At 60.3% G+C, this 57,671-nt stretch carries 49 protein-coding genes, 1 tRNA gene and 1 pseudogene (1 of these 51 only partly in view); 15 read left to right on the top strand and 36 right to left on the bottom strand.

Annotation, left to right across the window (positions count from 1 at the left end):
* The 7 genes from A5483_RS04025 to rpsA all read right to left on the bottom strand — a co-directional run.
* Positions 1-1,228: the 5' portion of an amino acid ABC transporter ATP-binding/permease protein gene (locus tag A5483_RS04025; protein ID WP_193790438.1), read on the bottom strand. The gene continues 440 nt to the left of window position 1, outside the view; only the first 1,228 of its 1,668 coding nucleotides appear in the window; it begins with the start codon at positions 1,226-1,228; the stop codon falls past the left edge of the window.
* Positions 1,225-2,955, bottom strand: a complete 1,731-nt coding sequence (locus tag A5483_RS04020; RefSeq protein ID WP_193790437.1) for an ABC transporter ATP-binding protein/permease — start codon at positions 2,953-2,955, stop codon at positions 1,225-1,227. Before A5483_RS04020 ends, A5483_RS04025 begins: the two co-directional genes overlap by 4 nt.
* Positions 2,934-3,737: a heme ABC transporter ATP-binding protein gene (locus A5483_RS04015; protein ID WP_063811083.1), complete on the bottom strand. Its 804-nt coding sequence runs from the start codon at positions 3,735-3,737 to the stop codon at positions 2,934-2,936. The genes A5483_RS04020 and A5483_RS04015 overlap by 22 nt, the downstream gene beginning before the upstream one ends.
* Complete coding sequence (locus tag A5483_RS04010) at positions 3,737-4,795, bottom strand: FecCD family ABC transporter permease (RefSeq protein ID WP_063811082.1); 1,059 nt, start codon at positions 4,793-4,795, stop codon at positions 3,737-3,739. The genes A5483_RS04015 and A5483_RS04010 overlap by 1 nt, the downstream gene beginning before the upstream one ends.
* A complete protein-coding gene (locus A5483_RS04005; protein WP_042842750.1) occupies positions 4,792-5,634 on the bottom strand; it encodes a heme/hemin ABC transporter substrate-binding protein in 843 nt (280 codons plus the stop codon). Before A5483_RS04005 ends, A5483_RS04010 begins: the two co-directional genes overlap by 4 nt.
* 379 nt (positions 5,635-6,013) lie before the next feature.
* Positions 6,014-7,480: an HtaA domain-containing protein gene (locus A5483_RS04000; RefSeq protein WP_063811307.1), complete on the bottom strand. Its 1,467-nt coding sequence runs from the start codon at positions 7,478-7,480 to the stop codon at positions 6,014-6,016.
* Between the two features lie 216 nt (positions 7,481-7,696).
* Positions 7,697-9,193, bottom strand: coding sequence for a 30S ribosomal protein S1 (gene rpsA / locus A5483_RS03995; RefSeq protein ID WP_002548558.1), 1,497 nt, complete (start codon positions 9,191-9,193; stop codon positions 7,697-7,699).
* A 447-nt stretch (positions 9,194-9,640) separates the two neighbouring features.
* On the opposite strand from rpsA, the gene A5483_RS03990 reads away from it, so the two are divergent.
* The 3 genes and pseudogenes from A5483_RS03990 (at position 9,641) to A5483_RS12345 (ending at position 13,206) form a co-directional block, all read left to right on the top strand.
* Positions 9,641-10,285, top strand: a complete 645-nt coding sequence (locus A5483_RS03990; protein WP_063811306.1) for a class F sortase — start codon at positions 9,641-9,643, stop codon at positions 10,283-10,285.
* Positions 10,286-10,362: 77 nt separating this feature from the next.
* Positions 10,363-12,568, top strand: a pseudogene (locus A5483_RS03985) (FAD-binding and (Fe-S)-binding domain-containing protein).
* On the top strand, positions 12,520-13,206 hold the full coding sequence (locus A5483_RS12345) for a (Fe-S)-binding protein (RefSeq protein WP_108773030.1): 687 nt from the start codon (positions 12,520-12,522) through the stop codon (positions 13,204-13,206). The pseudogene A5483_RS03985 and the gene A5483_RS12345 overlap by 49 nt, the downstream one beginning before the upstream one ends.
* 267 nt (positions 13,207-13,473) lie before the next feature.
* On the opposite strand, the gene polA is transcribed toward A5483_RS12345, so the two are convergent.
* Entirely contained in the window at positions 13,474-16,152 is a 2,679-nt protein-coding gene (gene polA, locus A5483_RS03980; protein WP_063811305.1) for a DNA polymerase I, read from the bottom strand.
* Between the two features lie 71 nt (positions 16,153-16,223).
* Between polA and A5483_RS03975 the strand changes: the two genes are divergently transcribed.
* Positions 16,224-16,637: a PaaI family thioesterase gene (locus A5483_RS03975; protein ID WP_002548500.1), complete on the top strand. Its 414-nt coding sequence runs from the start codon at positions 16,224-16,226 to the stop codon at positions 16,635-16,637.
* Positions 16,638-16,661: 24 nt separating this feature from the next.
* Here A5483_RS03975 and A5483_RS03970 read toward each other — a convergent pair whose 3' ends face one another.
* On the bottom strand, positions 16,662-17,309 hold the full coding sequence (locus A5483_RS03970) for an ANTAR domain-containing response regulator (protein ID WP_042842654.1): 648 nt from the start codon (positions 17,307-17,309) through the stop codon (positions 16,662-16,664).
* A gap of 163 nt (positions 17,310-17,472) precedes the next feature.
* Between A5483_RS03970 and A5483_RS03965 the strand changes: the two genes are divergently transcribed.
* A tRNA-Leu gene (locus A5483_RS03965) sits at positions 17,473-17,555 on the top strand.
* Between the two features lie 8 nt (positions 17,556-17,563).
* Here the strand turns inward: A5483_RS03965 and A5483_RS03960 are convergent.
* From A5483_RS03960 to mraZ, 23 genes are all read right to left on the bottom strand, one after another.
* Positions 17,564-17,935 carry a fluoride efflux transporter FluC gene (locus tag A5483_RS03960; protein WP_002548999.1) on the bottom strand — a complete coding sequence of 124 codons (372 nt, stop codon included), beginning with the start codon at positions 17,933-17,935 and terminating at the stop codon, positions 17,564-17,566.
* Positions 17,932-18,369: a fluoride efflux transporter FluC gene (locus A5483_RS03955; RefSeq protein ID WP_002549003.1), complete on the bottom strand. Its 438-nt coding sequence runs from the start codon at positions 18,367-18,369 to the stop codon at positions 17,932-17,934. The genes A5483_RS03960 and A5483_RS03955 overlap by 4 nt, the downstream gene beginning before the upstream one ends.
* 22 nt (positions 18,370-18,391) lie before the next feature.
* Positions 18,392-19,825: a pyruvate kinase gene (pyk, locus tag A5483_RS03950; protein WP_081474408.1), complete on the bottom strand. Its 1,434-nt coding sequence runs from the start codon at positions 19,823-19,825 to the stop codon at positions 18,392-18,394.
* 117 nt (positions 19,826-19,942) lie between these two features.
* The gene (locus tag A5483_RS03945; RefSeq protein WP_063811081.1) at positions 19,943-20,863 is read right to left on the bottom strand and encodes an RluA family pseudouridine synthase; all 921 of its coding nucleotides are present in this window, start codon (positions 20,861-20,863) and stop codon (positions 19,943-19,945) included.
* Positions 20,864-20,905: 42 nt separating this feature from the next.
* Positions 20,906-21,445 carry a signal peptidase II gene (locus A5483_RS03940; RefSeq protein ID WP_042842655.1) on the bottom strand — a complete coding sequence of 180 codons (540 nt, stop codon included), beginning with the start codon at positions 21,443-21,445 and terminating at the stop codon, positions 20,906-20,908.
* The gene (locus A5483_RS03935) at positions 21,442-21,921 is read right to left on the bottom strand and encodes a TraR/DksA family transcriptional regulator (RefSeq protein ID WP_002548561.1); all 480 of its coding nucleotides are present in this window, start codon (positions 21,919-21,921) and stop codon (positions 21,442-21,444) included. Before A5483_RS03935 ends, A5483_RS03940 begins: the two co-directional genes overlap by 4 nt.
* Positions 21,922-22,085: 164 nt before the next feature.
* Positions 22,086-23,171 carry a DivIVA domain-containing protein gene (locus tag A5483_RS03930; protein WP_002548434.1) on the bottom strand — a complete coding sequence of 362 codons (1,086 nt, stop codon included), beginning with the start codon at positions 23,169-23,171 and terminating at the stop codon, positions 22,086-22,088.
* A 148-nt stretch (positions 23,172-23,319) separates the two neighbouring features.
* Complete coding sequence (locus tag A5483_RS03925) at positions 23,320-23,613, bottom strand: YggT family protein (protein WP_002548471.1); 294 nt, start codon at positions 23,611-23,613, stop codon at positions 23,320-23,322.
* 10 nt (positions 23,614-23,623) lie between these two features.
* Positions 23,624-24,142, bottom strand: coding sequence for a cell division protein SepF (locus A5483_RS03920; protein ID WP_002548607.1), 519 nt, complete (start codon positions 24,140-24,142; stop codon positions 23,624-23,626).
* Between the two features lie 127 nt (positions 24,143-24,269).
* The gene (gene pgeF, locus A5483_RS03915; RefSeq protein ID WP_002548688.1) at positions 24,270-25,055 is read right to left on the bottom strand and encodes a peptidoglycan editing factor PgeF; all 786 of its coding nucleotides are present in this window, start codon (positions 25,053-25,055) and stop codon (positions 24,270-24,272) included.
* A 1-nt stretch (position 25,056) separates the two neighbouring features.
* Positions 25,057-26,310, bottom strand: a complete 1,254-nt coding sequence (gene ftsZ, locus A5483_RS03910; RefSeq protein WP_002548727.1) for a cell division protein FtsZ — start codon at positions 26,308-26,310, stop codon at positions 25,057-25,059.
* A 122-nt stretch (positions 26,311-26,432) separates the two neighbouring features.
* Positions 26,433-27,146, bottom strand: a complete 714-nt coding sequence (locus tag A5483_RS03905) for a cell division protein FtsQ/DivIB (protein WP_002548606.1) — start codon at positions 27,144-27,146, stop codon at positions 26,433-26,435.
* A complete protein-coding gene (gene murC / locus A5483_RS03900; protein ID WP_063811080.1) occupies positions 27,146-28,561 on the bottom strand; it encodes a UDP-N-acetylmuramate--L-alanine ligase in 1,416 nt (471 codons plus the stop codon). The genes A5483_RS03905 and murC overlap by 1 nt, the downstream gene beginning before the upstream one ends.
* A gap of 11 nt (positions 28,562-28,572) precedes the next feature.
* A complete protein-coding gene (gene murG / locus A5483_RS03895; RefSeq protein ID WP_002548960.1) occupies positions 28,573-29,691 on the bottom strand; it encodes an undecaprenyldiphospho-muramoylpentapeptide beta-N-acetylglucosaminyltransferase in 1,119 nt (372 codons plus the stop codon).
* Between the two features lie 42 nt (positions 29,692-29,733).
* Positions 29,734-31,056, bottom strand: a complete 1,323-nt coding sequence (gene ftsW, locus A5483_RS03890; RefSeq protein ID WP_002548866.1) for a putative lipid II flippase FtsW — start codon at positions 31,054-31,056, stop codon at positions 29,734-29,736.
* On the bottom strand, positions 31,016-32,512 hold the full coding sequence (gene murD, locus A5483_RS03885) for a UDP-N-acetylmuramoyl-L-alanine--D-glutamate ligase (RefSeq protein ID WP_042842656.1): 1,497 nt from the start codon (positions 32,510-32,512) through the stop codon (positions 31,016-31,018). Before murD ends, ftsW begins: the two co-directional genes overlap by 41 nt.
* Positions 32,494-33,564, bottom strand: a complete 1,071-nt coding sequence (gene mraY / locus A5483_RS03880; protein ID WP_002548914.1) for a phospho-N-acetylmuramoyl-pentapeptide-transferase — start codon at positions 33,562-33,564, stop codon at positions 32,494-32,496. The genes murD and mraY overlap by 19 nt, the downstream gene beginning before the upstream one ends.
* Entirely contained in the window at positions 33,561-35,018 is a 1,458-nt protein-coding gene (locus tag A5483_RS03875) for a UDP-N-acetylmuramoyl-tripeptide--D-alanyl-D-alanine ligase (RefSeq protein ID WP_063811079.1), read from the bottom strand. Before A5483_RS03875 ends, mraY begins: the two co-directional genes overlap by 4 nt.
* On the bottom strand, positions 35,015-36,604 hold the full coding sequence (locus A5483_RS03870) for a UDP-N-acetylmuramoyl-L-alanyl-D-glutamate--2,6-diaminopimelate ligase (protein ID WP_465249464.1): 1,590 nt from the start codon (positions 36,602-36,604) through the stop codon (positions 35,015-35,017). Before A5483_RS03870 ends, A5483_RS03875 begins: the two co-directional genes overlap by 4 nt.
* Positions 36,601-38,388 (bottom strand): peptidoglycan D,D-transpeptidase FtsI family protein, encoded by a 1,788-nt coding sequence (locus A5483_RS03865; protein ID WP_063811078.1) that lies wholly within the window; start codon positions 38,386-38,388, stop codon positions 36,601-36,603. Before A5483_RS03865 ends, A5483_RS03870 begins: the two co-directional genes overlap by 4 nt.
* Before the next feature lie 137 nt (positions 38,389-38,525).
* Positions 38,526-38,879, bottom strand: coding sequence for a cell division protein FtsL (ftsL, locus tag A5483_RS03860; protein WP_042842756.1), 354 nt, complete (start codon positions 38,877-38,879; stop codon positions 38,526-38,528).
* 107 nt (positions 38,880-38,986) lie between these two features.
* Positions 38,987-40,000 carry a 16S rRNA (cytosine(1402)-N(4))-methyltransferase RsmH gene (rsmH, locus tag A5483_RS03855; protein ID WP_002548457.1) on the bottom strand — a complete coding sequence of 338 codons (1,014 nt, stop codon included), beginning with the start codon at positions 39,998-40,000 and terminating at the stop codon, positions 38,987-38,989.
* A 142-nt stretch (positions 40,001-40,142) separates the two neighbouring features.
* The gene (mraZ, locus tag A5483_RS03850) at positions 40,143-40,571 is read right to left on the bottom strand and encodes a division/cell wall cluster transcriptional repressor MraZ (protein ID WP_002548505.1); all 429 of its coding nucleotides are present in this window, start codon (positions 40,569-40,571) and stop codon (positions 40,143-40,145) included.
* A 278-nt stretch (positions 40,572-40,849) separates the two neighbouring features.
* On the opposite strand from mraZ, the gene A5483_RS03845 reads away from it, so the two are divergent.
* Genes A5483_RS03845 through A5483_RS03835 form a run of 3 tightly spaced genes read left to right on the top strand, consistent with a single transcriptional unit; the run spans position 40,850 to position 45,329 of the window.
* A complete protein-coding gene (locus A5483_RS03845) occupies positions 40,850-41,893 on the top strand; it encodes an AAA family ATPase (protein WP_002548983.1) in 1,044 nt (347 codons plus the stop codon).
* Positions 41,890-43,116 carry a DUF58 domain-containing protein gene (locus tag A5483_RS03840; RefSeq protein ID WP_002548567.1) on the top strand — a complete coding sequence of 409 codons (1,227 nt, stop codon included), beginning with the start codon at positions 41,890-41,892 and terminating at the stop codon, positions 43,114-43,116. Before A5483_RS03845 ends, A5483_RS03840 begins: the two co-directional genes overlap by 4 nt.
* Positions 43,113-45,329 (top strand): transglutaminase TgpA family protein, encoded by a 2,217-nt coding sequence (locus A5483_RS03835; protein WP_063811077.1) that lies wholly within the window; start codon positions 43,113-43,115, stop codon positions 45,327-45,329. Before A5483_RS03840 ends, A5483_RS03835 begins: the two co-directional genes overlap by 4 nt.
* 26 nt (positions 45,330-45,355) lie before the next feature.
* Here the strand turns inward: A5483_RS03835 and A5483_RS03830 are convergent, their stop codons facing one another.
* Complete coding sequence (locus tag A5483_RS03830; RefSeq protein ID WP_063811076.1) at positions 45,356-45,787, bottom strand: DUF3040 domain-containing protein; 432 nt, start codon at positions 45,785-45,787, stop codon at positions 45,356-45,358.
* A gap of 126 nt (positions 45,788-45,913) precedes the next feature.
* Here A5483_RS03830 and gcvT point away from each other — a divergent pair, with 126 nt between their 5' ends.
* Genes gcvT through gcvP form a run of 3 tightly spaced genes read left to right on the top strand, consistent with a single transcriptional unit; the run spans position 45,914 to position 50,427 of the window.
* Positions 45,914-47,029: a glycine cleavage system aminomethyltransferase GcvT gene (gene gcvT / locus A5483_RS03825; RefSeq protein ID WP_063811075.1), complete on the top strand. Its 1,116-nt coding sequence runs from the start codon at positions 45,914-45,916 to the stop codon at positions 47,027-47,029.
* A 39-nt stretch (positions 47,030-47,068) separates the two neighbouring features.
* Entirely contained in the window at positions 47,069-47,440 is a 372-nt protein-coding gene (gene gcvH / locus A5483_RS03820) for a glycine cleavage system protein GcvH (RefSeq protein WP_002548549.1), read from the top strand.
* Positions 47,440-50,427 carry an aminomethyl-transferring glycine dehydrogenase gene (gene gcvP, locus A5483_RS03815; protein WP_063811074.1) on the top strand — a complete coding sequence of 996 codons (2,988 nt, stop codon included), beginning with the start codon at positions 47,440-47,442 and terminating at the stop codon, positions 50,425-50,427. The genes gcvH and gcvP overlap by 1 nt, the downstream gene beginning before the upstream one ends.
* Before the next feature lie 67 nt (positions 50,428-50,494).
* On the opposite strand, the gene A5483_RS03810 is transcribed toward gcvP, so the two are convergent.
* A complete protein-coding gene (locus A5483_RS03810; protein WP_063811073.1) occupies positions 50,495-51,208 on the bottom strand; it encodes a FadR/GntR family transcriptional regulator in 714 nt (237 codons plus the stop codon).
* 315 nt (positions 51,209-51,523) lie between these two features.
* On the opposite strand from A5483_RS03810, the gene A5483_RS03805 reads away from it, so the two are divergent.
* Both A5483_RS03805 and A5483_RS03800 read left to right on the top strand, forming a co-directional pair.
* Positions 51,524-52,048 carry a gluconokinase gene (locus A5483_RS03805; protein WP_193790436.1) on the top strand — a complete coding sequence of 175 codons (525 nt, stop codon included), beginning with the start codon at positions 51,524-51,526 and terminating at the stop codon, positions 52,046-52,048.
* Between the two features lie 29 nt (positions 52,049-52,077).
* Positions 52,078-53,448 (top strand): GntT/GntP/DsdX family permease, encoded by a 1,371-nt coding sequence (locus tag A5483_RS03800; protein ID WP_063811072.1) that lies wholly within the window; start codon positions 52,078-52,080, stop codon positions 53,446-53,448.
* Between the two features lie 70 nt (positions 53,449-53,518).
* Here A5483_RS03800 and A5483_RS03795 read toward each other — a convergent pair whose 3' ends face one another.
* Together A5483_RS03795 and A5483_RS03790 are read right to left on the bottom strand one after the other, a co-directional pair.
* Positions 53,519-53,977, bottom strand: a complete 459-nt coding sequence (locus A5483_RS03795; protein ID WP_063811071.1) for an Hsp20/alpha crystallin family protein — start codon at positions 53,975-53,977, stop codon at positions 53,519-53,521.
* A gap of 121 nt (positions 53,978-54,098) precedes the next feature.
* Positions 54,099-54,893 carry an alpha/beta fold hydrolase gene (locus A5483_RS03790; RefSeq protein WP_193790435.1) on the bottom strand — a complete coding sequence of 265 codons (795 nt, stop codon included), beginning with the start codon at positions 54,891-54,893 and terminating at the stop codon, positions 54,099-54,101.
* Here A5483_RS03790 and A5483_RS03785 point away from each other — a divergent pair.
* Positions 54,879-56,045, top strand: a complete 1,167-nt coding sequence (locus tag A5483_RS03785; protein ID WP_063811069.1) for a hypothetical protein — start codon at positions 54,879-54,881, stop codon at positions 56,043-56,045. The genes A5483_RS03790 and A5483_RS03785 overlap by 15 nt on opposite strands.
* Positions 56,046-56,130: 85 nt before the next feature.
* A partial coding sequence (locus A5483_RS03780; RefSeq protein WP_063811303.1) for a HelD family protein occupies positions 56,131-57,671 on the top strand: 1,541 nt, incomplete at its 3' end.

Raw genomic sequence — 57,671 nt, 5'->3', positions numbered from 1 at the left:
GAGTAAACAAAGACACCGGCTCACCATCCACAAGAACCTGCCCAGCATCCGGATCATGATGACGCAACAACAAATTCACCAACGTCGTCTTACCCGAACCCGACGCCCCCGCCACAACAACACGGCCCCCAGCAGGAACACTCAACGTAACATCGCGAAGCACCGCAGGTAACGGTGAACCATCCACGTCACGGTAACAAAACGTGACCCCGCGCCACTCCAACCGCGGAGCATGATCTAGACACAACTCCTCCGACCCATCAACAACCTCGACCGGAGCATGACTCAAACACCACAAACGCCTCGCAGCCGCCAACGAATGATCCAAATACCCAACAGCATCCTCAATACCCCGCGGCCCCTCCACAATCCTCAAACCCGCAGCCACCAAAACACACACACCAACAACGCTCGCACCAGCGCCCACACCCACAATGGAGACCGAAGCGACGATCCCCATCGTGGCTGCCACGCAGAAAGCCCGGCGCATAGCGGTATAACGACGGGCTTTAGCGGACCCAGCGGCGATGTCCGCGTCGAGACGAGCCATCTGCATGGCCCGGTCGCACTGGCGGCCATACCCGACGATCTCCGCGGCACCGAAAACCGAGTCGGTGATGTGAGCAGCCAATTCGCGTCTCACCCCGAGCATCTCGTGGGTGGCACAAAGACTGGCGCGTGTCCCAATGACTAGTAAGGCCGCGATGAGGACGGCGACGATGACGGCTGGAACGGCCACCACAAACCACCCGTAAAGGACTCCCCCCGTGACCACCGCGACGAGCGGGGCCACGATAGCTGCCACCACGGGAGCGAAGGTGTGGGCATAGACCACCTCGATGCGATCGACATCGCGAGTAAGACTGGCCAGCACATCGCCAGTGCGCGAGTGCGAAACAACTGCCGGAGCCTTGGGCCACAGCTGGGAGAAGGCGTAGGTGCGCAATATCTCCAGAGCCTTGAAAGCCACATAGTGCCCGCTCAACTGCTCCAGGTAGTAGGCGAGGGCCTGTACAGCTGCGAGTCCGACGACCCATCCCAACCACGCCCACGCCGACCAACCAGAAGTAACGACAGCGACCATTCCCCCGGCGGCCATCGCGAACAGACCGATGTCGGCTAGCAGGTGAACAACCCTCATGAGGGCAGAAAAGTACAGTGGCGGATGCACCGGACGGGTGATACCGGTGAGCCACCTTACGACTTGCCAGGTCGATGGTTCGGTCATGCCCAGTCCTCCGTCTTAGCTCGGTCACCCTCGACAGAATCGGCGCAATCAACCGGTGACAGCGTGCCTCCACCGACCCGCTGTACGTCGTGGGCTAGTTCCAACAATCGGTGACGATGAGTCACCACGACGACGGTGGTGTCTTCACCAATCTGCGAGATAGCGTCGATAATGCGCCGCTCAGAATCCATGTCGACGTGAGAAGTCGGCTCATCGAGAAGCAGAATGTTACGTCCCGATAGGAAGGCTCTGGCTAACGAGATTCGTTGAGCTTGCCCACCCGACACTAACCTTCCCTGCTCCCCCACATCGGAGTCCAAACCCTTCGGCATCGCCTCAACGTCGTCGGCCACGCCAGCTCGCCGCAATGCATCCCACATTTGTTCCCGCGTGGCGCCCGGGTTCGCTACCGCAAGGTTGTCTGCCACGGTGCCTGCGAAAAGCCAGGTGCGCTGGTTGACTGAGGCACTGACGCTCCTGATCGCCCCCGGCGCAGCTGTTGAGGCGTCGAGACCATCGACATGGACTTCTCCACTCTGAGGGGGCAGGGTCCCGCTCAGGACCGAAAGCAATGTCGACTTGCCAGCCCCAGAACGGCCGATGATAGCGGTCCGGCCACCGCGCGCAATGGCGAGGCTAACCCCGTGCAGGACCTCGGTTTCGCCGTACCCGACGCTGACGTTACGCAGCTGGATAGTTCCATCCCCCGGAACAGGGGCGGGGGATGGCGGCTCCAGTGTCGGCAACGAGGGTGCAGCGTCCAGGGTCGTGGGCACTGACGGAGCCGCGTCGAACCACCTCTTCAACGCCTTCTGGGAGGCAATGCCCCCCATACCGATGTAGAAGAATGCAGCGACCTGGTGCAGCGGTTCCAATAACAGCACCGACAGCAGCACGATGGTCATCGCCGAGGTGGCCGAGATATCGCCACCCTGCCACCTCATCATGGCCAACCCAGCAGCCATAACGATGAAGAGCAGCGAGAACAGACCATCGACGACAACGATGACGATCTGGTTGCCAGCCAACAGCTTCATGATGGCACCGCGATTAGTCTCACCGCGCCGGCGCAGATCATCCTCCACCCGTTGCCCCGCACCCAATATTCGAATGAGAACGAGGTTGGACAGAGCGTCCAAGTAGCGAGCAGTGAGACGAGCGCGCTCACGACGAGAGTCCGATGATCGCTTGCGAAATAGCCTGACGAATCCGCTAATCAGCGTAGGGATGAGAGGGCAGGCCAGCAGCAACGCTAGACCCGTGAGCCAGTCCAAGGCGACGAGGATACCCAGACACACCAGCACCGGAGTGGCCAGAGCTGCAATGATATCGGGAAGAAAGACCTGACGGTACTCGCTGACCCGCTCAGCATTGTCGGTGGCTAAGGTGATGACCCGTTCTCCCTCGTCTGTGGCAGGCGGGCCGGTGAGGGACCGACGGTAGAGAACATCGAGGATCCGTGGGTGCAGGGCGGCCTCCTCGGCACGGGCATGACGGCCCGACATCGACATCGCAGCCCCGCCCGCAACAGCTGCCACTACTCCACCAGCGCCCATCGCCCAGTACCAGCCAGGCGCCGGGGTGAAACCCTCGAAACGACCACCGATAGTGTGACCTACTGCGACGAGGAACAAGCAGGTAGCAGCAACCTCCACAACATGAACGGCAGCCACACGTCGGGCCCGAATACCCGACTGTGGTGACATCACCGATACTGAACTCGACATGGCTTCCTTCGTTCATCGTGGCTGGCGGTTCGCACGCGTCTGGGCAAGATGACGAGCTCCCCTCCGGGCAGGGTGACGACCTCGATGGGCCACCGATACACCGTGGTCAGGTTATCCTCCGTGAGCACCTCTTCAGCTGGGCCCATGGCCAGTATCTTTCCCCCAGACAGCAAAGCGATCCGGTCGCAGCACGCTGCCGCCAACGCCACGTCGTGCATGACGGCAACGACCGCGCATCCAGCATGAGCTAACTCGTGGCAGATCGCCATAGTGCGTTCCTGATGGCAGATATCGAGGGCAGCAGTCGGCTCGTCAAGGAAAACACAGGGTGTCTGCTGGGCCAGCACCCTGGCCAACGTCACCCGGGCACGTTCACCACCTGACAGACTCGTCACCTCCCGGTCGACGAGGTCAGTGATCTCGGTTCGTTTCATCGCAGCATCGACGATGACGGCATCGTCAGGGCCGCGTGGATGTGGGGACCGTCCCATCATGACGATGTCGTGGACGAGGTAGGAGAAGGGGAATTCGCTGAGCTGGGGCATTACCGAGCGCCGCAGCGCCAGCTCGGGTCGGGAGAGCCCTTGAAGGGACACCCCGTCGAGCTCAACCGTCCCCTTCCAACCCTCAAGATCACCACAAAGCACACTCAGTAGGGTGGATTTACCGGCACCATTCGGGCCTAGCAAGCCAACGAATTCGCCTGCTTGAACGTCGAGGTTGATCCCGTCGAGGATGGTTGTCTCCCCATAACAAAAAGTCACGTCTCGCGCACGGATCATCACAGGGCTCTCTCACCGCCCATGCCTCGTCTCAGCAGTATGAAGAAAGTAGGACCGCCGACGATGGCAGTAAAGATGCCAATGGGTAGATCGGCGTACGGCACCACAGTTCGGGCGGCTACGTCAGACAGCGTGACCAGGAGGCAACCTCCCAGCAAGGCAGACGGGATGAGCCACTTGTTGGCTGGCCCGATGAGCAGCCTCAAAACATGCGGCACTATGAGCCCCACAAATGTGATAACTCCGGCATAAGCCACCGCTGCCGAAGTGAGCAATGCCGTCAAAGCTATCGACGACAACCGTAACCGATTGACGTTGACTCCTAAGTGCCCTGCAGCCCTCTCGCCCAAGGCCAGGGTATCGAGCTTGCCGGCTATGAGAATGGCCCAGACAATCCCGAAAGCGGATACTGTTCCGACCGTTGCCACGTGATCCCAAGTTGTCCCGCTCAGGGAGCCCATCTGCCAGAAGACGATCTGGTCCCGAGCAGTCGTCGGCGCAACATAGGTGGATATTGAGGTAATAGCCGAGCACACGGCCGTCACTGCGATGCCGGTAAGCACCAGGGTCGTCGACTCAGCTCGCCGACCGGATCGCGCCATGAGGTAAACCGAACTGGCTGCGAGTAGTCCCGATACAAATGCTGCCGCCGGCACACCAAACCCGGACAGAAAGTTGGGCGCAACGACGATCATGATCGATGCCCCCACAGCGGCCCCCGATGACACACCGATGACACCGGGTTCAGCGAGCGGATTGGAAAACAACGCCTGCATGACGGCTCCGGCCACAGCGAGACTTGCCCCCACCAGCAGACCAAGCACGGTGCGCGGAAATCGGATCTGCCACAGCACTGACTCGGCCATAGTGTCGGTGGCCGATCCCCCGAAGACGATTCTGATAACGTCAGCGGCTGCTACGCGGTACTGGCCAACCATCGCCGACAGCAGCACTAGGCCACACACAATGATGATGAGGCAGATGGTAGAGATAACCCGGATCCGAGTTCTTCGCTCAATCCCAGAACGCTGGACGACCGGTTGTGACAAGGCGCTCATTTGACTCCGTATAAAGCTTTGGCCACCGCGGTCAGGATCTCGCCGGTTTGGGGCCCGAACGACAGCGAAATTCCGTCAGGAATAGCAATAACCCGCTGCTTGCGCCCGGCAGTAGTGTTTGCGACCCCAGCTCTAGCCAACAGACCCTTCATCCCCCCGGTGGAGGACAGCCCATCCCTCATGACAAAGATCGCATCCGGGTTGATGGAGACCAGAGATTCGGCATTGGCAGGTACCAGGGTCTTTATGCCTTTGTCGGAGGCAACGTCATCGGCACCCACTCCCTGGATGAGCTCGCTGGCTCCGTTCTCAGAACCGAGGATGAAGAAAACACCAGCGTTTCCGCGAACGTAGAGGAACGCGACTCGCATCGGCTTGGCAGGCTTCCATGCTGCGATCTGTTTTTTGGCCTGGCTGATCTGCTCTTGGGTGCGTTTCACCAGGGCTTCGCCGGCAGCGGGTTTCCCGACGGCATTGGCAATAGTGCGAATAAGCTCGGGAGTGGAGCTGACGCTGCGGTGCGGATCGACGAGCACCACCGGGATCCCGGACTTGCGGAGCTGGTCAAGGGCCTCCTTCGGGCCGACGCTGCGGTCGGCAATGATGACCGACGGCTTCAAACCTGCGATTGCCTCAACGTTAAGAACGTGTCCGTTTTCCGTAACTACGGGGCGGTGGTGCAACTGCTTCTCGGTGGAGGAAACAGTGCGCCCGACGATATTGTCGCCCAACCCAAGTCCGATGAGGGTGCGTGACAGGGTGCCGTAGAGGTCAAGGGCGAGAATTCTCGAAGTGCTCGTGATCGTCACTTTGTTCCCCTCGACGTCAGTGACGGTCACAGGAAGCTTTTGGGCAGACGATCCTTCGACTGGTTTCGGATCGGATGGTTCCGGCACTTCCGTGAGACCGCGAAGAGAGTGTGGGTTGGGCAGGGCCCGCGCCGCCTGTGAGGTGGCCGATGTCAGACTCGTCGACGTTGCCGCGACGGAGGGGACTTGTGGGGAGGATGTAGCAGGACCTTGGGACGCCGAGGAGGAGTGACCACAACCGGCCACCAGCATGGTCAGAGCCAAACCGACTCCGGCAATTCGACGGTACCGGATCATGATTCGCAACCTTTCGAAACTTGTTTTCGGAAATGTGGCAGGGATGGGAACGAGTTCTCCATCCCTGCCAATGCTTCGCCTGCCTAGAAAGCGACGAAGTCCGATGAGCGGATCAGATCCGGGCAGCGTGACGACGGCAGACGACCACCGTCGACACCACGACGGTGAGGGCGAGCCCTCCGGCGATGGCAAGATCGATGTCGTCAGTTGCCGGACCCTCAGCACCGGTAGCGGGCAGCCCCCGTCCCGCTCCCTTGCCGGAGTCGCCACCGATCACCTTGCCGGTGACGGCGTCGACAGTGACGTTGTGACAGACCTTGTCCGCTGACGAAGTGAGGTTCGTCGACAGCGGGTTCATCGGCTCACCGGCCTTGTAAAAGCCGGCAAAAGCCTTGGCACCAGTCGCGGTCAGCTTGACCGACGAGCCCTTAATGGCAGAGTTACCAGAGGTCGATACCTGGAAGGTTGCAAAATCGACACGACCATAGTTGGTCTTCTTTCCATCCATCGAAGAGGACTTCACGTCAAGGTACAGGTGGCCAGTCGAACCCTTAATCTCTAGGGAGGGTTCGGCCAGCGTCATGTCCAAGATGCCGTGATGGCCAGTCATGTGCACCGAGCCGGAGTACTTAACAGACCCAGACTTAGTAGCGGGATCGTATGAGCCGCTGGTAAGGGGGAAGGTGAAAGCCGAACCATTCCAGTTGGCACCGCCCGAAAGCTGCCACGAGCCCTTGGCAATAGGACCACGCAGGTAACTGGTGAAAGATGTTCGGATACCCCAAGTCAGTGAACCGGAGGTCACTTTGGACGCGCCGGTTGTGCAGACCCGCTTGGTAATGGTGTGATGAGCGGCTCGAGACTGTGGCTTTTCGCCTGCCTTCATTCTCGTTGCAGGGTTCTGCTCGTTCGGGCCAGTCTGCTTGGTCGGCTGCTTCCTCGGCTCAGCCTGCTTGCTGGGCTGCTTGGTCGGCTCAGCCTGCTTGCTGGGCTGCTTGGTCGGCTGCTTCTCCGGCTCAGCCTGCTTGCTGGGCTGCTTCGCCGGGACAGTCGGGGTCGTCGGCCCGGCCGGAGTCTGTCCAGCCTCCCGATAGGTCACCGGAGTCCGGGTGTCGTCGGACTTATCCTTCTTACCGACCCCATGGGCCTTCGTGGTGAGGACGACGTAATCCTTGCCTTGCTGGAAGGCCGGGGCTTTCATCGTGATGGTGAACGACCCATCGCTCGTCATCGGCTTACCTTGGGCGAACTTGGAGCCAATGGCCTCTTGACTCGGGGTATAGACCCAGACCGTCGATGGAGACTCGGTCGCGTCCTTAGTCGGGTCATAGCCATAGAACTTGTCCGAGTTGCCGTAGAACTCGTTCACCGAGGCCGGTGCCACAGCAACGTAGACACCGAAGCCGGTAGTCGAGAATCCCTTCCCCTTGATGGTGATATCACCTCCCTCTCGACCTACTGGTGTAACGGTTACCGTCGGACCAGCTGCCCATGCCGCCGGGGCGATTAGCACCCCGGCAAGGGCCAAGACGGCCCCGAGCATACTGGCGACGAATTTACGCATGGCCGATGTGGTCATGAGACGTCCCCTTTGATTGTCGATGCGGCCCACCGTGGGCCATCCATAAGGTTAGCCTTGCCTAATCCTTGTGCGCAAGGATGGGCGTGGTCTCGCATCGGGGCGCTGGGGTCAAGAAACATCGAGCCGACAAGGATCATCCATCCCTCAACACAAAACGAGGGGCCCCACCACAGTGGCGGAGCCCCTCGAAGTTTCGAAGAGTCGAAAGACTAATCAGTTATGAGTCAACTTGTCACGAAGCGCCTGCAAGGCCTCATCAGACGCCAGCGAGCCCTCGGCCGGACCACTGGTGTAGGACGACTGGGCGCCACCATCGGAGAGGGCGGCTTCCTGATCGGCCTGCTCAGCCTCAATGACCTGCTTACGGTGAGCCTCCCAGCGAGCCTGGGCCTCGGCATACTGCTGTTCCCAAGCGATGCGCTGCTCGTCGTAGCCTGGCTTCCACTCGTTGGTCTCCGGATCGAAGCCCTCGGGGTAGATGTAATTGCCGTCCTCATCATAGGAGGCAGCCATGCCGTATAGCGACGGATCGAACTCATCAGACTCAACGTCAATACCCTCGTTGGCCTGCTTGAGGGAGAGCGAGATGCGACGACGGTCAAGATCGATGTCGATGATTTTGACCATGGCATCGTCGTTGACGCTGACGACCTGCTCGGGGATCTCGACGTGGCGCTCAGCCAGTTCGGAGACGTGGACCAGACCCTCAATGCCATCTTCGACGCGGACGAAGGCGCCGAACGGAACGAGCTTGGTGACCTTGCCGGGAACAATCTGACCAATCTGGTGCAGACGGGCGAACGCCTGCCACGGATCTTCCTGGGTCGCCTTGAGGGAGAGCGAGACGCGCTCACGATCCATGTCGACGTCCAGCACCTCGACCGTGACGGGCTGACCAACCTCAACGACCTCGCTCGGGTGGTCAATGTGCTTCCAAGACAACTCGGAAACGTGGACAAGGCCGTCCACGCCACCCAGGTCGACGAACGCACCGAAGTTGACGATCGAGGAGACGACACCCTTGCGGATCTGGCCCTTCTGCAGCTGGTGCAGGAAATTCTGTCGAACCTCAGACTGCGTCTGCTCAAGCCAGGCGCGACGCGACAGCACAACGTTGTTGCGGTTCTTGTCAAGCTCGATGATCTTGGCCTCGATCTCCTGGCCCACGTAGGGCTGGAGGTCGCGGACACGGCGCATCTCAACAAGAGAGGCAGGAAGGAAGCCACGCAGGCCGATATCGACGATAAGTCCGCCCTTAACGACCTCGATGACGGTACCGGTGACGACGCCGTCCTCTTCCTTGATCTGCTCAATCGTGCCCCAGGCGCGCTCGTACTGAGCACGCTTCTTGGACAGGATCAGACGACCCTCCTTGTCCTCCTTCTGCTGGACGAGGGCCTCGATCTCATCACCGACGTTGACGACCTCGAAGGGGTCCACGTCATGCTTGATCGACAGCTCCTTGGACGGGATAACACCCTCGGTCTTGTAACCAATGTCAAGGAGAACCTCGTCGCGGTCCACCTTGACGACGGTGCCAGAGACGATGTCGCCGTCGTTGAAGTACTTGATGGTGGCATCCACAGCGGCCAAAAAGGCCTCCGGGCTGCCAAGGTCGTCAACCGCCACGGATCCATCGGCGGTGTTGGCGGCATTCTGCTGGTCGATGTCGACCGGGTTCGAGGTGGAGGCCTCAGTGGAGGAGGTCATGTAGATAGGACTCCGATTGATGTCATGTGATTTGAAACGCGCCGCAGCCACGATCCTAAGGATCGAACACGATCTACTCCCGTCCGAGATCGCACAAACCACAACGCAGGAACCAGCATAATATTCGAACCCTGGAGGGTCAACCAGCCCTCCTACTGGCAACCTTGGCCATGCACACCGTCAACACGACTGTTAAGTTATGTTTGGGAGGTCTGTCGCACAAGAGGGTAACCTGCATCAGGATCCGATCCCTCGGACACCGCTTATTCGGGAAACCCATCCCGAGACTGAACCCCTCACAAAACCCTGGAGGACACCACAGTCATGAATGACCAGTCTCCCCGACCCGACGAAACTTCCACCGGGTCAACCTCGTCGAGCAGCTCGACAGCTCACGCCGGCAACAGCGCACGATCGGGCAATCCGAAGTGGCGAACCGTCGCATTCGTGGTGGTCATTGTTCTCATCATTGCCGCTATCGCCGCTATCTTCGTCCAGCGCAAGGGAGACGGTGACTCTGCTGGCGGACCGGTCTCATCAGCCTCTGCGGGCGACATATCCGGCACGTCGGCCGCTCCAGCCAAGAAGGAGGGTCCGGTTCCGGCTGGCTGCATGAAGAAACCCAAGCCGATCGTACCTGTGAAGTACTCCATCGACGGGATGGAACTGTCCGCAAAGGTACTATCCCGTGGCGTCGACGAGACGGGAGCCGCCGGAGCACCGCCGAAGAATGACCCCTCGTCAATGGCCTGGTTCAACAAAGGCCCGAAGATCGGTTCTAGCGAGGGTCGCGCCGTACTGACCGCGCACACCTTCCACAAGGGTGGCGCCATTGGTAACCACCTGTACGACAAGAACAGCGGTATCAAGAAGGGCGATATCATCCGCCTGACTGATAAGTTGGGACAGACCGTCTGTTACCGCTACGACCATGACACCAAGATCATGGTCAAGGACTACAACCCCAACTCAAATGTCCTTTACGACAACAATGGTCCAGCCCAAGCAGCCATTGTGATCTGCTGGGACTACGCCAAGAAGACTGGGGAATTCGACTCCCGAATCATCTTCTACGCATACCCCGTCGCCTGATTTCAACATTCACCATAATTTAATCTACGGTCACCCTGAGACGAGCGTGCACGTTTCGTCACTTCTAATGTGGAGTCATGAATCGTGGTGCACGCTCGTCCATTCCGTCCTCCCTGGTCACGGACCTTCTGGAGGCCCTTGGAGGGGGAAAGGTCAGTCAAGACCCGCTCGACCTCGCCGCAGTGGCCCCTGACGCTTCCCACTACTTACTCACTCCCGGCGTCCTAGTCCGCGCAAGATCCACTTCTGACGTGGCAGCAGCAATGGCGGCTGCCACACGTCACAAGATGGCGATCAATTTCCGTTCTGGCGGAACAAGCCTGTCCGGCCAGGGGCTAACGAATGGGGTCATGGTCGACACTCGGCGATCCTTTCGTGGCGTCGAGGTTCTCGACGGCGGCCGCAAAGTGCGCGTCCAGCCTGGGGCGACGATCGTCGCCGTCAACTCCGTCCTTGCCCGGTACGGACGCAAACTCGGCCCAGATCCAGCGTCGTCAGTCGCATGCACCCTCGGAGGGGTGCTGGCCGACAACTCTTCGGGTATGAGTTGTGGCACCGTCGCCAACTCTTACCGCACCCTCGACTCCATGGTCTTTGTGTTGGCATCAGGCACCGTCATTGACACCGCTGACCCACAATGTGAGGACAAACTGGCCCATGACGAGCCCGAACTCGTCGAGACGCTCATGGCACTACGAGACCAATGCCGAGAGCAGGCCCGTGCCGACGAAATCGCTTTCCAATTCTCGCGCAAGAACACGATGGGTTATGGGCTCAACGCCTTCCTCGACTACGACACTCCAGCGCAAATCCTCTCCCACCTCATGATCGGTTCGGAGGGGACCCTTGGATTCATCTCCTCGGCCGTTATGAACACCGTGAAGATCATGCCAAACCTGGCCACTGCCTTGCTCCACTTCCCCACTCTCGATGCTGCCACAAAGGCACTACCAGCTTTAGTGAAATCCGGGGTGACCGTCACTGAGCTGATGGATTCCTCGTCCCTCCAGTTGTGTCGTGATGACCCAGCTAACGGTCACATCATCCCGCCGGCTCCCGGAAACGGAGATGCTGCTCTTCTCGTCGAGTACCACTGCCCAGATCAAAAATCCCGAGACGAAGCCGTCGAAGCTGGCAATTCCGTCATCTCCGGCCTGGACTTGGTCAATGAGCCGACGTTCACCGATGACCCTGCTGTGCGTGGCCCAATCTGGACCCTGCGCAATGGCCTTTATGCCAAGGTCGCTGGCACGCGACAATCGGGCCAGACAGCCCTGCTGGAGGACATCGCCGTACCCGTCGAGACTCTTGCCGGGGTGTGCGGAGACCTGCAGCAACTTTTCAGTGAACACAATTACCCAGAGTCGATCATCTTCGGTCATGCCAAGGACGGGAACATTCACTTCCTCGTCGTCGAAGACTTCCGCAACAAAGCGGGCTTGGATCGTTACGAGAAATTCACCGAGGACATGGTGACCCTCGTCCTTAATGCTCACGGCACTCTCTAGGCCGAGCATGGCACCGGACGCATCATGGCCCCCTTCGTCGCACGCCAGTATGGGCCTGATCTCTACCGGATCATGTGCCAGATCAAAGAATCGCTGGACCCGGCAGGAGTGCTCAACCGCGGCACCATCATCACCGATGACCCGAGGCTGCACCTGAAGGAGGTCAAGCTCACCCCAACTGTCCAGGAGGAGGTCGATCGGTGCGTCGAATGTGGGTACTGCGAACCGGTCTGCCCGTCACGGGATCTCACATTGACACCTCGCCAGCGGATCGTCATGCAACGCGCCATCGCTCAGGCACGAATCGACGGCAATGAAAAACTCGCTACCGATCTTGAGGAACGTGCCACCTACCCAGTAGTACAGACCTGTGCCGTTGACGGCATGTGCCAGACCAACTGCCCTATGCATATCAATACCGGCGACCTAGTACGGCGGCTCCGGGCTGAACATAACCCAGCGGTCGGGCAGACCGCCTGGGATCTAGCCGCTAACGGGTGGGGACCCTTCATCACGGCTGCAAGTGCCGGAATGTCAGCAATCAAACCTGTCCCCGCGGCAGCAACCAATGTCCTCACCGGGGCTGCTCGCGCCGTCCTAGGATCCGACCGCATACCGCAGGTTTCCGACGAATTGCCTCGCGGTGGTAAACGCCGCAGGTCCGGTCGCCGCAGCGCCCCACGTGGACGCCCCGAGGTCGTGTACCTACCGGCCTGTGTCAACACCATGTTTGGTGGCGCCATACCGGGCGAGAAGACGACCGAGTTTGCGATGATCTCCTTGCTCACCGCAGCTGGGATCGGGGTAACTGTTCCTGCGGGGATTGATTCGCTGTGCTGCGGGACCCCGTGGAAGTCAAAAGGAATGACGAAGGGATACGCGACGATGCGTCGTCGTGTCGTTGACATCATGCGTCGAGCTACCCGGGACGGCGAGCTGACTGTAATCTCCGACGCGGTGAGTTGCTCGGAGGGCTTCGTCCACGAACTCGAGTATGAGGGCGCCGAGGGAATCCGAGTAGTTGATGCTGTCCAGTACGTCGCCGACGCGGTTTTGCCCGTCATGCCGGCGCTACCCAAAGTCGCATCGGCGGCACTGCATCCGACGTGCTCGTCGACCCGAATGGGCTGGAACGACTCGTTGCAGCGCTGTGCCGAAGCGGTGGCAGACGAGGTCGTCGTCGCCGACGCCTGGGGCTGCTGCGGGTTCGCCGGGGACCGCGGCATGTTGCATCCAGAGCTCACTGAATCAGCCACTCGCCATGAGGCAACGGAGCTAGCAGAACGAGAGTTCGACCTCTATCTGTCAGCCAACCGCACCTGCGAGCTCGGCATGGAACGAGCTACAGGCAAGCCCTGGCGCCACGTACTCTCAGTACTCGCCGAGCGCATGGTGGAGTACGCCCCAGCATGATCAATCCAGTCCAAATGTTCCGGCCCAGTCCCCTTCGGTTGGGCCGGGCTTTTTCGCTGTCCTACCAGCGCCCCTAGTCAACCGGGGTGGTGTCCGCATCGAATCACAAACCACCCCGCCACCCGAAACGCGCTGTGCCCATAAGTTACGCGTTCACAATGGTCGTGTCGATCCCGCGCGGTTCGACACGACGTAGGGGTCGAAGGTGCGAGGGGTAACACGGGTACCCCGTGCCCCCTCGTAACTGGTACTGGTTATCGTCGCCAATCAGTGCGCAGCATCGAACCAGGACCGTCCTACCCCTATCGATACCGTCAACGGAACCGATAGCTCCATGGCGTGCTCCATAGCGTCGGTAACGATCTCGCGAACCTTCTCCTCTTCACCCTTGGCAATCTCAAGGATTAATTCATCATGCACCTGCAACAGCACCCGGCTCTTCAAAGCTGCCTCAGCGAGTTTCTGATCGGTGGCGAGCATAGCCAGCTTGATGAGGTCAGCTGCCGATCCCTGGATGGGAGCGTTGAGGGCGGCGCGCTCGGCCATGTCTCGGCGCTGACGGTTCGTTGAAGTGAGATCCGGCAGGTAGCGACGACGTCCTAGGAGGGTCTCGGTGTATCCCTGACGACGCGCCTGATCGACGACCTCCTCTAGGTACTCATGTACTTTTCCAAACCGGCTGGAGTAGTCGGCCATGAGTTCCTTAGCCTCACCCACGCTGACCTTAAGCTGATTAGATAGCCCATAGGCGCTCAGTCCGTAGGCGAGCCCGTAGTTCATGGCCTTGATCTTGGAGCGTTGAGCCATGCTGACATCCTCGGGAGCAACGCCGAATACGTGAGATGCCGTCACGGTGTGGAAGTCCTGCCCCGATCGGAAGGCGTCAATGAGTGACTGGTCCCCAGACACGTGTGCCATAATCCGCATCTCAATCTGGGAGTAATCAGCGCTCAGGAGAGACTCATACCCCTCGCCGACGATAAATCCTTCGCGGATGCGTCGTCCCTCTTCGGTACGCATCGGAATGTTCTGGAGGTTCGGGTCCTTGCTCGACAATCTCCCAGTCGCGGCAATCGTCTGCATATATGTGGTGTGGACTCGGCCGTCATCACGGATCTCCTTGAGCAACCCATCGACGGTCTGACGCAACTTGATGGCGTCTCGATGCTCAAGGAGATGAGCTAGGAAAGGATGCCCGGTCTTTTCGTACAATCCCGCCAGAGCGTCCGCGTCAGTGGTGTACCCGGACTTGGTACGCCGAGTCTTCGGCATGTCTAGCTTATCGAAGAGCACTCCCTGCAGCTGCTTAGGCGAGGACAGATTAATCTTCTCTCCAGCCGCTTCCCATGCGGCTTCCTGGGCTCGTGTCACCCGTTCGTCGAACTCGAAGCGCAACCCCTCAAGGGTGTCCGTATCGACGGCGATGCCGGCACGCTCCATCGAGATGAGGCACCTTTGTACCTTCATCTCGACGTCATGCAGCAGCTCGGACCCGCCGTGCGCCCCGACCTCCTTCTCCACGACGTCGGCCAGCTTGGTGACGGCCACTGCTCTCTCCATTGACTCAACAGAGTGGTCATCCTCAAAATCAAGCATGGCCTGATCAGAGTCTTCTTCCGCCTCACCCAGCGTGACGTTAAGGTGAGTGCGCACTGCATCGTCGAACTTGTAGGCACGACGATCCGGATGGAGCAAGTAAGAGGCCAGCTCGGTGTCGCAGGTCAGGCCCGCGACCTCCCAGCCGCGTTCGGCGAGGGCCTCCACCGGACCCTTGGCCGAATGCATGGCCTTAGGACGTCCCTTGTCGGCTAGCCAGGCAGCAAAGGATTTCTCATCCTCAGGGCCCAACTCGGCAGCATCGAACCACACCGCATTACCGTCACCGCATCCCAGCGCGACGGCTTCCACATCTCCCGTTCCGCTTCCCCACCTACCTGTGATGTCGAGGCCGACGCGGCCTTCGGCTGCGGACAGCCATGTACTCAATGTCCCCGGTTCCACAACGGCCCCTGAGATCTCGAGGGTGTCGCCAGCTGCAACCACTTCATCGGAATCAGATTCAGAGGCCAAGGCACGAACCCGGTCCCACAAGGTATGAAATTCCAGGGTGTCAAAGACCGCGCGGGTGGCCTTGGGATCCCAAGGTTGACGGACCAGCTCGGCCAGGGTGACGTCAAGGTCAAGATCGCGAACCAAGGCATTGAGCTTGCGGTTACGGATGACGTCATCGAGGTGATCACGGAAGGACTGTCCCACCTTTCCCCTAACGGTGTCAGCCTGACGGATAAGGTTCTCCAGCCCGTCATAAGCCGTCAGCCACTTCACCGCCGTCTTGGGGCCAACCCCTGGGACCCCGGGCAGGTGGTCGGCGCTCTCCCCCACCAAAGCTGCCAGTTCCGGATACCGTGCTGGCGGCACCAGGTATTTCTCCTCGACGGTCTCCGGTGTCATGCGAGCGAGGTCAGAAACACCTTTGCGTGGGTACAGCACCGTCACCTGGTCATTGACCAGCTGCATGGCGTCACGGTCTCCAGAAACCAGTAAGGACTTGAATCCTTCTGCAGTCGCCCGGGTCGACAGAGTCGCGAGGATGTCGTCAGCCTCGTAGTTCTCCTTAGACAGGTGAACGATGTGAAGAGCATCGAGAACCTCTTTAATGAGGTCGATCTGACCGGGGAATTCCGGCGGGGTGGCGGCACGACCAGCTTTATACTCGGAATACTCGGTGGTGCGGAAGGTGCCTCCGGCAAGATCCCATGCCACCGCAACGTGGGTGGGCTTCTCATTACGCAGCAGACTGATAAGCATCGCGACGAAGCCGTGTACCGCATTGGTGTGCTGCCCCGTCGAGGTAGTGAAGTTCTCGACCGGCAGGGCATAAAAGGCTCGAAAGGCCATCGAGTGCCCGTCAAGGACCATGAGGATGGGCTGCGTCGTCTCGCTCATATCGTTGACTTTAGAGGACGCCTCAGACAACGCGATACGATCAAGGTGGCACACAGTGGCATGCTTCACTTGTGACGTATTCGATCCCTGAACATCCGCTTCCCGACTGGCTGGCAGAACTCGTCAGCCCCCTTGACGACAAGCTCGGCGTCAAAGTCCGCGAAATTTCGCCTAACCGCTGCGTCGTCGCGGCGCCGCTCGTCGGCAACACCCAGCCTATGGGCCTGTGGCACGGGGGCGGTTCCGGTGTTCTGGTGGAGACGGCCGGGTCGCTAGCAGCCATAGCCCACGCACGAACCTTTGAGCATTCAGCGGTCGGAATCGAGCTGTCGGTCTCACACCTACGCCCACCCCACGGCCATCAGGTCATCGCTACCGCGACAGCCGCGCATCTCGGTAAACGCACAACGACCCACACCGTCGAGATCGTCGACGACGAGGGCCGCATCTGTGCTATTGGAAGGATGACCTGTCAGGTCGTCTGAGAAGAGGACCACATAGCTCTGCGATCACTTCTCGTTCTCGGCGTGATCGATAACTCCCTGAGCCACCTCTCGCATTGACTTACGCAGATCCATGGCGGTCTTCTGGATCCACCGGAAGGCCTCCGGCTCAGTGAGATCGAGGCTGGTCTGCAAAATACCCTTGGCTTGGTCGACAACCTTGCGTGACTCGAGGCGCTCCTCCAGGTCCATGACCTCGTCCTCAACGCCGCGGATCTCGGCAAATCGCGCCATAGCAATCTCGATAGCCGGAATGACATCCGAAGCATCGAAAGGCTTGACGACGTAGGCCATCGCGCCCGCTTCCTTGGCACGTTTGATGAGGTCGCGCTGTGAGAAAGCAGTCAGCATGACGACAGCGCAGATACGGTCCTCGGCAATCTTGTCGGCCGCAGTGATGCCATCCATCTTGGGCATCTTGACATCCATGACGATCAGATCGGGCTCGAGTTCGTTGGCCAGACGGACAGCCTCCTCGCCGTCACTAGCTTGACCGACGATCTCGTAACCGTGCTCCTCGAGCAACTCGACGAGATCGAGACGGATAAGAGCCTCGTCCTCGGCGACTACAACACGTGGATGTTCCGCCTCTGCCCCCGAATCAGAGGTCGACCGAGTGGGGTCCTGTGGCTTACTCACGGTGATTCCTTGCATGTCGAACGTTGACAACTCGATTCAATCTTAGTGGTTGTGAGGTCTCGCCGCACATGCACATGTCCCCGACCAGCAAATCTTCTCGTCTAGAGCACCCGCCCAACCGGTCCTCGTGAACGACGAATCGGCATCTGGGCGCAACTATGGCATAATAAGCGAGCCGGCCCGAGTGGCGGAATGGTAGACGCGGCGCACTCAAAATGCGTTGTCCTTGCGGGCGTAGGGGTTCGACTCCCCTCTCGGGCACCGTCGGCTTATACTCGTGATCCCAGGAACAATCCCAAGATCGCCGCCAGTACTCCCCCAATCGCCATTCCAAGGCAGTGCAGTACTCCGATGCGCATTCCCCGGTCAGATGCGATACGCGCTGTTTCGACAGAGGCTGTGCTGAAGGTCGTAAAACCGCCACAAAAGCCCGTGCCCAATGGACCCTTGAGGCTCTGTGAAAACCCAAGATGGTTGAGAGCCACCGCAGTGGTAAAGCCCAGCACCCATGATCCCGCCATATTGATCACCAGAGTCCCTATCGGAACCGGCGCCGAGAATCGTGAGTTAATGCGCGAGTCAAGCAGGAAGCGCAGCACCGCGCCAAGACCACCAGCCAGGCATACCCACAGCATCGTCATGATGACCTCTTGCTCATCACAAGCCGCACCGCAGCGATCAAGACCCCAGCCAACAATGCACCTGCCAGAACGCTCATCAAGAGGTAGATAACACCCAAGAACCACTGCCCTGACATGACACGTTGGCCACTCTCCACCGCGAGGGTGGAATAAGTCGTAAACCCACCCAACAGTCCGGTACCAACGCATAGCCGCACCGCCCGAAAAACCCCTTCGTCAGGGCCAACATGGACGAGCACCTCGAGCAAAGTTGCCAGCGCGAACGTCCCGACAAGATTGGTAGCCAACGTCTCCCACGGAACACCGTCTGCCCGGGACGGCCAGGTATGGGCAATTCCGACGCGCATAAGAGTACCTAGGCATCCACCTAGGAACACCAATCCCACCGGCACAAGACGACGACGTCCCTCACCCTGTGGGATGAGGGACGTCACGACGATCGAGGTCTACCCGTGATCAGTCATCTTCCTTGATACGAAGGATGCGCAGATCGTTGGTCTTGCCCGGAATGTCCATCGGGGAACCAGAAAGCACGACGACGCGCTCGCCAACCGGCACAAAGCCCTTATCACGCAGATAAGCATTAACCCAGCGGTACAGTTCCTCGGAGTTCTTGAACACCGGGGTGCCGACGGCGTGAGCGCCCCAGACCCACGCGAGGGTCTTGGTGGTCGTCTCGTCAGGGGTAAAGACGATGAGAGGGGTGCTCGGACGCAGACGAGCGATACGTCGGGCGGTATCACCAGACTTGGTGAAGGCCACAATGAACTTAGCCTCGGCACGCTCGGCAATCTCGGCAGCCGCCTTCGACATGATGCCGCTGGTGGTGTGCGGATCCCAGTCAATCTTGGCGATCTTGTCCAGACCATGAGCCTCAGTGGACTCGACGATCTTAGCCATGGTGCGCACCGTCTCACCCGGGAAGTCACCAACGCTGGTCTCAGCGGAGGTCATGACGCCGTCAGCGCCGTCGAGGATGGCGTTGGCTACGTCGGCGGCCTCAGCGCGGGTCGGACGAGGAGCGTGGATCATCGACTCCAGCATCTGGGTGGCCACGATGACAGGCTTAGCCTGCAACCGAGCCTTCTCGATGATCTGCTTCTGGATCAGCGGAACTTCCTCGAGCGGGCACTCGACAGCCATATCGCCACGGGCAACCATGACGGCGTCAAAGGCGTCAATAATCTCGTCCAGGTTCTCAATAGCCTGCGGCTTTTCGAGCTTGGCGATGACGGGAACAGTACGCCCTTCCTCGTCCATGATCTCGTGGACACGGTCGATATCAGAACCGTGACGAACGAAAGACAGAGCAACAAGGTCGATGCCGACCTTGAGAGCCCAGCGCAGGTTCTCCTCATCCTTCTCGGTCAGAGCCGGAATGGACACGGCAACACCAGGAAGGTTAATGCCCTTATGATCGCCGACCGGGCCAGCGACGGTGCAGTGACAATTAACGTCATTGCCGCTCACAGAGTCAACTTGGAGGACGGTCTTGCCGTCGTCGATGAGGATGACGTCGCCAGGCTTGCAATCCTGAGGCAGGCCCTTGAAGGTAGTGGAGACGCGCTCCTGATTACCCAGGATGTCATCAGTGGTGATAGTGAATTTGTCACCAATCTTGAGGTCGATCTTGCCGTTCGACTCTCCTTCAGCCTTCTCGAACAGGCCGGTACGGATCTTCGGGCCCTGAAGGTCGGCCAGGGCTGCCACGTTGAGACCAAGCTCCTTCGAGACCGAGCGAACCAGGTCGAGACGCTCCTGATGCTCGGAGTAGTCGCCGTGACTCATGTTGAGACGGGCGATGTTCATGCCAGCCTCCATGAGCTCCTTCATGGCGTCGTGGCTGGCCACAGCAGGCCCAAGTGTATTCACAATCTTAGCTCTACGCACACGTACACGATACCGCCCAAGACAACGCGGACCCGAGCCAGAACGCCACTCACCGCCGGATGTACACAAGATGTTCACCCAGAGTGCACAGATGACCACCGCTCACCGAGCGATTACTCAGGCTTGCCTCACCATATCGAGAGCATGCTGGAGATCCGTTGGAAGATCAGCATGAAACGTCACCCACTCACCGCTGCCCGGATGAGTGAAGGACAACTCCGCAGCATGCAACCACTGCCTCTGCAAACCCAGTTCCTGCGCAAGCACTGGATCACAGCCGTAGAGCGAGTCCCCACAGCAGGGGTGATTGACCGCCGCCATGTGCACGCGAATCTGATGAGTTCGACCAGTTTCAAGGTGCACTCTCAGCAAAGTCGCGTGCCGAAACGCCTCCACCGTGTCGTAGTGGGTCACCGAGTGGCGGCCCCCATCGACGACAGCCATCTTCCAATCATGATGGTGATCGCGGCCGATCGGAGCGTCAATAGTACCCGCGAACGGGTCCGGATGGCCCTGCACAAGGGCCAGATAAACCTTGTCAACAGTGCGATCCCGAAAAGCCTGCTTCAACAAGGTATAAGCGTGCTCGCTCTTGGCCACCACCATGAGCCCAGATGTACCGACGTCAAGACGCTGAACGATCCCTTGACGCTCCGGTGCCCCACTAGTAGAAATTGCGAATCCGGCTGCCGCGAGATGCTCGACAACACTTGGCCCCTCCCATCCCAGGGAGGGATGGGCGGCAACCCCGGCAGGTTTATCGACGACGACAATGTCCGAGTCGTCGTGGATAATCCGCATATTCTCAACGATCTGCGGGGTAATGGACGGCGTCGCGACAGGATCAGAGAGATCAATGTCAAGCATCTGACCGCTGGCTACTCGCAGTGATGCTCGGGATACCCGTTGGCCGTCCACAAAGACTCCGCCCTCTTCAATGAGGTTGCCGATCCGGGATCGGGATACCCCACTCATGCGAGCGGCGGCGACATCGACCCTTTCCCCGTCAAGGCCATCGGGTATTAACAGGATGCTCACATCTCCTCCTTCTCCTCGCGGCCCCTTACATTGTCATCCATCTCATGAGCGGTCATCTACCGCGCGAGAACCTGCATCGCCCTCGTGATGCCCGAAAACAGTCACCAGCACGACGAGTATGGCAGTGCAGGTGATGAATATGTCGGCAACATTGAACACGGCGAAGTGGGGCATGCTGATGAAGTCGACGACATGGCCGCGCAATGGCCCAGGGGCTCGAAAAATCCGATCGGTCAAGTTGCCGCAGATCCCGGCAATGAGCATGCCACAAGCAATAAGAGACCAGCGCTTGCGAGCGCGAGGCACCCCCCATACACATACGGCAACGAGCATAGCGACCGCAAAGAGACTGATCAGCACAGTGGCCGTCGAGCCCATCGAAAAAGCCGCCCCGGGATTGCGGATCAGACGCAAGGTGAGGAACCCACCGAGCCAGCTTGGTGGAGCGTAAGGGTCGAGATGGGCAACTGCCTCAGCTTTCGTCCACTGATCGAGTCCGTAGCCGAGCACAGCTATGGCGGCCATGACGAGACGCCAACGCCTCAGCTGCCCTCCTACCAATACGGTCGGGTTAAAACTCACCGACGCTCTTGGCGCTGCTTGCACTTCACGCACATGGTGGCTCGCGGGAACGCTTGCAGCCGAGCCTTTCCAATTGGCTCTCCACAGGATTCGCAGGTCCCCCAGGTGCCCTCGTCGAGAAGCTGGAGGGCCAGCTTCGACTGGTCGTACACAGCGCGAGCATTGCGGGTAACGGAGATCTCTTGGTCGCGCTCAAACTGCGAGGAACCGACGTCGATGGTGTCCATTCCAGCACCGTCGTTCCCCTGCTTCATCAGGTCAGCAAGGTCATTCTCGGCTTTGGCAAGGGCCGTCCCCATCCTCTGAACATCGGATTCAAGGGTGTCGATGATTTCGCTAACCTCGTCGGCCGTCCACGGCTCATCGCCGTCACGCACCCGCAGGGATGCGGCAATCGCCTCGACATCGTGGTCTGACATGGAACTCTCCATCGTCATGCGGGGATCATCCCCGGTTTCGTGGTGTGTGCCGTTCATATCATCACCTACATGGGGGTGTCATGAACTGTGGGCCGACATTACACCCATGGCACTCACTCGTCATCCTCGTGGGTCTTCTCCACGTAAACACCGTATGACAATAGCTCCGTGCCCCCGATCCTTCGACCGAGAGCACGGAGCCCTACGACGTGAGCGCCGGGTCAGTTCTGGTGCTGGCCGCGTCCGATAAGGGCATCCAGACGCGGGGTGGAGGAACCACCGGGAGCAACACGGTTCTCAGACCTGAGAAGTTCAGGCAGCTCAGCGGGCTCAAAGACACCCTTGTCAAGGTTGTCGGCCTGGGCACGCAGGTGAGAGGTGAGGGCTTCGCGGTAGCTGGCCTCGAAGGAACGCAGGTGGTCAACATGTCCGGCAAGGTTGTCACGCTCAGCTTCAAGCTCACGGAACAGCTCCGTGCGGCGAGTCTGGGCGTCAGCATTAACCCTGTCGGCGTTGCTCTTAGCGTCGGAGGTCAACTTCTCAGCATTAACACGGGCGCTGGACTCGATGCGCTCAGCGCGAGTCTGGGCGTCAATGGTGAGCTCATGGGCCTTGGCTTCAGCGAAATGGACCTTACGGCCGGCCTCATCCTCAGCCTCACGAACGACGCGCTCGGCATCCGCAAGGGCAAGCTCAACCATCCGGACGACGGCCGGGGAAGCCTCAGCACTGGTGGTGACGACGAGCTTCTTGACTCCGTCCTCGGTGGTAGCAGGCTGGTGCGCGACAGAGGAAGTTCGACTACGAGCAGCGAGGGTCTGGGCGTCACGAAGCTGCGCGCCGAGACGCTCATTCTCACTGCGTAGGCGGGCGACCTCAGCAGGGTCAATATTCTGACCAGGACGCCGTGCAGCCTGCCGCAGTTCCTCGATCTGGGACTGCAGGGAAGCCTTCTCATGCTCCAACTGGCGGGCGCGGTTCTCGGCTTCCCGCTGAGCAGCCTTGGCACGGCTAGCCTCGCCGGAATCAGCCGCGCGACCACTCTGCCGGGAGCGAAGTTCCTCAACTTGAGCACGCAGGTGCTCGTTCTCGTTGAGGAGATCCTGATCGGGCTTCTGCTCTCCCGGCTCACCCGACTTGAGAGCCTCGACCTGAGCCTTGAGACGCTCATTCTCATCAGTGAGGGTCATGAACGCCGCTTCAACCTTGTCGACGAAGTCGTCGACCTCAATGGCGCGGTAGCCCTCGCCGGGGCGTTTGACCATCGGGAAACGAACCTTACGCACCTCTTCGAGGGTCAGCGTCATTGTACACTCCAAGATGTCGGGAACAGTCAAGACCCGTGAGGCGGACCTAAATGGTCCGGGGTGGACACGAGATGCAGTCCAGGCTACTCCACCAAAACGCTCACGTCACTTAAGAGGCTCAACCTCACCTTTGGAGTATGAAGTCGCCTCATGCCCAGAAGATGGCAGCAACAACTCGCTGGAGCACCGCCAATAGTACGAAGACGATGATGAATCCCACCGAGAACCCGACGTTGCCGAATCGCACCGGAGGTACGAGACGATCGAAGAACTTGATCGGCGGATCGGTCACAGTATAGACCGCTTCAAACACCGCAGCAAGGGCACCGCTCGGCTCGAAATCCCGCAATAGGAGCGGCAGCCAGGACATCAGCATCCGCACGATGAGCAACACCGTGTAAATCTCGATGATCCAGGTGAGGATGGTGCCGGTCAGGATCATAGCTACCCCCTCAGGACTGGTTGAAGAACCCGCCGCTAGCGATGCGGGCCTTGTCTTCTGGAGTGACATTGACGTTGCGCGGGCACAGCAAAAAGACCTTGCTGGTGACCCTCTCGATGGTTCCGCGCAAGCCAAAAATAAGGCCAGCGGCGAAATCGACGAGACGCTTAGCGTCCGCATCGTCCATCTCGGTGAGGTTCATGATGACCGGAATGCCTTCGCGGAACTGCTCACCGATAGTCCGCGCCTCGTTGTAGTTGCGCGGATGGACAGTCAGAATGCGGTTAATGTCAGCGATGCTCGGCTCCTCGAGTTCTGGATGGCGACGGTGCTGAACCGCCTTGTGCCCCCGAGCGGGCTGCTCATTGGAATCGTGATGATGCAACTGGGTCACCTCCGAAGATGGCTCATATCCGTCGTCGGAGTAAACCTCCGTGGTGAGCTCCTCGTCGGGAAGATCCTCCTCATCGTACCGACGATCATCAACGATCCCGACGTACGAGGCAATCTTCCTGCCGATTCCTGCCATCTGGAGCTCCTTCTCGTGGGCTTGTCCCCGAACGGGGGTTCTCACCATTCAAGCCTGCCACTGATATTGCCACGGTTCGACCGGACACGCGAACGGCTGACACATCATGGGCCAGACACATCCTTTATCACAGGCAGTCGCGGGCTCTCCAGACCAGGCCAGCTAGCCGGCCAGCGCCATGATCTCGACGATGGGAAAAGAAGTCATCTCCCTCAAATGTGCAAGGGTCCAGCCCCACAGCCGCTACACCAAGTGACTCGAGTTGGGCTAGCGCGCCAGCACCTAAGTCAAGAGCCGCAGTGCCCTGTCGGGTGAGCGCACGAGTAGCTGGATGCTCGGCCCAAACTTGCTCGGCCATCTCTGCGGGAACCTCATAACATTCGCCACAAATATGGGGGCCCAACCACGCGAGCAACTCCGTGGCCCCCATGTCGCGCATGACCTTGACAGTGGCCGGCAACACACCCGCTAAGAAACCCACCCTTCCAGCGTGAGCGGCACCAACCACTCCAGCCTTTGGGTCTGCCAGCATAACCGGCACGCAGTCTGCCACCCGAATAGCCAGTGCGACTCCAGGTAGATCAGTGACCATCGCGTCAGCAATGGGAAGCTTCGGCTGTCCCTCGACGCGATCCCCGAGGTATCGCTGTGGGGTCCATCCCTCAACGTCTCCAGGGCCGACCCGCCAAACGTCATTGCCATGAACTTGATGACAGACCATCACAGGCCCCAGGCCAAGCCGAGAACGAAGAGACTCGACATGCTCGAGGACAGTAGGATCCTCATCGACTCGACCGAGGTTAAACCCCTCGAAACCAACACCTCCGAGTCCTCGCCCGGAAGCATCGACACGATCGGTGAAGGCGACCCCGACACCATGATTGGCACCGGGGTCGATAACGAATCTCAGCACGTCACTTCAGGAAATCAGGGATGTCGAGGTCGTCTTCGGGCTCCTCAGGAGGATTAACAGGCTCAGCGGGCTGACTCGGCTGCTGCGACTGAGCCTCTCCGAACGGGCTGCCCTGGGTCTGTGGACGGATCGGCGTCGGCCGCTGACTATCAGCGCTCTGACGACTTGCAGGCGAACTCGACCCAGCTGAGGTTGATCCAGCAGAACCCGCTCCAGCTCCAAAAACTCCCGCCGAAGACCGGTTGCTCACGGCCGGACGGGAAGCAGGACGCTGACTGATTCCAGGCTGCTTAGTGCTGGTGAGCTGGCCGTTCTCAAACCCAGCCGCGATGACCGTAACGCGCACCTCGTCACCGAGGGCATCGTCGATGATCGTGCCGAAGATGATGTTGGCCTCGTCATGAGCCGCAGCTTCAATCAGGTTGGCCGCGCTCGCGACCTCGAACAGGCCAAGGTCGGAGCCACCAGCGATGGACAGCAGGACACCGCGAGCACCGTCGATGGAAACCTCGAGCAGCGGGGACGAGATAGCCATCTCTGCGGCCGCCCGCGCACGGTCCTCTCCAGATGCACGACCAATACCCATGAGTGCGGATCCGGCGTTCGACATAACCGATTTGACGTCGGCGAAGTCCAGGTTGATCTGACCAGGGGTGGTGATGAGATCAGTAATACCCGAAACACCTTGCATCAGCACCTGATCAGCCTGCTTGAAAGCGTCAAGAATGGCGATCTGCTGATCGGTCATGTCCAGCAACTTGTCGTTCGGGATGACGATGAGAGTATCAACCTCGTCACGCAGGTTACCGATGCCCTGCTCAGCCTGGGAGAACCGACGGCGGCCCTCAAAGGAGAACGGGCGGGTGACAACACCAATCGTCAAAGCACCAAGAGATCGAGCGATCTTGGCAACAACGGGAGCAGCACCGGTACCGGTCCCGCCACCCTCACCAGCGGTGACGAAAACCATGTCGGCACCCTTGAGGGATTCCTCGATCTCGTCAGCATGGTCCTCGGCAGCCTGACGTCCCTTATCCGGGTCAGCGCCGGCCCCCAACCCTCGAGTGAGATCCCTGCCGATGTCGAGTTTAACGTCGGCGTCGCTCGTGAGGAGGGCCTGGGCATCGGTGTTAACGGCGAGGAACTCGACTCCCTTGAGCCCCGCCTCGATCATGCGGTTCACGGCATTGCAACCGCCACCGCCTACCCCCACGACCTTGATCACGGCGAGGTAGTTCTGGGATGGAATAGCCACTGGAGTTCTGCCTCACTCTTGTCTGACGGACCGGTCTAGATGAAAGGCTATGAGCACGTCACAAGGGTGTCCAACGCTGCAGCCAACCTTTGCCCCGACCCTCAACCGCAGCTTGAGGCTGCTCAGCGAGAGGTCGGATGTTCAGGAGACGAGACATCATAACGAGTCGCCTTGATGTGAAGCATCGCCGTAGTGACCTTGGCCTTGAGAGCAGATTGATCCGCCGATCCCCACACCACCGTCCGCTTGTCTGACAGCGCCACAACGATGGCATCGCGAGATTTGGCTTCGATGTGGTCAACATAGCGTCTGAGCTGGGAAGGAAAGGAATCAGAGACGGTTGCAACGTCTCGCAATAAGCCACGGTTTCCAGATGCGGTCGTCGCCCACACCACGCGCGGAATAGGTTTTGCGGTTCGGTTGAAGATCCTCCCGGACGGATCGATCCAGAGGTACCCCCCGGGGGTCTTCACCTGATACGAAATCTTCAACTCAGTGACGTCAATAACGACAGTGTGCGGCCACTTCCGGTGTACCTCAGCCTGTTGGACGATATCCATGGCCATCACGCGCGCAGCTACGTCGTCGGTGTTCACCCTGGCCAGCGGCTGGCCCTTCACGACCTTGGCCGCCTGCTCAACTTGAGACGCCGTCAGAAGGTGAGTGCCGTGTACTTCGATGGTGTCGACGCACAGTAACGACGAGCTGCGGACGATCCAGATCGCCACGAGGATGAGCACCACCAGCGCGGCAACAACCTCCGCAATGATCCGGTTACGCTTCCTACGGCGTCGACGTCGTAGCTCCATCGCGACGCTGATGTCGGAAACCGGCATCAGGCCTTGCCCCCCAGTAAGCCCACCAAAACTGGGCCAACCGAGGTGACGTCTCCTGCGCCGAGAGTGATGACAAGGTCCCCGGGACGCACCTCTTCGGCGAGGGCCTCCGGAAGATCCTGCTTATCGGGCACATACCGGGAGTCCCCCCCTGCAGCAAGAACGGCATCGTGCACCATCTCGCCAGTCACACCGGGAATCGGATCCTCGCGAGCCGGATATATGTCGGAGACGATAACCCGATCTGCAAGGGTAAGTGCCGATCCGAATTCTGCGGCGAAGTCTCTGGTACGGGAAAACAGGTGGGGCTGGTAACAGGCAATGACCCTCCCCTGCCCTGTCACGGCACGCCGTGCTGCACCAAGGGTGGCGCGCAATTCGGTCGGGTGGTGGGCGTAATCGTCAAAGACTGATACGCCATCAACACGTCCAACCAGTTGGAAGCGTCGCAACGTGCCCGCGAATGATGCGATTCCTGTCAACAGATCCTGGTGGCTAATCCCCAACAACGAGCCCACGCAGTAGGCGGCTGCCGCATTAGACAAGTTATAGCGACCGGGCACCTGAAGTTCCAAGCGTCCCTGAGTAGGACCATGAACGAGAGTCGCCGAGGCCGTCGTACCATCCAGGTCAAGATCAACGAGCCTGAGCTCAGCTTGCTCAGACTCTCCGTAGGTCACGACTCGCACTGTGCCGGTACTTTCCAGTCGGCACGCTAACTCGGCTGCCCCTGGGTCGTCGGCATTAGCCACGACGTAGCGCACCTCGGGGCGGGTTGCCATCGACACGAAACCGTCGAAATACGCCTGCGGGGTACCCCAATTGTCTAAATGATCGGCTTCCACATTGGTGACGACGACGATCTGGCTTGGGTACTGCAGGAAAGACCCATCGGATTCGTCAGCCTCCACCACGAAAGCTTCTCCCACACCAAGGTGGGACGACTTACCGGTAGCCGCCAGCGGAGAGCCAATGACATAAGACGGATCGGCCCCGGCATGGTCGAGCATGGTGGCAACCATGCCAGTTGTCGTTGTTTTACCGTGCGTACCAGCAATCGAAATGCCTTCCCGGCCCAGCATGAGTGCCGCCAATGCGGCCGAGCGATGCCAGATCCGCAAACCCAGCCGGTGTGCCTCGACCAGCTCAGGGTTATCAGGCCGAATAGCCGAGGAGACAACGACGGTACGAGCCCCCGACAGATGCGACGAGTCATGACCTACCCACGTTTGAACGCCCAGCTTTGCAAGATCACGCAAATTAACCGAGTCGACCTGATCGGAGCCGTGCACCTCAACTCCCATGTCGTGGTAGATCCGTGCCACCCCGCTCATTCCGGCTCCGCCGATGGCGATGAAGTGGACCGGCCCCACGGTGCTGGGATCGAGCAGTTCGACAGGTTCCCGCAATGACATGAGATATCTCCTCAAACAATCGTCGGGTCGATCGACGTCGCGGCCGAGATCACCCGGGCCGCCATCTCTTGAGCAGCGTGAGCGGGCATGAGCCCCCGTCCCGCCGCTGACATCCGGGCAAGAGCATCAGCATCATGGATGCGGGCAGTCTCGGCAAGGAGACGCTCAGCGTCCAGGTCGGCATTGGCGACGACAACACCAACTCCGGCGTCAACCGCCGAGGTGGCATTGCGTGCTTGCTCACCATTACCGTGCGGCAACGGCACATAGATCGTCGGTAAACCGACGGTCGCCGTTTCCACCACTGTTCCAGCGCCAGAGCGGGCCACCATGAGGTCGGCAGCCGCATAAGCACTCGCCATGTCGTCAACGTATCCCACTGGCAGCCATGAGGCCCCAGTCGACTCGTGAGTAATCCTCGTAGCACCTTGAACGTTCTTCGGGCCGAGCACGTGAAGGATCTGCACGCCGTCTGCCAGTAAGCGTGTCCGCGCACCGACAACGGCGTCATTGACGGCGACCGCCCCCTGAGACCCTCCCGATACCAACAAAGTTGGACGGTTGGCGTCAAGACCGAAACCAGCGCGGGCACGAGCACGACGCTCGGCTCGAGCCTCCCCACTAGCGTCAGCCAAATCGGTGATCTGGAAGCGCAACGGCATGCCAACAAATCGCGCCTTGGGCAAGGGCGTGTCGGGGAAAGCGGTACCGACGAAGACGGCGAAGCGCGCGGCAATCTTGTTCGCCAGCCCCGGCACAGCATTCTGCTCGTGGATTACAACCGGGATTTTGGCTCGTTTGGCCGCTAAGTACACAGGTAGCGACACGTAACCACCAAAACCGACGACGACGTCGGCCTGGCGACGTTTGAGGACCTCGCCAGCTTTACGCACCGCCCCGGCTAGCCGAGCGGGGACCTTAAATAGATCTGCGTTGACGCTACGAGGCAACGGCACCGGCGGAATCATATCGAGTTGTAGCCCGGCTTCTGGGATGACCCGTCCTTCGAGGCCCTTTGGAGTACCGACGCATGAAACCGTCGCCCCACGTTCGTGCAGCGCCATCGCGGTCGCGATCAGCGGCGATGTGTGGCCAGCCGTTCCTCCGCCAGCCAAGACAACGTTCACCATGAGTACTCCTCGGGGGAAGAAAGACGGGAGATGAGGTTCAGATCAGTCATGGTTACCACCATCGACGACGCTCGTCACTCGGGCCGGCTCAGTGCGTTGTGAGGCCGCAGTGCTTCGTCGAGCATCAGGCTCGGTGCGAGCACATGCCAACAAAAGCCCCACTGCCAACAGCGCCGACACCAGTGCGGAACCACCGATAGAAATGAACGGAAGTGGAACGCCCACGACCGGTAAGAGGTTCAACGATACGGACATGTTAATGAGGGCCTGAGCGGCGATCCACGCGGCGGCCGTCGCCGCAGCTGAACGGCGAAATAGCGAATCCTGCCGCATGGCAGTGCGCACGCCGGCCCATATCAGCAAGGTAAACAGCAAGATGACGCCCAGGGTGCCCAGCAAGCCCATTTCCTCACCGAGAACAGCAAAGACAAAGTCGTTCTGAGCGCCGTCATAAAGACCGCCCCATTTCTGCCGGGAGGCACCGATGCCAACACCCCACCAGCCACCGGTCGCTAGCGCGTAGATCGCCGAAAGAGGCTGCTGAGAGGTGCTGGCGCCATTGTCTGGGTGTAGGAAGGACAACACGCGCTCAGCGCGATAGGGAGTGATAGCAATGAGTAGCAGCACCGCCAGCAGACCCGCACCAATGAGGGCGCCCAAGTAACGCTTAGGCACTCCAAAACTCCACATCTGGGTCAGCATGATCAGGCCAATAATCATCGTTGTGCCGAGATCTCCCTGAGCCACAACAAGCAGACCGACAACCCCGTATAGACCAAGGTAAATCCCCACACCCTTCGGAGTCGCCATTTCGTCACGTCGAGAAGACATGTAACTCGCCCCGATGAGCACCAGGGCGAACTTTGCGAACTCTGAGGGCTGCAAGCTGACCGGCCCGAGAGACAGCCATGATTGGTTTCCTTTTCCAGCGTCCGAGCCCAAAAAGGTCAGCACCAAAACCAGCATGAGACACACGGCGGCATAAGCGAACCCACCGAGTTGCCTCAGATGGGTCTCCGATAGCCGCGACACCACGGCTGCCGCAATAGCGCCCGCTATTAAGAACAAGATCTGACGAATGGCAAAATGGTAAGGCCCATGCCCCAGCGACTGGGAGTACACCGACGAGGATGACAACCCCATCAACGCTCCGATACCGCATAGCAGAACGGTAGTAGCGAGGATGACGTAGTAATCCAGGAAAGGCTGAGCCAGCGATCGTCGCGAGGGACCGTCACCACCGTCGAGCCGTAGCAGGTGCGTCAGCCAGCTGCCGGGAGCCTGGCGTCGGGCGGTACGGGGAGCCCGGGAACCTACCGATTTCTCAGCCATCGGCATCCGGCCCGTCAACCTGTCGAGCGGCATTAGCGAAGTCCTCGCCGCGTGCGGCATAACCGGGCCAGATGTCCAAGCTGGCGCAACCAGGTGCCATTAGCACAGTGTCTCCAGGGCAGGCCATCTTGGCCGCCTCGTGGACCGCACGTGCCATCGCTTCGCGCGACATGTCGTCAATGACGACGACCGGAATCTGGGGGGCATGTTCGGCCAACGACTTCGCGACGATGCCGCGGTCAGTTCCCAGCACCACTGCGCCACGCAGCTTGTCAGCATGAGTAGTCACCAGAGCGTCGAAATTCGTGCCTTTAGCCTGCCCGCCAGCGATCCATACGATGTGCTCAAAGGCCCGCATCGAGGAATTCGCAGCGTGGGGATTCGTTGCCTTGGAATCGTCGACCCAGGTAATGCCACCGGCCTGATGCACCGTCTCGATGCGGTGCCCACCGAGATGCAAGTCACGCAACCCCTGTCCGACGGCAGGCGCAGGAACGCCAAAGGAGCGGGTCAGCGCGGCGGCAGCCAGCGCGTTTTCGACGTTGTGCGGGGCGAAGGGGCGCACGTCCTCAAGGCGAGCTAGCTCCATCGCCGAGGTGGCACGCTGTTCAACGAAGGCGCGATCCACAATGAGGTCGTCCACAACTCCAATCATGGACGGCCCTGGGGTTCCGGTGGTGAACCCGATAGCGCGAGCCCCCTCAACGACGTCGGCTCTCTCCACCATGCGCTCGGTGGCAGGATCGGCAACGTTGTAGACGCAGGAATTGGTCACCTGGTCGTAGATGCGAGCTTTGTCGGCGGCATATGAACCGAACGGATCCGACTCGTGGGCGTACCACTCCAGGTGGTCTTGCTGAAGGTTGAGCACTGCCGCGGAGTGAAGGGACAGTGAGTTTGACCAGTGCAGCTGGAAGCTGGACAGCTCCACCGCAAAGACGTCGTAGTCGACCTCGTCAGCCATGGCTTCAAGGATGGGCCGGCCAATATTACCGACAGCACATGCCCTCAGACCTGCCGCTTGAAGAATCGACTCGGTCATCTGGGTGGTTGTCGTCTTGCCATTGGTGCCGGTAATCGCCAGCCACGGAATAACACGGTCGGGGTGCATGAGGCGCCAGGCCAGTTCCGGCTCGCCCCAGACGGGGATCCCTTGAGCAAGGGCATGAGCTACCAGCGGTTGAGTAGGACGCCAGCCCGGAGAGACGACGACAAGGTCGGTCTCCTCCGGCAAAACGGATGCTGATCTGGGACCCAGCCGTACCTCGGCCCCGAGGACCTCCAGTAGGCCACCTTTATCGCGATGGGAGTCGTCATCGGAATCGTCAAGGACCAGGACCTTGGCGTCAAGCTCAAGTAACGCGTCAGCAGCGGCATAGCCAGATGTACCTAAACCAGCGACGACAACATGCACACCAGACCAGTCGAACAGCCGGTCGGCCGCGCTGAGATCAACCTTCCCAGACAACGTCACTGCCCTGCCACCCATTCTGCATAGAAGATTCCTAAACCGGCTGAAACGGCGAGACCACAAATAATCCAGAGCCTGATAACCACCGTCACCTCAGCCCACCCCTTCAGCTCAAAGTGGTGGTGCAACGGAGCCATCTTAAAGACACGTTTTCCACCAGTGATCTTAAATACACTGACCTGCACCATGACCGAGACCGTCTCGATAACGAAGAGCGCGCCAATAATGACCAGCAGCAGCTCAGTGCGGCTGACGACAGCCATGCCGGCAACAGCACCACCGAGAGCCAATGATCCCGTGTCGCCAAGAAAAATTTGGGCAGGCTTAGCATTCCACCACAGAAACCCAAAACACGCGCCGGCAATAGCGATAGCGACCACGGCAATATCGTGCGGATCACGCACTGCATAGCAGTGGTTTCCCGCGGTGGCCGGACGAGAGCACCACTGGTTGAACTGCCAAATGCTCAGCACGGTGTATGCCCCAAACACCATCGTCGACGCACCAGTGGCTAAGCCGTCAAGTCCGTCGGTGAGGTTAACAGCGTTGGAACTGCCTGCGATGAGCAGAATCACCCAGATGACGCCGAGCCAGACAGGTAGATGAAGCCACGAAATATCGCGCAGGAAAGAGATCGCTCGCGACCCCGGCGTCACGCCGTGGACATCGGGGACGCACATCACCCCAATAGCGAAAGTAATGGCGACAAAAGCCTGTCCGAGAAGCTTTCCCTTAGGTTTGAGACCCAGGGAGCGCTGCTTGGAAATCTTTGTCCAGTCGTCAAGAAAACCAATGAATCCCAATCCTGCAAACAGCCACAACACCAGCAGGGCCGAGATGGACGGATGGGTCCATGTCACCAGGTGTGCTACAAGGTATGCCAGCAGCACGGAGATAATAATGACAGCACCCCCCATGGTCGGGGTGCCCTTCTTAGTCTTGTGGGTCGTCGGACCGTCGTCACGAATGAACTGACCATAGCCTCTCACAGCAAGCCAGTGGATGAACCATCGCGTGCCGACGAGAGTGCCGATCATTGACACCGCGCCGGCGAGCAGAATGTTCTTCACGCCTGGTCCTCCCTTTCCTCAAACACGTCGCGCCCTACTCGTTCCAAGGCCAGACCTCTGGAAGCTTTGAGTAAAACGACATCGTGCGAGGTCCAACCTAGTGACCCAGCAGCCTCCTCCACGGTGGAGGCGATCACATGTGCGCCTCCGGCCCGGGCGCCTTCGGCAATGTTCTCGGCTTCATCGCCAACAGCGATAACGACGTCGAATCCAGCCTGGGCTGCGCGCCGACCGGATTGTGCATTGAGACGGGCAGAGTCCCGTCCGAGCTCGAGCATGTCACCCAACACTGCAACGCCCCTCGTCTGGGGGTCTCGAGCCCGGCGGGTTTCCAACACATGCCCCATCGTCGCCAACGAAGCGGCCATCGAGTCGGGGTTAGCGTTGTAGCAATCCTCGACCAGCACCAGACCGTCGACGCGTTCGCGCAGCTGCATCCTCATAGCTGACCGGGACACGGCGTTGCTGAGCGCCTCGGCAATCCGAGGGACCGTCTGGTCGTCGATCTCATCACTCATGGCCAGGGCGCCCAGCGCTGCAGCAGTAGCAGCCGCGGCATTTGCGACCTGATGGGCGCCCATGGTCGTCAACCGGACAGGGCTACGCCAGGTGGACTCCCCCCGACGGACGGCAAGGATAAAGGAATGACGATCGAGATCATCGGCGTGAATCGATTCAGCCCACACCTCGATCTCGGCATCTGGGCGGCGATGGCTAGCGTCAGGACTGAACCATGCGATATGCCCTCTGGTACGCGGCGACATCCCGGCGACGAGATCATCGGCGGCGTTGAGCACAGCCCAGCCGTCAGCGCTGAGGGATTCAACGATCTCGCCCTTAGCTTGAGCAATGGCCTTGCGCGAACCAAATTCGCCCAAATGGGCAGTCCCGACGTTGAGGACCATGGCCACGTCGGGAGTAACGATGGAGGTGAGCCAGGCGATATGGCCCAGCCCGCGAGCCCCCATCTCCGACACCAAGAAAGCGGTGTCCTCGCGACTGCGACACGCCGTCAGAGGAACTCCGATTTCATTGTTGAACGACCCCACCGGAGCCACCACCGGACCAAAAATCTCAAGTATCTGGGCCAGCATGTCCTTGGTGCTTGTCTTACCGCTGGAACCAGTCAAGGCGATAGTACGCATGCCGCGCTCTCGTTCCGTCGCCACGACGTGACGTGCCAGTCGAGAGAGGCCGGCTTGGCCGTCGTCAACAATGAGGTGGGGCAACTGCGCCTCAGTGTTGCGAGTGGTCAGGACGGCGGCAGCGCCAGCGTCCTGAGCAGCTTGGGTGAAGTCATGGCCGTCTACCCGAGTGCCAGGAAGAGCAATAAACAGAGCACCCGGAGTCACTTTCCGGGTATCAATGACGATATCCGGGCCCACCTGAGCAGAATCATTGACCGGTGTTGCCTCGACCCACTGCGCGAGGGTGGCAATGTCGAGAACTCTCATCGTGCCTGATCCTCCTCGGTCTGACGGACCATGGTTTTCCATTCAGCCCGGATAACCTCACGGTCGTCGAAAGGCAGCACCTCGCCGCCAATGTGTTGCCCCGTCTCGTGTCCCTTGCCGAGTACGCAGATGACGTCGCCAGCCTCCGCCACCCGCAGAGCTTCGTTAATTGCCTCACGGCGACGTCCCCCATCGACCACCATGACCCCCTCACCAGCGACATCATGGGCCCCCTCCAGCACGGCTGCACGGATCACCGCAGGCTCTTCAGTACGCGGGTTGTCGTCAGTAACGATGACGATATCGGCACGCTCAGCAGCAATCTGGCCCATTGGGCCACGTTTAGCCACGTCACGGTCTCCCCCAGCACCGAGCACGGCGATGAGACGGCCACCATCGACTGATGACCGAGCGGCGTCAAGAGCTGATGCAATCGCTTGCGGGGTGTGCGCAAAATCCACGAGGGCCGTTGGGGCGTCATCTCCAAGGTCGACCCGCTCCATGCGGCCTGGCACCTGAGCAGAACACAAACCCGCCGCAACATCGTCGAAAGTGAGCCCGGCCGCCTCGAGCATCGCCAGAGCCATGGCCGCGTTGCGAACATTGAACTCTCCAGGCAGGGACAACTCAAGGGTGCGCTCCCCCGACGGAGTGTTCACCCCGAAAACCGCTCCGGCGGGCGCGGCATGCCACGACGTCACCTGATAGTCAGAGGGCTGGTGGATGGAGGTCGTCACCGCCTTGACCCCGTTGGCCTGCATCCGCTCAACTAGCTGACGCCCACGCGGGTCATCGACATTAATGACGCCAACACGAGCCAGGCCAGGGGTGAACAAACGAGCTTTAGCCTCGAAGTAATCATCGAGAGTCTTATGGAAGTCGAGATGGTCACGGCCCAGGTTAGTGAAGGCCACAACATCGAAACACGTTCCATCCACCCGCTGCAAGGCCAGAGCGTGCGAGGACACCTCCATCACAACGTCAGAAGCACCCCGCTCAGCCATCGCCGCAAATAGCCCTTGCAGATCTGGAGACTCCGGTGTTGTGACCGTGGTGCGGGCGCTCGGCAACTCCTCACCGTCGAGCCGGAACCCAATTGTCCCAATCGTCCCGACACAATGACCAGCCGCGCGTAATCCAGCCTCCACGAGGAAAGCCGTTGTGGTTTTACCGTTAGTCCCAGTGATACCAAACATCGTCATGGTATCCGAGGGGTGTCCAAAGATTCTGGCGGCCGCGACAGCCATGGCAGCGCGCGGATCATCGACGACGATGATCGGCACGTGCGCCTCCGCTGCCAGCTTGGCGCCGTCACTGTCGGTGAGCACTGCCACCGCACCCGCCTCAGTAGCAGAGACAGCAAACTTCGCCCCGTGAGCGTGCAGGCCGCGCAGACCGACATAGAGATCACCCGGACGGACCTGGCGGGAATCCAATGTGATCCCAGTGACCGCAGGGCCGTTGCGATCAGCTCGGCAACCGTCAAGGGAGGCCACGAGATCGGTCCACCCAACAGGTTCTGCCTGCGATGGCCGGAGTGCGGCACCAGCAGGTGGGGCGGGGGTGGCAGTAGGTTCAGGGCTCACGGCTGGTACTCCAAGGGTTCCTTGCGCGCTTTGTCAGTGGACGGTTGCACACCGTATCGCGGCAGGGCGACGGACATAAGTTGCCGCGCCGCTGGCTGTGCCACCGCCGTGCCAGTATGCCCATTGGTGGGCTGATTGATGGCAACGTACGTGAGAATACGTGGCTTCTCGATGGGAGCGACGGCGATAAACGACGAGATGTACCCGCGGTAGCAGTGGCACTGCGGGTCAATCCGCTGGGCAGTACCCGTCTTGCCACCCATCCGGTAGCCCGGAATGGGGCGACCCTTGGCGGTAGAGACCACGTTCTCCATCATGTCTCGAACCTGCTCAGAAGCTTGTTGCGAGATCACCCTGCGGGTGGTTGTTTCAGGGATCTCGACAGGATCCCCGTGGCCGTCAACAGCCGACTTGATGATCGTCGGCGAGTGGTAGACCCCGCCATCGACGATTCCGGCAACGGCAGCGGCTTCCTGAAGAGCCGTCACCGATAGTCCCTGACCGAAGGCAGCCTGGTCACGGGTGTAGTCCGGCATATTGGGCTTCGGTATCTGGCCACTCGCCTCACCAGGCAGACCGATTCCGGTAGGAACCCCGAGCCCGAATGCCTTGAGGTAGGACACCATGGTCGACTTGCGTAACTTTCGGGCAAATAATGCCGTCCCGATATTTGACGAGTGTACTAGCACACCTCGAGCGGTGAGGTGCTCAGTGCCGTGAGGCTCTGCGTCAGTGATTTTGCCGCCACCAGATGACAAAGCGCTCGGGACGACGACGTGGCTATCGGGGGTAATGATCCCCTGATCAGTCAGCGCGGCCATCGTCAGGACCTTTTGCACCGATCCCGGCTCGTAGGCATCTTGGATGACCCGGTTGCGGGTCTGGTTCGCATCGGCTTTACCGGGCTTATTAGAGTCAAAAGTGGGCATTGACGCCATCGCCAGAACCTCACCATTAGTCACATCCATCATGACGATCTCGCCGCTCTTCGCCTTGGCGTTTTTAAGCGCCGTACCGAGGGCTTGCTGGGCCATGAGCTGAAGCTGGGCGTCGAGAGTCAGGGTGTAACTCGTACCGTTGATCGCAGGCACCAAAGTGTTAGAACCCAGCGGAATACGTCCCCAAGTCGAGGCCTCATACGATTCTTTACCGGGCACACCGGCAAGCTGCTTGTTATGGGTGTACTCGAAACCGCCAGCTCCCTTTCCCCCAGCATCGACGAACCCCACGACGTTGGAAGCGACCTGCCCCGACGGATAGGTACGGATCGGGTCATTTGAACTAAATACCCCGTACCAGCCTCCCTTCTTCATGTCCTTCTTAATGAGGTCGAAGGTGTAGCTGTCAACGTGGTGGCGCACGACTGAGTAGCGGCTCAGTTTTCCCTTAGAATCAGTGGGCGTTACCGCCTTGCGATAATCCTCCGGCCGTCCACCGAGCCGCGCGGCAAGGATCTTTGCGACGGTTTTAGGGGCAGCAGCTGCCATTTCTCGCTGGTCGCGAGTCATCGTCACCCGCTCGTCAACACCGTTGCGGGAGATCATCCGCGGGTCCACAAAAACCAATACCGCAGGCTGGGTTTGCGCCATCACAGTGCCATTGCGATCGGCAATCTGGCCTCGGTTGGGCTGAAGATCGTAGGTGTACTTCATCCTCGCCGCTGCCGACGCGGCATAGGCCGGCGCCTCGATGGCCTGCAGTTGCAAAGCACGGCTAGCTAAGCCCACCGCAAGGACGAGGAATACGGCCATGACGATCGTCAAACGGCTCCGCTGGGAAGCCATTTCGGGGACGGGCCTGCTACTTGGCTCCTGCCTACCCGAGCGGGAGCCAGGTCGCGCTCGCCCAGGGCCACGGCTGGATGCGGGCGGCCTGGCGGAACCGGGCCGTGGGTTCGGACCCGCGGGATGCCGGGAGCCACTCACCGCTGGCCCACCTCAGGCTTCGCCGTCTCACCAATGACTCCTGGCACCTCCTTGCCGTCGACCTTAGTCTGGGTTCCAATAACCTTGCCGTTGCGCAGATCAATATAGGCACCGTAAGGATTCGGTCTCATGCCAAGCTTCTTGGCCTGCTCCTGGAGGTTCTGCGGGCCATGCAGGTAATCGACCTCAGCCGCCAGCACAGCCTGCTGGTGCTGCAAGACGTTGAGCTCGCGCGATTCCTGGGCAATCTGCATGGACTGCGCTTGGATGGTGGTGTTGAGCACCAGCAGCCCAGCCAACCCCGCAGCCAGCATGACGACGATGAGGATGGCGAAGCCAAGTCGCCCCATTCGCTGCTGACGAGCCCGTTGCGGCAGTGCGTGCAGCACTGGACGCAACGAGGTCGAACGTGCAGCGGCAGTCTTGGCCTGCGGTGGACGCGGTGCTAGTTCGGCGCTCATCGGCTCTCCTTGGTCGCATGCTGACGGTTCACGGGTCCAGGTCGAACCCGCTCAATGACCCGCAACCGTGCCGAGGCGGATCGCGGATTGGTGGACATCTCATCGGCGTCGGGACGCTCGGCTCCGCGAGTAACAGGGACGAACTTCGCTGCCATTGACTCAGGAACCATCGGCAATCCGGCTGGGGCTGTGTCAGCGCACGCGTCGCGGAAGACCTCCTTGACGGGACGGTCTTCTAAGGAGTGATAGGCCAACACGGCGATTCGGCCGCCGACGTCAAGACGGTCGAGAGCGTGCGGCAGCACTGCGGGCAAGGTCTCCATCTCACGGTTGACAGCAATCCGCAGCCCCTGGAAAGTGCGCTTGGCGGGATGGCCGGAACGCTTACGACGCACTGCGACAGGGATAGCCTCGGTGATGATCTCAACGAGGCGCCCCGAAGTCTCGATGGGCTGACGGTCACGTTCGGTGACGATGGCGGGAACAATGCGGTCAGCGAACTTTTCTTCACCGTACTCGCGAAGAATCCGCACCAAGTCACCAGGATCAGACTCATTAAGGATCTGGGCAGCAGTTCGACCACTGGACTGATCCATCCGCATATCCAACGGGGAATCAACCGAATACGAGAACCCGCGTTCGACCTCGTCAATTTGCAAAGAGGACAGTCCAAGGTCAAGCAACACGGAATCGACATAATCCAGGCCGAGATCGTCAAGCACCTCAGGGAGTTCGTCATGAACAGCATGGACGAGGTGAACACGGTCTCCGAAAGGCTCAAGCCGAGCGCTGGCCATTGCAAGGGCCTGCTGATCTCGATCGATACCGATGAGCTGAACGTCAGGGAATCGCGTCAAGACAGCCTCGGCATGACCTCCCATACCGAGGGTGCCATCAACATGGACGTGTTTACCGCCTGTTAGAGCTGCGGCGAGGAGGTCGAGGATGCGGGCACGCATAACCGGGATGTGGACAGCATCGCTGCCGATGGCATCGGCCGCCATGAGCATCCCCTCCTCGCCATGGTCTGCCAGCAACGTCTTCGACCGGTGTCGATGACCCGTGATCCGAGGTTCCGTTCCGGCTGAACCACCTGGCACAGGGGAAGTTGTGTCAGGGGGCCCGGTCGGCCCGGACCCACGGACCGCGAGATCACTGTTCGGCGAAGACCTCCTCGTTCATATCGGCGAAGGCCTCCTCCTGAGCTTCGGAGTACTTCTCCCACTCGGTGGCGTCCCACACTTCGACTCGAGTAATTGCCCCCACCACGACGATCTCCTTGTCAAGACCGGCGTAGCGCCTCAGCATCGGCGGAATCATGACCCGCCCCTGCTTGTCAGGAGCGGTGTCGCTAGCCCCGGCTGCCAGCATGCGCTGGTAGTCGCGAACCTTCTTGACACTCACCGATCCTTTGGCAATTTCCCGGGTCATCTCCACGAAGGTTTCAGTCGGGTAGATCGCCAGACACCTGTCCTGGCCTCTGGTGATGACCAACCCATCGTCCAACTCGTCGCGGAACTTCGCCGGTAGGAAGAAGCGGCCCTTCTCGTCGAGCTTGGGAGTGTGCGTACCCAGAAACACCGGGCACCTCCTTGCTCCACGATCGAGGTGATCTCCTCCACTTACCTCCACCATACTCCACAACGCTCCACCCAGTCACCTCCCTGATAGCCCATTCGCCACTTATCCCCACCTGCGCCGCGCCATAAGGCCGTCAAGTGACGACAAGGAAAATCGACACGAAGTTGAGCAGATCATTCGGACCTGCTCCACAGCTCCCGCCGCGACGGAGTTATCAGCGGCATCAGGTCCGGATAGCATGGGCTCCGGTCATTGCCGTGCACGCCAGGAGGATTCCGTTGAGCTACCGAGAAACACGGCCGGTCATTCCGGCACACGCCCAGCCTCGTGACGATGTCGAGCCGCACGCCGCATCAATCGATGACGTGGTAGCCATCACTAACGCGATTCGATCGGCCGTCGCAGGAGCGATTGAGGGAAAAAGCGAACGCATCGACACCGCACTTGTTGTCCTTCTCGCCCAGGGACATCTACTGGTCGAAGACATCCCTGGTGTCGGTAAGACGACACTCGCTCGAGCGCTAGGGCACGCCATTGACTGCACCGTTCACCGTATTCAATTCACTCCGGACCTGCTTCCCTCAGACATCACCGGCGTCAGCGTCTACGACCAAGAGAAGCGCGAATTCGTCTTCAAGCCCGGTGGAATCTTCGCCAACATCGTGGTCGGTGACGAAATCAACCGCGCCTCTCCTAAAACCCAGTCAGCTCTGCTTGAAGCCATGGGAGAGCGTCAGGTCTCAGCAGATGGCCAGACTCATCCCCTTGAAGCCCCGTTCATGGTGATGGCCACCCAAAACCCCATTGAGATGGAAGGCACGTACCGGCTGCCAGAGGCCCAACGTGACCGCTTTATGGCTCGTATCACTATGGGTTACCCGACGCGGTCGGCAGAGCTTGCCATACTCAAGCACCATGGCGCCGCCTCACCGCTTGACGAGATCAGACCAGTTACCGACACTCAGACGATCCGATGGATCATGTCGACCGTACTCGGGGTGCATGTAGCCACCGAGATTCACGAGTACATTCTCGATATCATCGGCGCCACCCGTTCACACGAGAGCATCCGGTTGGGAGCCTCTCCCCGCGCAGCCCTCCACTTGGTCCGTGCGTGTCGAGCTCGTGCAGCCATGAGCGGACGCGGCTACGTCATCCCCGACGACGTCCAGGCTCTCGCTGCCCCGATCCTGGCCCACCGACTGGTCTTTTCTGGGCGCAGTGGAGTCGCCGGCCACGAGACTGCCCGGGCAGCTGAGTCGGTCATTAAGTCGATTCTGCGTCAGGTTCCCCTGCCTGAGCGGCCACGTCAACACCGATGAGCGCCGCCTCAACGTCCAGCGCCCGTCGCTATCGAGGGTTGCTCACGCTACGCGGACGCACGGTCGAAATCGTCGGGATCGTCCTCACGACCATCGGCCTCAGCATTGACCAGCGTGACCTAGCAAGAATTGGGTTTCTCCTCATCCTGCTGCCGCTGATGGCCATAGCTGTCGTCGCATGGCTTCGACCACGCGTGCAGGCCTCCCGGAGTCTCGCCCCGGTGCGGATGCCGTTAGGCTCCCAAGCCTGTGAAATCGTCACGGTGGAGCGTCGTGGCGGGCTACCACTCGGAGCAGCCCGATTCACCGATACCATCCCTGCCCCGCTTGGCCAGCCGCGATGGTCAACGGCCACCATCCAGACCCCAGTCATACCTACTACACGTGGGCGATTCGCGATCGGTCCCGTCATGATGCGCACCGTCGACCCATTTGGCATGGCCTGCCGTCACACCCAACTCGGTGAGATTGCCGAGGTCGTTGTCACGCCAAGGATCGTCGATCTGGGCACCTCCGGAGACCTCGGTAGTCAGGGATTCGACACCAGACCCTCAGCGGCCAATGCCGGACGACGTGGCCCCGACGACGCCATGGTGCGCGATTGGCATACCGGAGATTCCGTGCGACGTATTCATTGGCGCTCTACCGCTCACCGCGGGGAGCTCATGGTCCGACGAGAAGAGCAGGCCTGGAATCCATCCGTCGTCGTCGTATTGGATTCTCGGGCTCGACATCATGCCGGCACTGGCCCCGACGCTTCCTTTGAATGGGCCGTCAATGCAGTGGCATCCATCTCGACACGTCTGACTTCCGATGGATACGTCACCCAGGTGTGTGACTCATCCGGCGTGCTCGAGGGCGATGTTCTCGATGCCCTCGTAGACGAGCCGCTGCGCCCCGACACCACCCTGACCAAGGCTGTGGAATCATGCCAAGGAATTGACGGCCCAGCTATTGCCATCCTCGGCCGGTTAGACGCATCCGATATTGATCCCCTCGTCGACTTGAGACGAGATCGGGTCGCTGGTCTCGCTCTTGCCCTAGATCCCGATACCTTCACCGCTCGACGGTTCCGCAGCTCCCTTAAACAAGCCGAGGCTCACGAGCGCGCCGTTGCCGAGTTGGCTGATGCCGGGTGGACGGTCGTTCCTGTCGATTCTCGCACCTCCATCGATTCGGCATGGCAAAGCTTGCTGCAGACCGCAAGGACGGTAACTCTATGAGGAACCCACGTCGCGCCGCTCAACCCCCTACCCACCTGCCCGAGCGCCTCGCTCCAGCTGAGGCGCCTGAGCACTCCCACTACCCGGCGATTCACGTCGCGGTAGCCATGGCCATGGTCTTGGTCACCTTCTCGCTGGCCGGGCTCACCACCGATCCGTCCTTCTGGATCGGGCCGGTTGCCATCACCATCCTCCTCGAGGCTCTCGGCCTGCTGTGCCGACGCCACCACTGGGACCACGCCGAGGTACAAAGCGCGCAAGCCATCCTCGTCATCATCATCGTCGTGATGATGGGAAGCATCAGTGCATCTGCGGTCGACTCCTCCGGCTCATTCCCCTTTAATACCCTCCATCTGTATCGCGACACCCTCACTCTGATCCAGACGACCGGTGGGCCTCTTCCGCCGTCAGTCGGGGTCATCTGGTTGACGACAACCGTGATTGGGGTTCTGACTGTTGTGGCAGACCTGCTGACCATCACTCTCGACAGCCCAGGATGGTCTCTCGCCCCACTGCTAGCTATCCATCTTGCGGCTGTTCTCGTCATCAGACACGACACACCGTGGTGGAGCGCCGCCCTGGTCGCGACGGGCTGGCTCATCATCCTCACCGTCGACCATGCGCTTCGAGGAGGTGGCCCTCTGACATGGCTGGCCGCAGCCATTTTCAGCGCTATCGCGATCACAATCGCTACGGTTCTCGCCGCAATCGCACCGATCTGGGGACACCTTGACCTCACTCGCCCGGCAGCGGCCCCGTCGAGCCCGGTACAGATGAGTGATCCAACCATGGATCTGCGTCGCAATCTCCACAACACATCGACGGCATCAGTCATCGACTACACCACTAATAGCCCCGACGGCGAATACCTGCGCATGACCTCCCTGCCGAAGATGACTGACCGGGGCTGGGGCCTTATGCCAGTTGATCTGCGACACTCTGCCCCCGGGTCTGTACCGGGATTGTCCGGCCCGTCACAGACTCACACCGTCGACGTCAGTATCACCAAGTTTTCTTCCCAATATTTGCCCGCGCCATACGGACCAATTGCTGCGGACGTCGATCAGACCTGGGCGTGGGACCCGCAGAGCCTGGCGATTGTCTCAACCTCTGCTGATCACGACCACGCGGCCGCAGATATGCAATACAGCATCTCGGCGCAGGAGCCCGATCCCGACCCGGTAACCTTCGATACCGCGAAGGTCAGCACCCCAGGTAACGCGGTGTACACCGAAGTTCCCGCCAATGTTTCATCCGACATAAGGGAGTTGACTAACCGAATTATCAAGGGAAAATCTACCCCCGTAGCCAAGGCCATCGCGATTCAAAACTGGCTTCGTGACAGCGCTCAATTCCACTACGACATCAACGCACCCGAAGGTGACGGCTATCAGATACTGGAAAACTTCCTGCTGCACACCCGCCGCGGTTATTGCATTCACTTCGCGGCGTCGATGGCACTCATGGCACGGCTTGAAGGTATTCCGTCACGGGTATCCATTGGGTTCCTTCCGGGCAACCACGCAGGACACACCTGGAAAGTGCGTACCAACCAGATGCACGCCTGGCCCGAATTGTACTTCCAAAACTACGGATGGGTCAGGTTCGAGCCAACCGCAGCGGTAGCGCCGGCTCCAGCCTGGACCAACAAGAAAACCACGGCTCCTTCCCCATCCCACGCCCCATCGTCATCCCCGACTCCTTCGGCACAGACCTCCACCCCAGCTTCACCTGAACCATCTCCATCGGCTGCAGACACTCCAACACCCACCAGTAGCCCCGCGCCGATCAGCGCCACCGACCAGGAACGCTTCAATTGGGCACCTCTCATCGCGGTCCTCGTCGTCCTCGTCATACTCGTGCTACCAATGCTCATCCGTATGCTTATCTCCCGACGCAGAATTACCCGTGGCTCAATAGCCGACATCTGGCGAGAAGCCCACGACCTGTGGATCGACCATGGTCTGGCCTGGCCCGACGGCACCCCGCGTCGTCAGGCCATCGCCTTGACCACGGACATGGATCCGAACACTGCCGAGGCCGTCAACAAGCTGACCTTGGCAGAGGAGAGGGACCGCTGGTCGGGCAAAGCTGGTCATTACGACTCCAGCATCGATGACCTCGGGACAGTCAGGGACTGGCTGGCACAGACTCACACCCCCAGACCACACTGGTTGGCGATCTGGTTGCCGACATCCCTTGTCAAGAAGTGAGAGTCACCGCGACTGACGACAGAACATCACCGCGACTGACGTCGACGCCAACGCTCTTCCATTCGAGCGGTGAAAGATTCGAAGTTGGGCTCGCGTTGTCCCCCACGTAGCCCAACTCTGCTGCTCCGTGGCATCAAACCGTCACCAGTTGAAAGCAATACCCCGACGGCGGCGGCCATAATAGCGAAACCGACGACCGCAAGAACACCGCTTTTGAGGACCACCCCACCGACAACGCCCATCAGGCCCAACAGCATCATGACAGACCCGATAAGAATCTGACGGCGTTGGGCCCGACGACGCCGCATGCGCCGTTGCTCCAAAACATTGTCATTGGCGTGGGGACGACGAGTCGCACAAGCACGCCGAGAGAAGGATCGGGCGAAGTCAGGATCGTCGGTGGACAGCGCCTCCTCAAGCTCGGCGAGCCGCCGCTGCTCCTCTGCTGACAAGGGCATCTCGAACTCCTACCTGACCTGCCGCTGAGTTCGCCGGAATGAACTCCATCGTACGTCGCAAAGTCTACTTCCTCAGTTCTCCCGACCGGCAAGCACACGGTCTCTGCTCATGCCATACTTCGAAGCATGACCACGCTTCGACGTACACCACTGGCGGCCGTACACGAAAGCCTCGGAGCATCCTTCACCGATTTCGCGGGCTGGGACATGCCCGTGCGGTACTCCTCCGACCTGGCTGAACACCACGCCGTCCGCAAGAATGCCGGCATCTTCGATCTATCCCACATGGGCGAGATCAGGATCTCTGGCCCTGATGCTGGAGCTGCCCTCGATTATGCCTTGGCCGGCAAGCTCTCCGCTGTGGCGGAAGGCCGCGCGAAGTATTCCCTCCTACTCACTGACGAGGGGGGTGTCGTTGATGATCTAGTGACCTACCACCTGCCCGACGGTGACTATCTCGTCGTTGCCAATGCTGCCAATACCGAAACCGACCTCGCCGAGTTCACCAAGCGCTGCGCACGATTCGACGTCACCGTTACAGACGAGTCAGCCCAAACCGCCCTGGTCGCCGTGCAAGGCCCCGACGCCGTGAAGATCGTGCTGGCGGCCCTTCAGAAGGCTAATACCACCCTCAGTCCCGACGAAGTCCGCGACGTCAAGTACTACCGGTGTCTCACTGGAGAGCTGGACGGGTCACCTATCCTCGTCGCTCGCACCGGTTACACCGGGGAGGATGGCTACGAGCTGTACGTGCCGGCCGAGGCCGCCGAGCATCTGTGGCAGCTCCTCATGGACGCTGGCGGCGAGGACCTCACCCCGTGCGGTCTCGCCTGCCGTGACACCCTGCGTCTGGAAGCCGGGATGCCTCTCAACGGACACGAGTTGGGCACCGACATCCATCCCTCTCAAGCCGGCCTTGGACGAGTCGTCAGCTTCAAGAAGGAGGGCACCTTCGTCGGTCGCTGCGCCCTCGAAAACCGCGATACCACCACCGATCGCGTGCTAGTCGGGCTGGTCGGGGAAGGGCGCCGCGCCGGGCGGGCAGGATACGCTGTCATGAATGAAGACAAGGCAGTCGGAGCCATCACCTCCGGCATCCTCTCCCCCACTCTGGGTCACCCCATCGCAATGGCTTTCGTTGATCCTGACGTTGCCGAGGTCGGCACCGTGCTTAGCGTCGATGTGCGAGGCAAAACCCTCAGCGTTACTGTCGTTGAACTGCCGTTCTACCAGCGATCCTGACCCCAACCACAATCCCCGCACAGATACCGAGGAGCAGACATGGAACTGTCCGATCTCAAGTACTCGACCGAACACGAGTGGGTCGCCGTTGATGGTGACACCGTGACCGTAGGCATCACCGACTACGCCGCAGAAGCCCTGGGAGACGTCGTCTTTGTCGACGTCCCCGAGGTCGGCAGCGATGTCTCTGCCGGATCCGCCATTGGCGAGGTTGAGTCGACTAAGTCGGTCTCGGACCTCTTCAGCCCCGTGACAGGCACCGTCTCGGAGGTCAACGAGGCCATTACCGAGTCCCCCGAGCTCGTCAACTCCGATCCGTTCGGGCAGGGATGGTTGTTCAAAGTCGCCGGCGGCCAGTTGGATGACGAGCTCATGGACCGTGACGCCTACCTCAAGCTCACCGCCGAGTGATGATGATGGCTGACCACACTGAGGATCGGCGCGGCCTCGAAAGGCCGCGCCCCTTCTCGAGCCGCCACGTCGGATCCGTCGACGAGGACCTGCGATACATCGCCCAGACCGTCGGAGTTACGAGTCGCGAACAGATCGTTCGCGATGCCATCCCAGCCTCCGTCCTCGGCTACGAAGAGGGTTCCTCCGTTCGCGCCCCGAGCTTGCCTCCCGCCGCCGACGAGACAACGGCCCACGCTGAGCTCGTCGAGATTGCCTCGGGAAACCGTGTTACTCGCGCCCTCATTGGGCGTGGCTACTACGGCACGCTTACCCCACCGGTGATTCGTCGCAACATCCTGGAAAACCCCTCCTGGTACACCGCCTATACCCCGTACCAGCCGGAAATTTCCCAAGGCCGTCTGGAGATGTTGACGATCTACCAGCAGGTCATCACCGACCTCACCGGGCTCGCCCTAGCGAACTCGTCCCTCCTCGATGAGGCGACCGCAGCTTCCGAGGGGATGTTGCTAGCCCGTCGTGCTACCCGCAAGGTCAAGTCCAATCGCTTCTTGGTGCACACTCACCTCTTCGACCAGGTGCGAGACGTCATCCTAGGCCACGCTGAGGCAGCTGGCATCGAAGTTGTCGAGGTTGACCTTCGCGACCCGCAATCATGGCGCCCCGAAGTTGAGGCAGGCTGTTTCGGCGTCCTCGCTCCTTATCCTGACAGCACCGGCGCGCTGTGGAACCCTTCCGAAGTATTCGATGCTGTCCACGAAATTGGCGGTATCACCATCGCCGAGTGTGACCTGCTGTCACTAACTCTGCTGACTGAGCCCGGCGAACTGGGTGCTGACGTCACCGTCGGCTCGTCGCAACGCTTCGGCGTACCGATGGGTAATGGCGGACCGCACGCGGCGTACATGTCGGTTCGCGCTGGGCTGGAGCGACAAATCCCAGGACGACTCGTCGGTGTGTCTACTGATTTCGACGGGAACCCCGCTTACCGTCTGGCCCTGCAGACCCGTGAGCAGCATATCCGCCGCGACAAGGCCACGAGCAATATCTGCACCGCCCAAGTGCTCCTCGCTGTAGTCGCCGCTGCCTATGCCGTGTGGCACGGACCGAAGGGGCTAACACGTATCGCCACCCAGGTCACAGATCGTGCTCATCAGCTTGCCAGCGCCTTACGCGCCGGGGGTCTTGACGTCGCCGATCAGCAGTTTTTCGACACCATTCGGATACGCGCGCAGGGCAAAGCGAAGGGACTGTGGAATCGAGCCCGCGAAGGTGGGTACACCCTCAATCTCATTGACGATGACACCCTCCAGGTGTCGGTTGATGAAACCGTTACCGCCGACGAGCTTCGAGAACTCACCCAACTCCTGGGTGGCAATACTGAAGAGATTCGTGGCCAGGCTGACGAGGGGTGGCCGGAGGATCTGCGCCGCACCTCCTCCTTCCTGACGCATCCGGTTTTTTCCAGCTACCACACCGAGACCGCCATGATGCGCTACCTCAAGCGTTTGGCGGACCGCGACTATGGCCTGGACCGCGGCATGATCCCGCTTGGTTCGTGCACGATGAAGCTCAATGCCGCTGCCGAGATGGAGGCCATGACCTGGCCGGCATTTTCGCAGATGCACCCCTTCGCCCCGGTTGAGGACCAGGCCGGTAGTCTGCGCCTCATCCGCGACCTCGAGATCTGGTTAGCTGAACTCACCGGCTATGACACTGTCTCCCTACAGCCCAATGCAGGCTCCCAGGGGGAGTACACCGGTCTGGCAGCCATCCGTAGCTATCACGTCTCTCGCGGTGATACCGCACGTAATGTGTGTCTAGTTCCGGCCTCCGCACATGGCACTAATGCCGCCTCAGCCGCTTCGGCAGGTCTCAAGGTAGTCGTCGTCAAGTCCAATGATGATGGCACTATCGACCGCGACGATCTGGCTGCCAAGATTGCTGCCAACGAGGGACGTATCGCTGCGATCATGACCACGTACCCGTCAACTCACGGCGTCTATGAAGACGGCGTGCGACAGGTCTGCGACATGGTCCACGAGGCAGGCGGACAGGTCTACATTGACGGAGCAAACTTCAACGCCCTCGTCGGGTGGGGACAGTTCGGCCACATCGGCGGTGACGTCAGCCACCTCAACCTGCACAAGACCTTCGCCATCCCGCACGGAGGCGGAGGTCCTGGTGTTGGCCCGGTCGCGGCCAAGGCTCATTTGGCTCCCTTCCTGCCCGGCCATCCTCTCAACCCGCGCAACGAGCATCCGCTCAATAACGGTGGGACGGTTACCCACGACGGGCATGCCGTATCTGCTGCGCCATTTGGGTCAGTGTCTGTGCTTCCCATTTCCTGGGCATACCTGCGACTCATGGGCTTAGAAGGACTGCAGTTCGCGACTGAGGTGGCGGTTCTCAATGCCAACTACATCGCCCACCGACTTCATGACAAGATCCCGATCCTCTATACCGGGCAGACCGGCTACGTGGCCCACGAGTGCATTCTTGATCTACGTCCGTTGACTGCTGAGACGGGGATCACCGTCGACGACGTTGCCAAGCGCCTCATCGACTACGGATTCCATGCTCCGACTATGAGCTTCCCGGTAGCCGGGACCCTCATGGTCGAGCCCACCGAATCGGAGGATCTCGCCGAGCTGGACCGCTTCTGTGACGCCATGCTGGCGATCGTTGCAGAGGCCCGAATGGTGCAGTCAGGACACTGGCCGCCCGATGACAACCCGCTGGTTAATGCCCCGCATCCAGCAGCTCGTCTGGTAGTCGACGAGTGGACTCACCCATACTCCCGCGAGTTGGGCTGCTTCCCCGGCATGCGTCTGGGCGTCCAGCGTGACCAGGAACGTGGCCTGGACGTCAACACTGTCACCCGTATCCAAGCCAAGTACTGGCCTCCGGTGGGTCGCGTCGACAACACCTACGGTGATCGCCACCTGGTGTGCTCTTGCCCCCCTCCGGAGGCATTTGAGGACTGATGCACAGCTGGCCGGGTCTGTTCCAGAACGGACCCGGCCAGCGTGACGTATTACACGGGTTGTTTTACTACTCGGACGGGGCTGCTCGCCAGGGTGACGGTTGTGTTGACGCCCGTCCCAATCCCAGGACGAGGGCTCGGGTGGACTGCTCAGCCGCATCCGGATCATTCATCGTGATGGCGTCAAGGATGTCACGGTAGTGCACGAGGTTGGCCCCGTTTTCGCTTGTGAGGCTAAAGTCACCATACTGTTCGGCAAGGTAGCCGAGCAGCATCGGGACATGGGCGACGTACAGCGGATTGCGGGTAGCGGCCAAAAGGCTTCGGTGAAAAGCGTGGTCATGATGGGCGAAACCAGTCGAGTCACCGTTTCGGATCGCCGCCGTCATGCCGGAGACGGCGTCCTGTAATCCCTTGAGATCTGCGCCGTCGGCACGCTCAGCTGCAAGTCGAGCAGCTGTGGGCTCCAACGCTATCCGCAGTTCATTCGTCCAGCTCATCTGCTGCTCACGCTTGTTGCCAGACATGTGCCAGTGCACCACCTTGGGTGACAACACGTCCCATTGGTTGGAAGGCAGGACCGTCACGCCCACATGGCGCCGGGAACGCACCAGGTTTAGGGACTCGAGGATCTTGACTGCTTCACGGCAGACAGAACGGGAAGCTGCCGATTCCTGCTCGATGTCCTCCAACCGCAGCACGTCACCGGCTTGTAGATCACCGTCAACAATGCGAGCGCCCAGACGACTGGCCACTGATGAAGCGAGGAATTCCTGAGGCATGACAGGAACGATAACGCATGCCGACGAATATGAGGCGATACGCTTAGGGGATGCACGCCAAGGGACATCGCTAGTGCCGCTAAATAGTAGCGCTAGCAGCACTAATGGCCTACCCACAGAGTACAAAAGTCTGATTTTTTATTATTTTTTCAGCCCGCCCCACTCCCATCGCTCTCGCTGCCGCGAACGCCCTTGACAAGGCGTCCTGTCACGACAGCTAACCTATGAGTTGAACCGCCAAATTCCTGTACAAATCCGATCCCAGAACCTACGCTGGGCTAGGTCAGCGAGGACCCCGACTGCTGGGAGACCGCCATGCGCGTTAACCACTCACACCACCACGTGCCACCTATCGTCATCATGGGAGTGGCCGGAGCTGGGAAGACGGACGTTGGCTCCATGCTTGCCGACCGCCTTGGTGTGGACTTCATGGACGGCGACGACCTTCATCCCCAGGCCAACATCGACAAGATGACATCCGGTCATCCTCTCAACGACAAGGACCGACGCCCTTGGCTAACCAATATCGCTGCTTGGCTAGCCGAACATGCTGACAACGGAGCAGTCGTCGCATGTTCTGCCCTCAAACGCATTTACCGCGACCAGCTACGACAGGTCTGTCCCGATCTGGTCTTCATCCATCTCGCTGGCGACCGCAAGGTTGTCGCCGCCCGGGTCGAGGCTCGCGCCGGCCACTTCATGCCGGCCAGCCTCATCGACTCCCAATACGCCACCCTCGAACCACTAGCCGCCAACGAGGTAGGCATCACTGTCGACTTCGACGCTCCTCGCGAGGAACTCACCACTAAGGCGGCCGCCTGGTTGGCCGACGCCGACTGACACCGCATCCCGAGCTCAAGGAGGAGTCAATGCCAGCCATCCTCGAAACCGCGGCCAGCACCGGTCCATTGATTGTGGCGGCCATCATTGGCTTCGCCACCATTGTCACCCTTATTACCGCATTTAAGCTCCACCCTTTTCTCTCCTTAACGATCGGTTCTTTTATTGTCGGAGCTATCGCGAAAATGTCCCTGTCGGAGATGCTGGCGGCCTATTCCAACGGAGTCGGATCGACTGTCGCTTCCGTTGGTGCTCTCATCGCGCTGGGAGCAATCATCGGTAAATTGCTGGCCGATTCCGGGGGCGCAGATGAGATCGTCGACACCCTGGTCCGCAAGGCTCCTCCCGCCGCTCTGCCATGGGCGATGGCCCTCATTGGCGCTGTCATTGGGCTGCCAATGTTCTTCGAGATCGGCCTCGTGCTACTCGTCCCGGTCATCCTGCTGGTGACCCGCCGTTCCAAGCTGCCTCTCATGAGAGTAGCCATCCCGGCCCTAGCTGGTCTATCGACAATGCATGCCTTCGTCCCACCGCATCCGGGCCCGCTGGCCGCCATCGGTCTCCTCCAGGCTGACCTCGGCACCACCCTCGGATTCGGCGTCCTTATTGCCATACCGACCGTTGTTGTTGCTGGTCCGCTGTTCTCGCGGCTCGCAGCCCGGTGGGTACCTGTTGATGCGCCTGACCTCTTCCTTAATGCTGACGAGGATGGCCGTTCTGGTACTGCCCCCGGCCACCCGAAATTCTCCGTCACCTTAATGACCGTCCTGCTGCCTGTCATCCTCATGATGAGCAAGGCCCTCGCCGATATTTTCGCGGTCAAGGGCACCACCATCCGCAACATCTGGGATTTCCTTGGCGAGCCAATGTTTGCCTTGCTGCTGACGACCCTGCTGGCGATCGTCACCTTGGGTAAGACCTCCGGCATGGACAGGGACGCGATAAGCGACAGTGTGGGCGCGTCGCTGCCACCAATCGCCGGCATCCTGCTCATCGTCGCCGCCGGCGGTGGGTTTAAGCAGATCCTTGTCGACACTGGTATTGCCAAGCTGTTAGCCAACGGCATTACCCAGTCTTCGATCTCCCCGCTACTCATGGCCTGGCTTGTCGCTGTCGTCGTCCGATTGGCGACCGGCTCAGCCACAGTGGCAACCCTCACTGCGGCCGCCATCCTGGAGCCGGTGGCAGCCAGCCTGCCACCCACCCACGTGGCATTGCTGGTGCTGGCGATCGGCTGCGGTTCGGTGTTCTTCTCGCACGTCAATGACGCCGGCTTCTGGCTTATCAAGGAGTACTTCGGTATCTCGGTAGGAGAGAACATTAAGACTTGGTCTCTGATGGAATCGGTGTTATCGGTCTGCGGACTGATCCTGGTGCTGTCGGTCTCTGTCACCGTCTAGCCTCACCGATGCCTGACGCACGACGGCCGGCCCCCTAGCGAGGGGCCGGCCGTCGTGGGCCAGTCTTAGATCACTGCTCCTGATTCTCGCCTGAGCCGACCTGAGCCTGATCAGCCACGGCGTCGATAGTGGTCGAGCCGTGCCGGACCTCTACCTTGCGAGGCTTAGCAGTCTCAGCGACGGGGATCGTCAGGGTCAGCACGCCGTCGGTGTACTCGGCGGTAATGCGATCGGTCGCCAGACCGTGACCGAGGGTGAGTTGACGAGCGAAGGTACCCATGGCTCGCTCGCGGGACAACCACTGCACCTCCTCAGCCACCTTGGTGGCGCGCTCGGCGCGAATCGTCAAAGTGCGATCGTCGACGTCGATATCGATGGATGCTGGATCAGCTCCTGGCAGGTCCACCGCAACGATGTAGTCGTCGCCTTCGCGGTAGAGATCCATGGGAACGGCGACAGCCGCCGGCGTCCTGGTGACGTCGGAGAGTAGCCGGTCCATTTCACGGAACGGGTCAAAGGTACGAGCCATGTCAACACTCCTACAGGGTTAAGCAGATTCCTGCATCGACTCGGTTTGAGTCGTTATGACTCAAGTTTAACCATGAGCGCCCCCGACTCAACAACCGAGTTGAGTACAGTTCGCTCAAGGCTCACATGTCTTGGATCCCGTTATGCCGGCGATTGACGTACTTCCCATTCGTCAGGAATGGCACCGCGACGTCGCAGAACTCGTCACCCTTGGTGATGTGAGTGCGATGCCCGCCGTCAATGGTGACGATCCGGGCATCAGGCAGGGCATGTACCACGTCACGCAACCGATCCTGGCGCAGGTACGATGCCTTGCCTCCCCCGATAGCAAGGACCGGCATGGTCATCCGAGACAGCCCGTCCCACCACTGGGGATGGGGTTTCAGTAACTCACGACTGACCTTCCACACCATCTTCGGGTCGAACCTCTTACGTCCAGCAAACGCCGCAACCTCCATAAGCATGACGTCGGCGTATGTCCGCATCGGAGGCGGATCCTGACGGTCTCGACGCAATACGGGCATGTCCTCTAGCAGAACGCGGTCAATGCGATCCGGCTGACGTTGCGCAACCATGGACGAAACCAGAGCTCCGAGGGAATGGCCTACTAAAGCGCACCTGTCGACCTTCAGGGCATCCATCTGCTCGACAACGTCATGTGTAAAAGCGTCAAGAGAATAATCAGTCCCCACTCCCCGGCGGGTGTCAATCGGGCCGTGCCCAAGCAAAGAGAGCTGATGGACGACGACGCCTTCAATATTGAATGCCAATACGAGCCCACCCCAGGTGGTTGGCGAGCTGGTGATTCCATGGAGGGCGACGACAGGAAGATCCGTGTTCACCTCTGGCACGATACCGTCGGTTATTAACCCGGTCGGATCACCACAGGAGGCGCAGACACGATGGGAGCGGTCCATATCATCGGAGACGAACTCGTCGCTCTGGCCGCCGCCCTACGACTAGCTCGGGCCGGGCATAAGGTCACCATCATCTCCCCTTCCCCGCGTTGGCGCGCGAGCGCGGCGCGTCCTGTTGCACCTGAACTTGGCGCCACCATCGAACTTCCCTCCGCGTGGCGCGACCTTTTCGCTAAGTCCGGCCGGGCAATGGAAGCTGAATTGGCAAGCATCGGACTCGACCTCGTCACCGAGCCCGATACTCAAATCAGTTCATGTACGGCAGATATCTCCATGCCGACAGACAGAGGGGCACAAATCCACACCGTCCGCGACCGATACGGACACCGCACTGCCGATAGATGGCGTGATGTCCTCGATCACGCAGACGGCATGTGGCAAGCCCGGCGCCGGTGCGGGGTAGAACATGCGGTCACCTCCCGGCCCGCTCCACTCCCCGGGCCGATCCACGTTGATCTTCCCTCTCCGCTGGCCGAACTATCGGCTCACGAAACAAGGCTGGCAGTCACCAGAATCTTTGGCTGTTGGAATCTCGTCGGCCCGGATGGCCCAACTGATCTGCAACCCCTGCTGACCCTACTGGATAAGCGACTCGCTCGACGCGGCGTCGTAGTCGATCCCTCTCCGAGTGATCCTCCGAACGCTGTCATCGACACGACGGCACCGGCCCCCCGACGCTCCCGGTGGCGTCGCCCAGCTCGACCATGGAGTTCTCCCACCGTCACTGTCAGCTCCTCAGACGAGCTTCCTGCTCATCATGGCATGAGCCACCGGCTGGACTGGCGGCCCGAAGGGCTAATCGAAACGTGGACTTGGTGCGATGGCGCACAGAGCCACCGGATCTGTCACGACCACACTCGCCCCGTCTCGACTCCCGAACTGGGCACCGCGTGGTCGGCTTGGCGGGATCGTCCCCCCATGGTTTGGCACCAGGGCGGATCAGCCCCAGTACTCACAGCCTCCCCCGCTTCACACGGAGGCCCAGAACCTTGGGCTCGGCTACTTACCGGGGCACTAGCTGCGTATCTCACCCACGAAAGGCTCACCGGGGAAGATATCCGCCCGAGCAATAAAACCATCGGTGCGGCCGGGCGTCCCAGAAGAAGCCACGGTTCCACTGATGAGGTCTCGGAGCGTAGACTTGACCGTTAGCCCCAGAGCACCGCGTCTAGGGACAGACATCTCGTGAAGGACGACTTTGACCGCACACGATAGTTCGAGCAGCGACCCCCGCGTTGTGGAATCCGAGATTGCCAAAGAGCAGGCCCACGTCGACCGCGTCCGCGCTCAATTGGAGATCGACGAGAATAAAGCCCGCATGCTGGCGAAGGCTGGCCAAGACATGTACCGCTCGGACCGCACTAGTTGGGTTCGTGAAGAGGACGGTACGGCGATGTTTGAACGCGACGCCTTCTCTTATAACGCAGCAAAGAGGCTAGCGGTCCTCGACGCTGAGCATGAGGGTCTGGTCTTCGGTCGACTTGATCTGACTGACGACGAGGTGCGTCACATCGGCCGCATCGGGGTACGGAATGCGGACTATGAGCCTCTCGTCATCGACTGGCGTGCCCGCGCCGCCGAACCCTTCTACCGAGCCACCCCGTCGGATCCGATGGGTGTTGTTCGTCGCCGTATCTTGCGCTGTCGCGATGACAAGGTTCTTGGCATCGAGGATGATCTGCTGGATTCCACCTCGCAGGCAAATCTGCCGATCATCGGCGAGGGGGCTCTCATGGCAGCGCTCTCTCGTGCCCGCGACACTCGAATGCATTCGATCGTCTCGACAATCCAGGCTGAACAGGATGAGGCCATTCGTGCCCCTTACCAAGGCGTAACGACGATCATGGGTGGCCCCGGCACCGGCAAAACGGTCGTCGCTTTACACCGCGCAGCATTCCTGCTCTACTCTCACCGCACTCGGCTGGAGAATGGCGGAGTGCTCGTTATCGGGCCGTCATCGGTCTTCATGAGCTACATCGAACGGGTGCTACCCAGCCTTGGTGAGGACTCCGTAACGCTGCGCTCAGTGGGCCAGGTGCCGTCGGATATTCTGCCCTTCTCCTCTGACCGTCTCGATGAGCCGCGTACTGCCAATATCAAGGGCAGCCTCGAAATGGTTGGCGTCCTCACCCGACTGGTCAATCTGCCAATGCCGGCGGACTCCGATTCCTTGCAGCTGCGAGTGACGGTTAAAGGCGAGGTTCTCACCCTCGATGCCTCCACCCTAGCGATGACCCGCCAGCGCATCCTCAAGCGCAACCGCTACAACGACGGCCGAGAAGCCGTTGAGGTCTCGCTGCGCGACCAGTTGTGGGCAAGGGTCCCGGCCGACGTCCTCGCTGCCCATGACCTCACCAGGGACGATTTCGACGAGCTGGTGTCCTCCCAGGCCTCCTGGCGGATGCTCCTCAACGCCTGGTGGCCCACCCTGTCGGCCCCCGACGTCCTCGCCCGGTTGGCCGATCCCGCAGTCGCCGAAGCAGTGACTCCCGACTGGGACGAAGAAAGCCGTCAGCTTCTCGTCAGTTCTATCCCGACCGAGGCGGATCGACGTGGACGGCGCAACTGGTCGATAGCCGATATGGCCCTGCTCGACGAGTTGGCGGCTCTGCTGGGCCCAGTTCCCCCCGAGCCTGATGCCGACGCTCCGGTCTTTATCGAGGGAGGCGACGCCGAGGAGCTCGTCACCCTCAGCGATCGTCTCCACGACGCCCGGCAGATTGACCAGAACGAGCCCCGCGACACCTTCGCTCACGTCCTTGTCGACGAGGCCCAGGA

This window comes from Cutibacterium namnetense, from assembly GCF_001642025.1.
Taxonomy (GTDB): Bacteria; Actinomycetota; Actinomycetes; order Propionibacteriales; family Propionibacteriaceae; genus Cutibacterium; species Cutibacterium namnetense.
This window is presented reverse-complemented; position numbering and strand designations above follow the sequence as displayed.

Coding starts and splice junctions, on each gene's coding strand:
- A5483_RS03865 (WP_063811078.1), bottom strand. CDS start 38,388: ATGGCTTCCCAGCGGAGCCGTTTGACGATCGTCATGGCCGTATTCCTC.
- A5483_RS04020 (WP_193790437.1), bottom strand. CDS start 2,955: ATGTCGAGTTCAGTATCGGTGATGTCACCACAGTCGGGTATTCGGGCC.
- A5483_RS03830 (WP_063811076.1), bottom strand. CDS start 45,787: ATGCCCTTGTCAGCAGAGGAGCAGCGGCGGCTCGCCGAGCTTGAGGAG.
- murD (WP_042842656.1), bottom strand. CDS start 32,512: ATGGGTGGCAGGGCAGTGACGTTGTCTGGGAAGGTTGATCTCAGCGCG.
- ftsW (WP_002548866.1), bottom strand. CDS start 31,056: ATGCCGCTCGACAGGTTGACGGGCCGGATGCCGATGGCTGAGAAATCG.
- A5483_RS03835 (WP_063811077.1), top strand. CDS start 43,113: ATGAGGAACCCACGTCGCGCCGCTCAACCCCCTACCCACCTGCCCGAG.
- A5483_RS03905 (WP_002548606.1), bottom strand. CDS start 27,146: ATGCCGGTTTCCGACATCAGCGTCGCGATGGAGCTACGACGTCGACGC.
- A5483_RS12345 (WP_108773030.1), top strand. CDS start 12,520: ATGTTTGGTGGCGCCATACCGGGCGAGAAGACGACCGAGTTTGCGATG.
- gcvT (WP_063811075.1), top strand. CDS start 45,914: ATGACCACGCTTCGACGTACACCACTGGCGGCCGTACACGAAAGCCTC.
- rpsA (WP_002548558.1), bottom strand. CDS start 9,193: ATGACCTCCTCCACTGAGGCCTCCACCTCGAACCCGGTCGACATCGAC.
- A5483_RS03805 (WP_193790436.1), top strand. CDS start 51,524: ATGCGCGTTAACCACTCACACCACCACGTGCCACCTATCGTCATCATG.
- A5483_RS03840 (WP_002548567.1), top strand. CDS start 41,890: ATGAGCGCCGCCTCAACGTCCAGCGCCCGTCGCTATCGAGGGTTGCTC.
- gcvH (WP_002548549.1), top strand. CDS start 47,069: ATGGAACTGTCCGATCTCAAGTACTCGACCGAACACGAGTGGGTCGCC.
- A5483_RS03920 (WP_002548607.1), bottom strand. CDS start 24,142: ATGGCAGGAATCGGCAGGAAGATTGCCTCGTACGTCGGGATCGTTGAT.
- gcvP (WP_063811074.1), top strand. CDS start 47,440: ATGATGATGGCTGACCACACTGAGGATCGGCGCGGCCTCGAAAGGCCG.
- polA (WP_063811305.1), bottom strand. CDS start 16,152: ATGAGCGAGACGACGCAGCCCATCCTCATGGTCCTTGACGGGCACTCG.
- murG (WP_002548960.1), bottom strand. CDS start 29,691: ATGGTGAACGTTGTCTTGGCTGGCGGAGGAACGGCTGGCCACACATCG.
- ftsL (WP_042842756.1), bottom strand. CDS start 38,879: ATGGGGCGACTTGGCTTCGCCATCCTCATCGTCGTCATGCTGGCTGCG.
- A5483_RS03935 (WP_002548561.1), bottom strand. CDS start 21,921: ATGAACGGCACACACCACGAAACCGGGGATGATCCCCGCATGACGATG.
- A5483_RS04010 (WP_063811082.1), bottom strand. CDS start 4,795: ATGAGCGCCTTGTCACAACCGGTCGTCCAGCGTTCTGGGATTGAGCGA.
- A5483_RS03970 (WP_042842654.1), bottom strand. CDS start 17,309: ATGCAAGGAATCACCGTGAGTAAGCCACAGGACCCCACTCGGTCGACC.
- A5483_RS03930 (WP_002548434.1), bottom strand. CDS start 23,171: ATGACGCTGACCCTCGAAGAGGTGCGTAAGGTTCGTTTCCCGATGGTC.
- A5483_RS03790 (WP_193790435.1), bottom strand. CDS start 54,893: ATGGACCGCTCCCATCGTGTCTGCGCCTCCTGTGGTGATCCGACCGGG.
- A5483_RS03795 (WP_063811071.1), bottom strand. CDS start 53,977: ATGGCTCGTACCTTTGACCCGTTCCGTGAAATGGACCGGCTACTCTCC.
- A5483_RS03810 (WP_063811073.1), bottom strand. CDS start 51,208: ATGCCTCAGGAATTCCTCGCTTCATCAGTGGCCAGTCGTCTGGGCGCT.
- A5483_RS04015 (WP_063811083.1), bottom strand. CDS start 3,737: ATGATCCGTGCGCGAGACGTGACTTTTTGTTATGGGGAGACAACCATC.
- A5483_RS03875 (WP_063811079.1), bottom strand. CDS start 35,018: ATGAGAGTTCTCGACATTGCCACCCTCGCGCAGTGGGTCGAGGCAACA.
- A5483_RS03925 (WP_002548471.1), bottom strand. CDS start 23,613: ATGATCCTGACCGGCACCATCCTCACCTGGATCATCGAGATTTACACG.
- A5483_RS04000 (WP_063811307.1), bottom strand. CDS start 7,480: ATGACCACATCGGCCATGCGTAAATTCGTCGCCAGTATGCTCGGGGCC.
- A5483_RS03785 (WP_063811069.1), top strand. CDS start 54,879: ATGGGAGCGGTCCATATCATCGGAGACGAACTCGTCGCTCTGGCCGCC.
- rsmH (WP_002548457.1), bottom strand. CDS start 40,000: ATGCTCATGGCGGCCGATGCCATCGGCAGCGATGCTGTCCACATCCCG.
- A5483_RS03960 (WP_002548999.1), bottom strand. CDS start 17,935: ATGACGATGCTGTGGGTATGCCTGGCTGGTGGTCTTGGCGCGGTGCTG.
- murC (WP_063811080.1), bottom strand. CDS start 28,561: ATGTCATTGCGGGAACCTGTCGAACTGCTCGATCCCAGCACCGTGGGG.
- A5483_RS03800 (WP_063811072.1), top strand. CDS start 52,078: ATGCCAGCCATCCTCGAAACCGCGGCCAGCACCGGTCCATTGATTGTG.